Annotated in this window: 45 protein-coding genes, 1 tRNA gene and 1 pseudogene; 21 read left to right on the top strand and 26 right to left on the bottom strand. The window is 68.3% G+C overall.

Going from position 1 to position 50,008, the window contains the following annotated elements:
- Positions 1–134: 134 nt before the first annotated feature.
- The 4 genes from napA to ROZ37_RS20705 form a co-directional block, all read right to left on the bottom strand.
- A complete protein-coding gene (gene napA / locus ROZ37_RS20720) occupies positions 135–2,627 on the bottom strand; it encodes a nitrate reductase catalytic subunit NapA (RefSeq protein ID WP_312662505.1) in 2,493 nt (830 codons plus the stop codon).
- Complete coding sequence (locus ROZ37_RS20715; RefSeq protein WP_312662503.1) at positions 2,599–2,916, bottom strand: chaperone NapD; 318 nt, start codon at positions 2,914–2,916, stop codon at positions 2,599–2,601. The genes napA and ROZ37_RS20715 overlap by 29 nt, the downstream gene beginning before the upstream one ends.
- Positions 2,913–3,077: a periplasmic nitrate reductase, NapE protein gene (gene napE, locus ROZ37_RS20710; RefSeq protein ID WP_312662501.1), complete on the bottom strand. Its 165-nt coding sequence runs from the start codon at positions 3,075–3,077 to the stop codon at positions 2,913–2,915. The genes ROZ37_RS20715 and napE overlap by 4 nt, the downstream gene beginning before the upstream one ends.
- A 312-nt stretch (positions 3,078–3,389) precedes the next feature.
- The gene (locus ROZ37_RS20705; RefSeq protein WP_312662499.1) at positions 3,390–4,190 is read right to left on the bottom strand and encodes an EcsC family protein; all 801 of its coding nucleotides are present in this window, start codon (positions 4,188–4,190) and stop codon (positions 3,390–3,392) included.
- 231 nt (positions 4,191–4,421) lie between these two features.
- Here ROZ37_RS20705 and ROZ37_RS20700 point away from each other — a divergent pair, with 231 nt between their 5' ends.
- The 5 genes from ROZ37_RS20700 (at position 4,422) to ROZ37_RS20680 (ending at position 10,035) form a co-directional block, all read left to right on the top strand.
- Positions 4,422–5,651, top strand: coding sequence for a class I SAM-dependent methyltransferase (locus ROZ37_RS20700; RefSeq protein WP_312662506.1), 1,230 nt, complete (start codon positions 4,422–4,424; stop codon positions 5,649–5,651).
- Between the two features lie 94 nt (positions 5,652–5,745).
- Positions 5,746–7,041 (top strand): glutamate--cysteine ligase, encoded by a 1,296-nt coding sequence (gene gshA, locus ROZ37_RS20695; RefSeq protein WP_312662497.1) that lies wholly within the window; start codon positions 5,746–5,748, stop codon positions 7,039–7,041.
- Positions 7,042–7,104: 63 nt separating this feature from the next.
- Positions 7,105–8,058 (top strand): glutathione synthase, encoded by a 954-nt coding sequence (gene gshB, locus ROZ37_RS20690; protein ID WP_312662495.1) that lies wholly within the window; start codon positions 7,105–7,107, stop codon positions 8,056–8,058.
- A complete protein-coding gene (locus ROZ37_RS20685) occupies positions 8,058–9,113 on the top strand; it encodes an FAD:protein FMN transferase (RefSeq protein ID WP_312662494.1) in 1,056 nt (351 codons plus the stop codon). Before gshB ends, ROZ37_RS20685 begins: the two co-directional genes overlap by 1 nt.
- A 10-nt stretch (positions 9,114–9,123) precedes the next feature.
- Positions 9,124–10,035 (top strand): DMT family transporter, encoded by a 912-nt coding sequence (locus ROZ37_RS20680; protein WP_312662493.1) that lies wholly within the window; start codon positions 9,124–9,126, stop codon positions 10,033–10,035.
- Positions 10,036–10,060: 25 nt separating this feature from the next.
- Here the strand turns inward: ROZ37_RS20680 and ROZ37_RS20675 are convergent, their stop codons facing one another.
- On the bottom strand, positions 10,061–11,020 hold the full coding sequence (locus ROZ37_RS20675) for a LysR substrate-binding domain-containing protein (RefSeq protein WP_312662492.1): 960 nt from the start codon (positions 11,018–11,020) through the stop codon (positions 10,061–10,063).
- Positions 11,021–11,149: 129 nt separating this feature from the next.
- Between ROZ37_RS20675 and ROZ37_RS20670 the strand changes: the two genes are divergently transcribed.
- From ROZ37_RS20670 to ROZ37_RS20660, 3 genes are all read left to right on the top strand, one after another.
- Positions 11,150–11,539, top strand: coding sequence for a DUF2917 domain-containing protein (locus tag ROZ37_RS20670; RefSeq protein WP_312662491.1), 390 nt, complete (start codon positions 11,150–11,152; stop codon positions 11,537–11,539).
- 33 nt (positions 11,540–11,572) lie between these two features.
- On the top strand, positions 11,573–12,235 hold the full coding sequence (locus tag ROZ37_RS20665) for a 2-hydroxychromene-2-carboxylate isomerase (protein ID WP_312662489.1): 663 nt from the start codon (positions 11,573–11,575) through the stop codon (positions 12,233–12,235).
- Positions 12,236–12,610: 375 nt separating this feature from the next.
- The gene (locus ROZ37_RS20660) at positions 12,611–13,123 is read left to right on the top strand and encodes a TlpA disulfide reductase family protein (RefSeq protein WP_312662487.1); all 513 of its coding nucleotides are present in this window, start codon (positions 12,611–12,613) and stop codon (positions 13,121–13,123) included.
- Positions 13,124–13,398: 275 nt separating this feature from the next.
- Here the strand turns inward: ROZ37_RS20660 and ROZ37_RS20655 are convergent, their stop codons facing one another.
- On the bottom strand, positions 13,399–14,049 hold the full coding sequence (locus tag ROZ37_RS20655; RefSeq protein ID WP_312662486.1) for a hypothetical protein: 651 nt from the start codon (positions 14,047–14,049) through the stop codon (positions 13,399–13,401).
- A gap of 59 nt (positions 14,050–14,108) precedes the next feature.
- On the opposite strand from ROZ37_RS20655, the gene ROZ37_RS20650 reads away from it, so the two are divergent.
- From ROZ37_RS20650 to ROZ37_RS20630, 5 genes are all read left to right on the top strand, one after another.
- Complete coding sequence (locus ROZ37_RS20650; RefSeq protein ID WP_312662484.1) at positions 14,109–16,040, top strand: ATP-binding cassette domain-containing protein; 1,932 nt, start codon at positions 14,109–14,111, stop codon at positions 16,038–16,040.
- 259 nt (positions 16,041–16,299) lie between these two features.
- Positions 16,300–17,541 carry a threonine ammonia-lyase gene (gene ilvA, locus ROZ37_RS20645; protein ID WP_312662483.1) on the top strand — a complete coding sequence of 414 codons (1,242 nt, stop codon included), beginning with the start codon at positions 16,300–16,302 and terminating at the stop codon, positions 17,539–17,541.
- A gap of 435 nt (positions 17,542–17,976) precedes the next feature.
- Complete coding sequence (gene thrH / locus ROZ37_RS20640; RefSeq protein ID WP_312662482.1) at positions 17,977–18,588, top strand: bifunctional phosphoserine phosphatase/homoserine phosphotransferase ThrH; 612 nt, start codon at positions 17,977–17,979, stop codon at positions 18,586–18,588.
- Positions 18,589–18,599: 11 nt separating this feature from the next.
- The gene (gene purU / locus ROZ37_RS20635) at positions 18,600–19,475 is read left to right on the top strand and encodes a formyltetrahydrofolate deformylase (protein WP_312662481.1); all 876 of its coding nucleotides are present in this window, start codon (positions 18,600–18,602) and stop codon (positions 19,473–19,475) included.
- A 147-nt stretch (positions 19,476–19,622) separates the two neighbouring features.
- The gene (locus ROZ37_RS20630) at positions 19,623–20,885 is read left to right on the top strand and encodes an Hsp70 family protein (protein WP_312662479.1); all 1,263 of its coding nucleotides are present in this window, start codon (positions 19,623–19,625) and stop codon (positions 20,883–20,885) included.
- Between the two features lie 337 nt (positions 20,886–21,222).
- Here ROZ37_RS20630 and ROZ37_RS20625 read toward each other — a convergent pair whose 3' ends face one another.
- From ROZ37_RS20625 to ROZ37_RS20610, 4 genes are all read right to left on the bottom strand, one after another.
- Complete coding sequence (locus ROZ37_RS20625) at positions 21,223–21,426, bottom strand: cold-shock protein (protein ID WP_312662478.1); 204 nt, start codon at positions 21,424–21,426, stop codon at positions 21,223–21,225.
- Between the two features lie 522 nt (positions 21,427–21,948).
- Positions 21,949–23,166 (bottom strand): patatin-like phospholipase family protein, encoded by a 1,218-nt coding sequence (locus ROZ37_RS20620; protein WP_312662476.1) that lies wholly within the window; start codon positions 23,164–23,166, stop codon positions 21,949–21,951.
- Between the two features lie 11 nt (positions 23,167–23,177).
- On the bottom strand, positions 23,178–23,966 hold the full coding sequence (locus tag ROZ37_RS20615) for a 3-hydroxybutyrate dehydrogenase (RefSeq protein WP_312662475.1): 789 nt from the start codon (positions 23,964–23,966) through the stop codon (positions 23,178–23,180).
- A 164-nt stretch (positions 23,967–24,130) separates the two neighbouring features.
- A complete protein-coding gene (locus ROZ37_RS20610) occupies positions 24,131–25,288 on the bottom strand; it encodes a glycosyltransferase family 9 protein (protein WP_312662474.1) in 1,158 nt (385 codons plus the stop codon).
- 535 nt (positions 25,289–25,823) lie between these two features.
- Between ROZ37_RS20610 and ROZ37_RS20605 the strand changes: the two genes are divergently transcribed.
- Entirely contained in the window at positions 25,824–26,996 is a 1,173-nt protein-coding gene (locus ROZ37_RS20605; RefSeq protein ID WP_312662473.1) for a methyltransferase, read from the top strand.
- Between the two features lie 88 nt (positions 26,997–27,084).
- Here the strand turns inward: ROZ37_RS20605 and ROZ37_RS20600 are convergent, their stop codons facing one another.
- From ROZ37_RS20600 to ROZ37_RS20585, 4 genes are all read right to left on the bottom strand, one after another.
- Positions 27,085–27,300 (bottom strand): DUF3079 domain-containing protein, encoded by a 216-nt coding sequence (locus ROZ37_RS20600; protein ID WP_312662471.1) that lies wholly within the window; start codon positions 27,298–27,300, stop codon positions 27,085–27,087.
- A gap of 190 nt (positions 27,301–27,490) precedes the next feature.
- Complete coding sequence (locus tag ROZ37_RS20595; protein WP_312662469.1) at positions 27,491–29,977, bottom strand: EAL domain-containing protein; 2,487 nt, start codon at positions 29,975–29,977, stop codon at positions 27,491–27,493.
- Positions 29,978–30,426: 449 nt separating this feature from the next.
- Positions 30,427–30,511 (bottom strand) — tRNA-Leu (locus tag ROZ37_RS20590).
- A 78-nt stretch (positions 30,512–30,589) separates the two neighbouring features.
- Entirely contained in the window at positions 30,590–30,844 is a 255-nt protein-coding gene (locus ROZ37_RS20585) for a hypothetical protein (RefSeq protein WP_312662467.1), read from the bottom strand.
- On the opposite strand from ROZ37_RS20585, the gene ROZ37_RS20580 reads away from it, so the two are divergent.
- The 3 genes from ROZ37_RS20580 to ROZ37_RS20570 all read left to right on the top strand — a co-directional run bounded on the left by ROZ37_RS20580 (position 30,831) and on the right by ROZ37_RS20570 (position 31,988).
- Complete coding sequence (locus ROZ37_RS20580) at positions 30,831–31,034, top strand: hypothetical protein (RefSeq protein ID WP_312662465.1); 204 nt, start codon at positions 30,831–30,833, stop codon at positions 31,032–31,034. The two genes, ROZ37_RS20585 and ROZ37_RS20580, sit on opposite strands and share 14 nt — an antisense overlap.
- The gene (locus ROZ37_RS20575) at positions 31,031–31,657 is read left to right on the top strand and encodes a class I SAM-dependent methyltransferase (RefSeq protein ID WP_312662463.1); all 627 of its coding nucleotides are present in this window, start codon (positions 31,031–31,033) and stop codon (positions 31,655–31,657) included. Before ROZ37_RS20580 ends, ROZ37_RS20575 begins: the two co-directional genes overlap by 4 nt.
- Before the next feature lie 91 nt (positions 31,658–31,748).
- The gene (locus tag ROZ37_RS20570) at positions 31,749–31,988 is read left to right on the top strand and encodes a hypothetical protein (protein WP_312662462.1); all 240 of its coding nucleotides are present in this window, start codon (positions 31,749–31,751) and stop codon (positions 31,986–31,988) included.
- 33 nt (positions 31,989–32,021) lie between these two features.
- On the opposite strand, the gene ribA is transcribed toward ROZ37_RS20570, so the two are convergent.
- Both ribA and ROZ37_RS20560 read right to left on the bottom strand, forming a co-directional pair.
- Positions 32,022–32,684, bottom strand: a complete 663-nt coding sequence (ribA, locus tag ROZ37_RS20565; RefSeq protein ID WP_312662461.1) for a GTP cyclohydrolase II — start codon at positions 32,682–32,684, stop codon at positions 32,022–32,024.
- An 80-nt stretch (positions 32,685–32,764) separates the two neighbouring features.
- A complete protein-coding gene (locus ROZ37_RS20560) occupies positions 32,765–33,520 on the bottom strand; it encodes a pirin family protein (RefSeq protein ID WP_312662460.1) in 756 nt (251 codons plus the stop codon).
- A gap of 252 nt (positions 33,521–33,772) precedes the next feature.
- Between ROZ37_RS20560 and ROZ37_RS20555 the strand changes: the two genes are divergently transcribed.
- Entirely contained in the window at positions 33,773–34,996 is a 1,224-nt protein-coding gene (locus ROZ37_RS20555; protein ID WP_312662457.1) for an MFS transporter, read from the top strand.
- A gap of 40 nt (positions 34,997–35,036) precedes the next feature.
- A complete protein-coding gene (locus ROZ37_RS20550; protein ID WP_312662455.1) occupies positions 35,037–36,458 on the top strand; it encodes a DHA2 family efflux MFS transporter permease subunit in 1,422 nt (473 codons plus the stop codon).
- Positions 36,459–36,477: 19 nt separating this feature from the next.
- Here the strand turns inward: ROZ37_RS20550 and ROZ37_RS20545 are convergent, their stop codons facing one another.
- The 3 genes from ROZ37_RS20545 to ROZ37_RS20535 all read right to left on the bottom strand — a co-directional run bounded on the left by ROZ37_RS20545 (position 36,478) and on the right by ROZ37_RS20535 (position 39,871).
- A complete protein-coding gene (locus ROZ37_RS20545; protein WP_312662453.1) occupies positions 36,478–38,649 on the bottom strand; it encodes an ATP-dependent helicase in 2,172 nt (723 codons plus the stop codon).
- A complete protein-coding gene (locus ROZ37_RS20540) occupies positions 38,646–38,882 on the bottom strand; it encodes a hypothetical protein (protein ID WP_312662451.1) in 237 nt (78 codons plus the stop codon). Before ROZ37_RS20540 ends, ROZ37_RS20545 begins: the two co-directional genes overlap by 4 nt.
- Positions 38,883–39,097: 215 nt before the next feature.
- Entirely contained in the window at positions 39,098–39,871 is a 774-nt protein-coding gene (locus ROZ37_RS20535) for a fumarylacetoacetate hydrolase family protein (RefSeq protein ID WP_312662449.1), read from the bottom strand.
- Between the two features lie 788 nt (positions 39,872–40,659).
- Between ROZ37_RS20535 and ROZ37_RS20530 the strand changes: the two genes are divergently transcribed.
- Positions 40,660–40,947 carry an encapsulin-associated ferritin-like protein gene (locus ROZ37_RS20530; protein WP_312662447.1) on the top strand — a complete coding sequence of 96 codons (288 nt, stop codon included), beginning with the start codon at positions 40,660–40,662 and terminating at the stop codon, positions 40,945–40,947.
- Positions 40,948–41,085: 138 nt separating this feature from the next.
- Here ROZ37_RS20530 and ROZ37_RS20525 read toward each other — a convergent pair whose 3' ends face one another.
- The 6 genes and pseudogenes from ROZ37_RS20525 to ROZ37_RS20500 all read right to left on the bottom strand — a co-directional run.
- Complete coding sequence (locus tag ROZ37_RS20525) at positions 41,086–43,731, bottom strand: EAL domain-containing protein (protein ID WP_312662445.1); 2,646 nt, start codon at positions 43,729–43,731, stop codon at positions 41,086–41,088.
- 110 nt (positions 43,732–43,841) lie between these two features.
- Positions 43,842–44,078 carry a hypothetical protein gene (locus tag ROZ37_RS20520; protein WP_312662443.1) on the bottom strand — a complete coding sequence of 79 codons (237 nt, stop codon included), beginning with the start codon at positions 44,076–44,078 and terminating at the stop codon, positions 43,842–43,844.
- Between the two features lie 275 nt (positions 44,079–44,353).
- Positions 44,354–44,839 carry a cupin domain-containing protein gene (locus ROZ37_RS20515; protein ID WP_312662442.1) on the bottom strand — a complete coding sequence of 162 codons (486 nt, stop codon included), beginning with the start codon at positions 44,837–44,839 and terminating at the stop codon, positions 44,354–44,356.
- 287 nt (positions 44,840–45,126) lie between these two features.
- Positions 45,127–46,545 (bottom strand): MFS transporter, encoded by a 1,419-nt coding sequence (locus ROZ37_RS20510; protein WP_312662441.1) that lies wholly within the window; start codon positions 46,543–46,545, stop codon positions 45,127–45,129.
- Between the two features lie 508 nt (positions 46,546–47,053).
- Positions 47,054–47,587 (bottom strand): YgjP-like metallopeptidase domain-containing protein, encoded by a 534-nt coding sequence (locus ROZ37_RS20505; protein ID WP_312662440.1) that lies wholly within the window; start codon positions 47,585–47,587, stop codon positions 47,054–47,056.
- A gap of 43 nt (positions 47,588–47,630) precedes the next feature.
- A pseudogene (locus ROZ37_RS20500) lies at positions 47,631–47,915 on the bottom strand (peptidylprolyl isomerase); the annotation flags it as partial.
- Positions 47,916–48,436: 521 nt separating this feature from the next.
- Between ROZ37_RS20500 and ROZ37_RS20495 the strand changes: the two are divergent.
- A complete protein-coding gene (locus ROZ37_RS20495) occupies positions 48,437–49,555 on the top strand; it encodes a hypothetical protein (protein ID WP_312662439.1) in 1,119 nt (372 codons plus the stop codon).
- 204 nt (positions 49,556–49,759) lie between these two features.
- On the opposite strand, the gene ROZ37_RS20490 is transcribed toward ROZ37_RS20495, so the two are convergent.
- A partial coding sequence (locus ROZ37_RS20490; RefSeq protein WP_312662436.1) for a hypothetical protein occupies positions 49,760–50,008 on the bottom strand: 249 nt, incomplete at its 5' end.

Genomic DNA, 50,008 nt, shown 5'->3' with positions numbered 1-50,008 from the left:
TGACGTAACTGAACAGAGCGTTCTGTTTGTGGTCGGTGCCACGCATCGAGATTATTGATTTGTTGATTCGAATGGAATTATATCAGCCCTGAAATACCCGCCAATACTAGGATTTATCGTAAATCAACACCCTGCTAGACCTTGCGGATATTCACCGCGCATTTCTTGAAGTCCGCCTGCAGCGAGATCGGACAGGTCGCGTCGAGGGTGCACTTGTTGATCAGCTGGCTCGCGTCGAAAAACGGCACGAACACGAGCCCCGGCGGCGGCTTGTCGCGGCCGCGCGTTTCGACGCGCGTCTTCATCGCGCCGCGCCGCGACACGATCTCGATCTCGTCGCCGCGGCGCACGCCGAGCTTGCGCGCGTCCTCGGGGTGCATGTAGCACACCGCGTTCGGCACCGCGCGATAGAGCTCCGGCACGCGCCGCGTCATCGTGCCGGAATGCCAGTGCTCGAGCACCCGGCCGGTGCACAGCCAGTACGGGAATTCCTTGTCCGGCTCCTCGGCCGCGGGTTCGTACGGCAGCGCGTAGATCACCGCCTTGCCGTCGGGATTGCCGTAGAACTGCACGCCCTGACCGGCCTTCACGTACGGGTCGTAGCCCTCGCGGTAGCGCCAGCGCGTCTCCTTGCCGTCGACGACCGGCCAGCGCAGGCCGCGCACTTCGTGGTAGGTGTCGAAGGGCGCGAGGTCGTGGCCGTGACCGCGGCCGAACTGCGCGTATTCCTCGAACAGCCCCTTCTGGATGTAGAAGCCGAACGCGTCGACTTCGTCATTAAGGTAGCCGCGCGCGAGGTCGGTCTTCGGGAAGCGGTCCACGTTGCCGTTCCTGAACAGCAGATCGAACATCGTCTTGTCGCGCCATTGCGGCGCCTGGTCGAGAAGCTCCTTCGGCCACACTTCGTCCATGCGGAAACGTTTCGAGAATTCGGCGATCTGCCACAGGTCCGAGCGCGCCTGCCCCGGCGCCTTGACGAGCTGGTGCCAGAACTGCGTGCGCCGCTCGGCGTTGCCGTAGGCGCCTTCCTTTTCGACCCACATCGCGGTCGGCAGCACGAGGTCGGCGGCGAGCGTCGAGACCGTGGGGTAGGGGTCGGACACGACGACGAAGTTCGCCGGGTTGCGGAAGCCGGGCCATATCTCCTGCATGATGTTCGGCCCCGCCTGCATGTTGTTGTTGCACATCACCCAGTACGCGTTGAGCTTGCCGTCCTTCAACATGCGGCTCTGCAGCACCGCGTGGTAGCCGGGCTTGTCGGGGATCGTCCCCGGCGGCAGCTTCCAGATCTTTTCCGCGGTCGCGCGGTGCTCGGGCTTCGTGACGACCATGTCGGCCGGCAGCCGGTGCGAGAAGGTGCCGACCTCGCGCGCGGTGCCGCAGGCCGATGGCTGGCCGGTCAGCGAGAACGGGCCGTTGCCGGGTGCCGAGATCTTCCCGGTCAAGAGATGCAGGTTGTACAGCAGGTGACTGCACCAGGTGCCGCGCGTGTGCTGGTTGAAGCCCATCGTGAAGAACGAGACGACGCTCTTCGACGGATCGGCGTACAGCTCGGCGAGCCGCTGCAGTCGCTCCTTCGGCACATTGGACAGCTTCGCGACGCTGTCGAGGTCGTACTTCGCGACGAACGCCGCGTATTCGTCGAAGCTCGCAGATTTGCCGCCGCCCGGATCGCCGACGTTCTTCGCCTTCTGCAGCGGATGCTCGGGGCGCAGGCCGTAGCCGATGTCGGTGTTGCCGACCATGAACCGCGTGTGCCGGTTCACGAACTCGCGGTTCACCTTGTTCGTCCTGATGATGTGGTTCGCGATGTAGTTCAAGATCGCGAGGTCGGTCTGCGGTCGGAAAGTCATCGTGAGGTCGGCGAGGTCGTAGCTGCGGTGCTCGAACACCGACAGCACCGCGACCTGCACATGGGGCGCCGACAGTCGGCGGTCGGTCACCCGGGTCCACAGGATCGGGTGCATCTCGGCCATGTTCGAGCCCCATAGCACGAAGGCGTCGGTCTGCTCGATGTCGTCGTAGCAGCCCATCGGCTCGTCCATGCCGAAGGTGCGCATGAAGCCGGCGACCGCGCTCGCCATGCAGTGGCGGGCGTTCGGGTCAAGGTTGTTCGAGCGGAAGCCGGCCTTCATCAGCTTCGCTGCAGCATAGCCTTCCCAGATCGTCCATTGGCCCGAGCCGAACATGCCGACGCCGGTCGGCCCCTTGTCCTTCAGCACCTTCTTGAACTGCTCGGCCATCACGTCGAATGCGCGCTCCCACGACACCGGCGTGAGCTCGCCGTCCTTGTCGTACTGCCCGTTCGTCTGGCGCAACAGCGGCTCGGTCAGTCGGTCGGCGCCGTACATGATCTTCGACAGGAAATAGCCCTTGACGCAGTTGATGCCGCGATTGACCTCGGCGTTGATGTCGCCGTGCGTCGCGACGACCTGGCCGTCCTTGACGCCGACATTGACGCCGCAGCCGACGCCGCAGAAGCGGCACGGCGCCTTGTCCCATTTGAGCTGGGTCAGCAGCCGCTCGGTGACGATGTTCTGGCCGAGCGTGTCGGGCGGCAGCCCCGCGGCGGCCGCGGTCGCGGCAGCGGCCGAGTGCTTAATGAACTCCCGGCGGGTCAGTTTCATCGGACATTTCCTCCTCCATCGCGCCGAGGGATTCGGCGTGCTGGTATACGAGAGCGACGTTCAGCACGCCCTGCAGCGCGCGGATGCGGTCGATCCGGTCGACGATCTCGCGGGCGTTCGCGCATTCGGCGACGATGACGAGCCGGCCGTCGGCGACCGATGGGACTTCGAGCCCCGGCAATGCGCGCACCGCGTCGGCAATGCGCGCGCCATCGGCGCTGCGCGCCTGGACGAGGATGCCGGCGATGTGGACTTCGGCGGAGGGGTCGGGCGCGGCGGTCGGCATCATGCGGTCGGGAGCTGTCCGGTCAGCAGCTGGAACATCCACACCGTGAAGCCGTACCCGCCGACGACGATGATCGCGAGCACCGGCGCCATCACGATCGCGAGGAACAGGAAGCTGCGCAGTTCTTCCTGCCGGGTCGAAGGGGCGGACGATTGCGGGGCCATGTCGTTGCTCCGGGTCGTGGGGCGAGCGGCGGGGGCGAACACCGCACCGCGCCGGCATCGGCGCAACGGCTTGCAATTCTTGCTCCGGGCCCGCGATGACCTGGCGACCGCGCATCGGAGTGCGGGCGTGATCGGCCGGATCCACGCGCAGGGCGACTTCGACGTTGCGATCAGCCGCGACGCGGCGACGCGCGGATCGGATGCGGCGGCAGGATGTACAGACGCATGGGGAAATTCTTACAACGACGGCTGCGCGTTCGGTCTAGCGTGCGCGCGGTTCCGCGACCCGCGATGATGCAGCCGGGCGCTTGCTCAGTTTCGCTCCCCCAACTGCTTGTAGACCTCCTCGACCGCTTCCGCGCCGTAGCGCCGTTCGAGGCGCCGCACGACGAAATGACCGCGCGCCATGTCCTGGAAGTGGTCGATGAACAAGGTGTTGATGACGGCGCCACCGACCGCGCCGACGATCGGCACCGCCTGGGCGGCGACCTTCTGCGACACGTTGATCGAGAAGCGCGACGTGACTTGCGCGATCAGCTGGACGATCGCGGGCGCGCCCTTGTGCAGCGTGCCCCGCTGTGCGAAGTGCCGCGCGGCGTCCGACACCGCGCGTGCCATCGCCGCGCGCGCGGCGAAGTAGCCGGTCTCGGCGGCGTCGTCCTTCGCGGAGCGCCCGCCGAGCGCGAGCACTTGCACGCATTGCAGCCGCGCCTCGGGGCTCGCGAGGTCCTCGCCTTCGCTGCGCGCGATGTCGGCGATCGAGCGCAGCATGATCGTCGTCGACACCGGCAGTTCGACCGCGAGCGCGGCGAGCCCGAACGCGCCGCCCGCGGCGCCGGCGGTGCCGACGACGATCTTGTGCCAGCGGTTCGACGCCGAGGGCGCGTCGCCCGCCCCGGCGGGCCCGAGCGTGCGCAGCGCGACGTCGAGCGAGGTCGTGATCGCCCGTTGCGTCGCGTTGTTCACGGCGTCGCTCCAGCGCTTCGGCAGCATCGCGAAGCCGCGCTCCAGCGGCGAGCCGACGACGTCGCTGATCTTCGCCGCGAGGCCCGGATTTTCGAGCAGTTCGTGCGCCGCGCGCAGGTCGTCGAGGTCGTTCCCAGTCAATTGCATCGGCAGCTCCGGTAACAGCTGTCAGAGGTGCGGTGGCGGCCGCGGTTCCCGTTCTCGGAGGCGGCCGTCGTCGTGTGTCGAGGTCGCGTTGCTTCGGCGTTCGCGACGGTTTATCTTCCCGGGGCTTTGCGATTGCCGCCCTGCCTTGCCGTGGAACCCCGCCCGATGACGATTCGCCCGACGCGCGCGCCGCGTCCGACTCCCGCCCGCTTCCCGGCCGACCCGCGGCCGATGAGCGCCCAGCTTGGGCTCGGCCTGCGCGACGTCGCCGCGCTCGGCCAGGTGTTCACGCCGGATGCGGTCGTGCAGGCGATGCTGCGGCTGCGGCGCAACAACGGGCGCACGCTCGAACCGGCGTGCGGCGACGGCGCGTTCCTGCGTCATCTGCCCGGCGCGATCGGCATCGAGTTCGACGCCGCGCACTGCCCGCCCGATGCGCTGAACCTCGATTTCTTCGCGTACCCGGTCGCCGAGCAGTTCGACACGATCATCGGCAACCCGCCGTACGTGCGCTTCCAGGACATTCCCGCCGCGACGCGCAAGCTGCTCGTCGCCGAGCATTTCGACGGCCGTTCGAACCTGTATCTCTTCTTCATCGAGAAATGCCTGCGCCACCTCGCGCCCGGCGGCGAGCTGATCTTCATCACGCCGCGCGACTTCCTCAAGGTGACGTCGGCGGTGAAGCTCAACCGGCTGCTGTTCGCGAGCGGCACGATCACCGACGCGATCGAGCTCGGTGACGCGCGCGTGTTCGACGACGCGGTGCCGAACTGCCTGATCTGGCGTTTCGAGAAGGGCCGCTTCGACCGAGAAATGCGCTACGCCGAGATCGGCGTCGCCGATCCCCTCGCCGCCGCGCTCGCCGCGCCGCGCTGGCAGACTCGCCACCTGATCGAATGCGCCGGCCACCTGATGTTCACGCGCGGCGACTATCCGCTGCGCCTGTCCGACGTCGCGTTCGTCAAGGTCGGCGCGGTATCGGGGGCCGACGACCTGTACGCGGACGCGGTCGGCAGCAATCGGGACTTCGTCTGCTCGTCGACGGTCAGGACCGGCGAAACGCGGCGAATGCTGTGGGTTGCGCCCGAGGATCCGCCGCCGCCGGCGCTGCAGCCGCACAAGGGGCGGCTGATCGCACGGCGCGTGCAGCCGTTCGACGAGTCGAACTGGTGGCACTGGGGTCGCGGCTACTACCAGTCGGTACGGCCGCGGGTGTATGTGAACGGCCGCACACGCGCGCCGCAGCCGTTTTTCCTGCACGACTGTCCGCACTACGACGGCTCGGTGCTCGCGGTTTTCCCGCGTCGCGACGACGTCGATCCGGCGGCATTGCGCGACGCGCTGAACGCGATCGACTGGGCCGATCTCGGCTTCGTTTGTGACGGCCGCTTCCTTTTTTCGCAGCGCAGCCTTGAAAATGCGCCGCTTCCGGAGCACTTTCGCGCCTTCGCGGCGGTCTGAACCATACGGGAATGCGGGACGACTGCGTAGTGTAAGATTGGCCGCAATTCAAAATTGCCGCGGCGCGTTCGCGGTCTTTTCCGGGAAATTTTCCATGGTGCCTCATCTGACTACCGCCCTCAGCGGCCCGCTGCTGGAACTGGAAAAGCGCTTCCTCGACCAGGCGACCGAAATCGAGCGCTGGATGCGCGCCCAGTGGCAGGACCATCTGCCGCCGTTTTACGGTTCGACCGATCTGCGCAACTCCGGCTTCAAGCTCGCGCCGGTCGACCTGAATCTTTTCCCCGGCGGCTTCAACAACCTCAACGACGCGTTCATGCCGCTGTGCGTGCAGGCGGCGCAGGCGGCGATCGAACGGATGTGCCCCGACGCGCGCGAGCTGCTGCTGATTCCCGAGAACCACACGCGCAACCAGTTCTACCTGCAGAATGTCGCAAAGCTCGTGTCGGTGCTCGAATTGACCGGGCTCGACGTGCGCATCGGCTCGCTGTTGCCCGAGATCACCGCGCCGACGACGCTCGAGCTCGCGAACGGCAGTTCACTGACGCTCGAGCCGCTCGAACGGCGCGGCGGACGCCTCGGCCTCGCCGGCTTCGAACCCTGCGCGGTGCTGCTGAACAACGACCTGTCGGGCGGCGTGCCGGCCATTCTCAAAGGTCTCGATGACCAGTGGCTGATCCCGCCGCTGCACGCGGGCTGGCACACGCGTCGCAAGTCGGTGCACGCCGCCGCGTACGACCGCGTCGCGCGCGAATTCGCCGAACTGATCGGCATCGACCCGTGGCGCATCAACCCCGAGTTCGGCGTCTGCGGCCAGATCAACTTCCAGGAGCGCACCGGCGAGGAATGCCTCGCGGATCAGGTCGATGCGCTGCTGCGACGCATCCGCGAGAAATACCGCGAGTACGGCATCGACGAGACGCCGTTCGTCGTCGTCAAGGCCGACGCGGGCACGTACGGGATGGGCGTGATGACGGTGCGCGACGCGTCCGAAGTGCGCGGGCTGAACCGCCGCCAGCGCAACAAGATGAGCGTCGTCAAGGAAGGCCTCGAAGTGCACGAAGTCATCATCCAGGAGGGCGTGCACACCTTCGAGACCGTCGACGACGCGGTGGCCGAGCCGGTCGTCTATATGATCGACCACTACGTCGTCGGCGGCTTCTACCGCGTGCATACCGAGCGCGCGCGCGACGAGAACCTCAACGCGCCGGGGATGCACTTCAAGCCGCTCGCGTTCGAGACCTGCTGCTCGCTGCCCGACTGCCGCCAGGGGCCGGACGCGGCGCCGAACCGCTTCTACGCCTACGGCGTCGTCGCGCGCCTCGCGCTGCTCGCGGCGTCCGTCGAGATCGAGGAAACCGCGCCCGCCGAAGCCGAACTCGTCGCCTGAGCCGCCCGCGCGAGTCGATCAACAAGAAACCGCAGCCAGCGGCCCAACAGGGCGTAACCCTCTATGTCGCGACACCTGAAACTCGCCTTCATCCTCGACCCGCTGCACGGATTGAAGGCCTACAAGGATTCGAGCATCGCGATGATGCGCGAGGCGCATTCGCGCGGCCACGCGGTATTCGCGATCCAGCGCGAGGCGCTGACGTGGCGCGACGGCACGGTCGCCGCGCGCGCGCACGCGATCCGCACGCGCGCGGACGATCGCGGCTGGTACGACATCGGCGAAGACGCGGTGTACCCGCTCAGCGCGTTCGACGCGGTCGTGATGCGCCAGGACCCGCCGTTCGATTTCGAGTACATCACGGCGTCGTGGCTGCTCGAACGCGCGGTCGCGGCCGGCGCGCGCGTCTTCAACGATCCGCGTGCGATCCGCGATCATTCCGAGAAGATCGCGATCACCGAATTCCCGCAATTCACCGCGACGACGCTCGTGGCGCGCGACTCGGCCGAGCTCGACGCCTTCATCGACGAGCTCGGCGACGTGATCCTGAAGCCGCTCGACGGCATGGGCGGCAGCCAGATCTTCCGTGTCCGCGCCGACGATCCGAACCGCAACGTGATCCTCGAGACGCTGACGCACGAAGGCCAGCGCACGATCATGGCGCAGCGTTATCTGCCGGCGATCGCCGACGGCGACAAGCGCGTGCTGATCATCGGCGGAGAAGTCGTGCCGTACGCGCTCGCGCGCATCCCGAAGGCCGGCGAGACGCGCGGCAATCTCGCTGCCGGCGGCCGTGGCGTCGCGATGCCGCTGACGCCGGCCGAGCGCGAGATCGCCGAAACCCTCGCGCCGATCCTGTGGGGGCGCGGCCTGATGGTCGTCGGGCTCGACGTCATCGGCGGCCAGCTTACCGAGATCAACGTCACGAGTCCGACCTGCTTCGTCGAGATCGCCGCGCAGACGGGCTTCTCGGTCGCCGGGCTGTTCGTCGACCGCCTCGAACGGGCCTGCGCCTGATGTCGCGATCCCGGTTCGCCGGCCGCCTCGCCGCGGCGGTACTCACGTTGGCGTTCGCTGCGCTGCTCGCCGCGTGTTCGCCGCCGCAGCTCTTCCACCAGGAAGCCTACGTCTTCGGCACGCGCGTCGATGTCACCGTGTACGGCGAGTCGAACGAACGCGCGGCCGACGCGATGGCGGCGGTGCTGCAGGAGTTCGACCGGCTGCACCGCGCGTACCACGCGTGGCAGCCGTCGGAGCTGACCGCGCTGAACGAGGCCATCGCGAGCGGCAAGGCCGCGGTCGTGTCGGACGAGCTCGCCGCGATGCTGACCGACGCGCAGCGGCTGTCGGCGATGGGTGACGGACTCTTCAACCCGGCGATGGGCCGGCTGATCGCGCTGTGGGGCTTCCACAGCGACGAGTTCGTTCCGCACCTGCCGGAACCCGGCGCGCTGCAATCGATCATCGAGGCGCGCCCGCGGATGTCGGATCTCGTGATCACCGGCAACCGCGTCGAGAGCCGCAACCCGATGGTCCAGCTCGATCTCGGCGGCTACGCCAAGGGCTACGCGCTCGACCGCGCAATGGCGATCCTCAAGGACAAGGGCGTCAAGAACGCGCTCGTGAATATCGGCGGCAACGTGATGGCGCTCGGCCAGAAGGGCGACACGCCGTGGCGGCTCGGCCTGCAGCATCCGCGCGAGCCGCGGCCGCTCGCGACGCTGCCGCTGTACGACGGCGAGGCGATCGGCACGTCGGGCGACTACCAGCGCTATTTCGAGATCAACGGCTACCGCTACTCGCACCTGCTCGACCCGCGCACCGGCGGTCCGGCGCACGAGTCGCAGTCGGTGACGGTGCTGGTGACACCGCGCCAGGGCGCGGGCACCCTGTCCGATGCGGCGAGCAAGCCGGCATTCATCGCCGGCGACAACTGGCGGGAATACACGCGCCGCTTCGGCATCGACCACGCGTTGCGCGTCACCGCCGACGGCCGCATCGAAGTCACGCGCGAGCTGCGCGCGCGGCTGCAATTCCCGTCGGATCCACCGCCGATCACCGTCGTCGACTGAGGCCGTGCCGATGCCGCCGCGCCCGCATCTCGACCGTTTCGCGATGAGCCTGATGGTGCTGCTGTGTGCGGTCTGGGGGCTGCAGCAGGTCGCGATCAAGCTCGCGAATGCCGGCATCTCGCCGATCTGGCAGGCAGGGCTGCGCTCGATCGGCGCGACGCTGATGGTCTGGGCGTGGGCGAGCCTGCGCGGGGTGCGACTGTGGTCGGCCGACGGCACGCTCGCGCCCGGCCTCGTCGCGGGCTTGCTGTTCGCGTTCGAGTTCGCGCTGATCTTCTGGGCGCTCGAGTTCACGAACGCGTCGCGCGGCGTGATCTTCCTTTACATGGCACCGTTCTTCGTCGCGATCGGCGCCGTCTGGTTGCTGCCGCACGAGCCGATGCGCCGTGCCCAGTGGGTCGGCATGGCGCTCGCGTTCGCCGGCGTCGTGCTGCTGTTCGGCGAAAACCTGCTGCAGCCGATGGGCCGCGCGTGGGTCGGCGACCTGATGATGGTCGTCGCCGCGATCCTGTGGGCGGCGACGACGCTGACCGTCAAGGTCTCGCCGCTCGTGCGCGCGCCGGTCGAGAAGACGCTGCTGTACCAGCTCGGCGTCTCGGCGGTGGTGCTGCCCTTGCTGTCGCTCGCGTTCGGCGAACCCGGCGTCTTCGCGCCGACCCCGGCCGTCTGGGCCAGCCTCGCGTTCCAGACCGTCGCCGTCGCCGGCGCGAGCTACCTCGCGTGGTTCTGGCTCATCAGCCAGTACCCGCCGACGCGCCTGTCGTCGTTCTCGTTCCTCACGCCGGTGATGGGCGTGCTCGCGGGCGGCATCCTGCTCGGCGAAGCGCTGACCCCCGCAGTGTTCGCCGCGCTCGCGCTCGTCGGCAGCGGGATCTGGACCGCGAACCGGACCGTGCCCGCGGCACCGCCGAATCGTCGCTGACGGCCCGGGGGCGGCGCGCGGCGCGTCACGTCTGCGCCGATCCACCGTGAAATTCGTCGCCCCGCTCGATCACCAATGATGCCGTCGCTCCGGTCGCCGTGGCTTCCGCAAGGAGCCAGTCCGCGAAGCGGGCGACTTCCGGCCGCTCGCTGCCGGGTGCGCGGACGAGCCAGAACGCGCGGCCAGTGACTTCCGTGCGGCCGTCGCCGACGATCTTTAGCTGTCCGCCGGCAATCAGGCGGTCGACGAGCTGCGCGCGGCCTATCGCGACCCCTTGTCCGGCGACCGCGGCCTGGATCAGCTGGTCGTACTGGTTGAACACGAGCACCGCGCGCGGGCGCACGCCGTCGAGTCCCAAGGTCGTCAGCCAGTGCCCCCAGCGCAGCCACGGGTAGCGGACGTCGTCGAAGTCGAGCAGCACGGTGTCGGGCAGCGTGTCACGGTCGAGCCGGCGAGCGGCGAGCGCGGGACTCGCGACTGGCACCGTCGATTCGCCGAACAGCGGTGCCGCGCCGGCCGGCGCGTCGCGCTCGGCGCAGTAGCGCACTGCGAGGTCGATGCCTTCGCGCGCGAGGTCGAGGATCCGGTTGCCCGCCGCGAGGCGCACGTCGACGTCGGGATGGAGATCCTGGAATCGCGACAGGCGGGGCACGAGCCACAGCGCGGCGATGCCGATCGTCGCGGTGACGGTGACCGGACGGGCGGCCGGCCCGCGCAGCTCGTCCGCGAGCGTCCCGTACTCGGCGAGCCAGCCGTCGGCGGCGATCGCCAGCCGCGCGCCGGCCGGAGTCAGCGCGAGACTGCGGATGCCGCGAACGAACAAGGGCACGCCGAGCGCGGCTTCGAGGGCCTGCACCTGGCGGCTGATCGCCGACTGCGTCAGGAACAGCTCTGCGGCCGCGCGCGTGAAGCTCAGATGTCGCGCGGCGGACACGAAGCCGCGCAGCGGCTCGAGCGGCGGAGGGTGTGCGAGCGGGCTATGCATGAGTGTGGCGCATCGATGAGATGCGTATTTCGCGTTTGTCGACGAGCAGTCTGAAGCACAAGCTGCGACTGTCGGGCATCAATAAGGATGCGAAACGCGCATCCATGGCGGCCCGAAAAGGAGCTTAGCATGGGCCTGCACTCCGAGCTCGGGCGCGTCGTGCTCGCGCCGCGCGACGTGTTCGTGCTGGACACGCCGGACCCGGTCGTAATCGCCGTGCGCAGCGGCTGCGTGTGGCTGACGCAGGGCGGCGATTCGCAGGATGTCGTCCTGCAGCCCGGGCAGTTGCTCGCGCTGCGGCGTGCGGCGGAAGTCGTGATCACGCCGCGCGGCGCTGCCGAACTCGTCGTCACGCAGCCGGCGCCGCCCGCGGCGGGGAATCCGTGGCGGTCGAAGGCGATGCGCCTTGCCGCCGCGCTCGTCGACAAGGTGGTGACGCGCGGCGTACGACACGGCGCCATCCGGCGCCTCGCGTCGCGACTTCATTTCGGCCCGCCCGCGCAGGCGGGAATGGACTAAAGTGCAACGACGCGCAGGGACGGAGGGCAGGGCATGCTGCGGCCGCGGATCGAGTTCTGGTACGAGTTTGCGAGTTCCTATTCCTATCTTTCGGTGATGCGCGTCGAAGCGCTTGCCGACGCAGCCGGCGTCGACATCGACTGGCGGCCGTTCCTGCTCGGGCCGGTGTTCCTCGCGCTCGGGTGGAACGACTCGCCGTTCAACATCTATCCGCCGAAGGGGCGCTACATGTGGCGCGATCTTTCCCGCCTCGCGGACAAATACGACCTGCCGTTCCGTGTCCCGAGCCGGTTTCCGCGCGACGGCCTGCTCGCCGCGCGCGTCGCGCTGCTCGGTGCCGACGCAGGCTGGATCGCGCCGTTCTCGCGCGACGTGATGCGCGCGAACTTCGCCGACGACCGCGATATCGGCGAGCCGACGGTCGTCGCCGAGATCCTGTCGGGGCTCGGCCTGCCCGCGGGGGAGTTGCTCGCCGCGGCGCTCGTCGAGGACAACAAGATAGCGCTGCGCCGCCAGACCGAGCAGGCGACGGTGCACGGCATGTTCGGTGCGCCGAGCTTCCGCGTTGGAGAGGAATTGTTCTGGGGCAACGACCGCCTCGAAGACGCGCTCGAGTGGGCCAGCCGGGGGGCGCCGGCGCGCGCCGGAGGCGAGCCGGACGCGCCGCACGAGGGACGGCCGCCGTCCAATCGATAAAGCGGGCGGCCGAGCTTTTTGCCGGCGGGCGGCGCGCCGGCGTGGGGCGTCCTCGCCGCAGCACAAATCGCGACTCGGTTCGCAACACGAACCGCAGCACGAAGCGCGGCGAGAACCGTGTCCCGATCGGCAGCTTAAGCCCTGTTCGGGTCCGCCGCGTAGGCCGTATCTCGGTCCGCCGCGCCGACCGTGTCCTGGCCCGCGGCCTGGGCGATGTTTCGGTTCTCCGGTGTGATCCCGTCATGCTTTGTCGGATGACCGAGCGGGGAACCTCGCCGGGAGGGAGGTAAAGCAACGGTGCGTCGGTTGTTGGTATGCTCGCGCCCGCCGTCGGGTTTGCGCCGACGGTTCCCTTTTGGACTGCCGGAAACCCCGATGAAAGCGATCCTCGTTGCGCTGCTGCTGTCCCTTTCCTTTGCATTCCCCGCGTCGGCGGCGACGCCCGGAGAAGTGCCGGTCGGCGGCATGCTGCGCGACGCCGACATGCGCGGGCTGTCGGGGAAGCCCGCGAAGCTCGCCGACTTTCGCGGCAAGCCGCTGATCATCAACGTCTGGGCGAGCTGGTGCGCGCCCTGTCGCGACGAAATGGCGTCGCTCGACCGCCTCGCGCGGCGTTACGGCGGCGGCAAGCACTTCAATGTGATCGGCATTTCGACCGATGACTACAGCGACCGCGCGAAGACTTTCCTGCAGCAGGCGGGCACGTCGTTCCCGCACTTCATCGACAGCCGCCTGTTCCTCGAAAACATGCTCGGCGCCGACCGCATCCCGCTGACGCTGCTGGTCGACGCCGACGGGCGCATCCTGCACAAGATCTACGGTGCGAAGGAATGGGACAGTCCCGAAGCGGTCAGGGCGATCGGGCAGGTGTTCGGCGCCAAGCTGTGAGTGCGGCCGGGCGGGCGGCTTTGCCGTCGTGCCTCCCCGAGAATCGAGGGCCTCACCGCGGCGGGGCGCGTTCTTTCGATCCCGACGCGGTCTGCCGCGCGTTAGTGCGGAATCGCTCACGAAACGGGTCCGCCGGGTTGCGGGCGGGCTGTCGGCAGGACCGCGCCGCTCGCACGATTTGCGGCTAGCGGATCAAAGGCAGGAATGAAGAGGGCGCGACCGGCCCGTCCCACGGGCGGCTGCTGCGTCGCGGCCCGTCGCGCTTGCCCGCGGGTTCACTGGGACGCCTTGCGCGCCTCTTCCGCTTTTTCCGCTTCGCGCTCGCGGATGCGCTCGTCGTAACGCTCGCGGTCGCGCCTCGCCTTTTCGGCGCGCTCGGCGGCATCGGCCGCGGCTTTCTCGCGTTCGCGCGCCTTCTCCGCGTCGAGCGCGCGCCGCTCGGCCCGCGCCGCCTCGGCCGCACGTTCGGCTTCGATCTGGCGTTCGCGCCGGATCGCCTCGGGGTCGACGGGGGCGGCGTCCGCGCCGGTGGGCGCCCCTTTGGAGGGTGCCGCCGACGGCGCGATCGGCTTCGGTTCGGTCGGCGCCGCGGGAGCCGGCGCTGCCGCGGGCGCGGTCAGGCCGCGCTCCTGCGCGAGGCGCTGGCGTTCGGCGACTTCGAGGCGGCCCGCTTCGGCTTCGAGTTCGCGCGCCTTGCGGATCGATTCGAGGCGCGCCGCCTTCGCGTTCGCGAGGCAGCGATTGACGAGAAAGCGCTCGTAGCACCCGGGTTCGGCTGCGCGCAACGTATCGTCGGCCTGGTCGCGCAAGGTCTTCGCGTCGCCGCGCAGCGCTGCGGCGCGTTCGAGGTCGCCCTCGGCGGCGCCCGCGGCGACGGCGAACGCGGCGAACAGCAACGGCGGCAACAGGCGATGGATCATCGGCATTCGGCGTGAGTCCGTTGGGGGATGCGTAGAATAACGCCTTTGCCCTTCGATTCGCTGACGTGATCCAGTTCCGCAACCTCCGCCTCGCCCGGGGCGCCAAAATCCTCGTCGATGCGGCCTCGCTGCAGATCCACCCCGGCTGGCGCGTCGGCCTGACCGGCGCGAACGGCACCGGCAAGTCGAGCCTGTTTGCGTTGTTGCGCGGCCAGCTGCACCAGGACCAGGGCGACCTCGAGATTCCCGCCGGCTGGCAGATCGCGCACGTCGCGCAGGAGACGCCGGCGCTCGCGAAGCCCGCAATCGAATACGTGCTCGACGGCGACGCCGAACTGCGCGACGTCGAATCGAAGCTCGCCGCGGCGGAAGCGGCTCACGACGGCGCGCATATCGGTGAGCTTCATGCGCGCCTGCACGAAATCGGCGGCTACGCGGCGCGCTCGCGCGCGGCGGCGCTGCTCTACGGCCTCGGCTTCGTCGCGGGCGACCCCGAACGCCCGGTGGCGGACTTCTCGGGCGGCTGGCGGATGCGGCTGAACCTTGCGCAGGCGCTGATGTGCCGGTCGGATCTCCTGCTGCTCGACGAGCCAACGAACCACCTCGACCTCGACGCGGTGCTATGGCTCGAGCAGTGGCTGCGCGACTACCGCGGCACGCTCGTGCTGATCTCGCACGACCGCGAGTTCCTCGACGCCTGCGTCACACACGTCGCGCACATCGAGTCGCAGCGGCTGACGCTCTACACCGGCGGTTATTCCGACTTCGAACGGCAGCGCGCCGAGCGCCTCGCGCAGCAGCAGTCGCTGTTCGACAAGCAGCAACGCGAGATCGCGCATATCGAGGACTACATCCGCCGCTTCCGCGCGAAGGCGACGAAGGCGCGCCAGGCGCAGAGCCGCATCAAGGCGCTCGAGCGCATGGAGCGCATCGCCGCGGCGCACATCGACACGCCGTTCTCGTTCAGCTTCCGCGACGGGCCGGCCGCGCCCGATCCGCTGCTGCAGATCGAGGGCGGCGCGATTGCCTATGGCAGCCGCACCGTGCTCGACCGCGTGCGCCTGACGCTGCGCCCCGGCGAGCGCGTCGGCCTGCTCGGGCGCAACGGCGCCGGCAAATCGACGCTGATCAAGCTGCTCGCGGGCGAGCTCGCGCTCGCCGCCGGCAGCCGCAGCGAAGGCAAGGGCCTCGCGATCGGCTATTTCGCGCAGCACCAGCTCGAGACGCTGCGCCCGGACGAATCGCCGCTGCAGCACCTGATGCGCCTCGACCCGCGCACGCGCGAGCAGGAACTGCGCGACTACCTCGGCGGCTTCGATTTCCGCGGCGACGGCGTCGGCGGCACCTCGACGCCTGCGACGACGCCCTGTGGCAGCTTCTCGGGCGGCGAAAAATCGCGCCTCGCGCTCGCGCTGATGATCTGGCAGCGGCCGAACCTGATGCTGCTCGACGAGCCGACGAACCACCTCGACCTCGAAATGCGCCACGCGCTGACGCTCGCGCTGCAGGATTACGAAGGCGGCATGGTGCTCGTGTCGCACGACCGGGCGCTGCTGCGCGCGACCTGCGACCGTTTCCTGCTCGTCGACGACGGCCGCATCCAGCCGTTCGACGGCGACCTCGACGACTACCGCGACTGGCTGGCCGAACGCCGTGCGCAGGCGAGCGAAGCGGCGAAATGCCCGGACCGCACCGCGGACAAGGCGGCCCGCAAGGCCGACCGCGAACAGTCCGCCGCCGAGCGCCAGGCGCGACTCGCCGCGCGCCGTCCGCTCGTCAAGGAGCGCGACCAGCTCGAGAAGGAGCTCGCCGGCTGGCAAGGCGAGAAGAAGCTCCTCGACGCGCGGCTCGCCGACCCGGCGCTGTACACCGGCCCCGAGGCGGCGCAATTGCAGACGCTGCTGAAGCGCCAGGCCGAGCTCGCAGGCTGGGTGGACGAGGCCGAACTGCGCTGGCTGGAGATCTCGGAGGCGCTCGAGGCGATACCCGCCGACTGAAGCGGGCGGGTAAACGCGCATCGCGCGCGCTTCCGGGCCCTCGTGCTAGCCGTCGAGGACCCCCCGCGTGAGTTTCCGCGCACCGCGCAGCTGCTCGCTGGGCACACTTTTGGCTGCGCGCGGCAGGACGTCGCAGCGAAAGACTCGGTGGCGGGGCATGCCCGGTTGTGCCTTTCGCGGAATGCGGGGGCGCCGCAGCCGTCGTTTGCGCCTACAGTTGAAACGATCGCCCCGCGGGGCTGAAAACGGGGGAAATCCGATGCCGACCGAGCCGCTGTCGCTCGAACTGTCCGACCTCGTCACCGCGCGTGAGCGGATCCGCGGCGCGATCACGCGCACGATGCAGTGGCCGAATGATTCGCTGTCCGAAGAGTTCGGCGTGCCGCTGTCGTTGAAGCTCGAGAACCTGCAGCGCACCGGTTCGTTCAAGCTGCGCGGCGCGACGCACAAGATCGGCCGCCTGCTCGAGCAGGGCGCGGCCCGGCAAGGGGTCGTTGCGGCGTCGGCGGGGAATCACGCGCAGGGTGTTGCGCGCGCCGCGGCGCAGGCCGGATTGCGCGCCGTCGTCGTGATGCCGACCAACGCGCCGCTGACGAAGATCGTCGCGTGCCGCAAGCTCGGTGCCGACGTGCACCTCTGCGGCGACACGCTCGAAGTCGCGGCCGACGAGGCCCGCCGGCTCGCGGACGCCGAGCAGCTCGCGTTCATCCATCCGTACGACGACCGCGACGTGATCGCGGGGCAGGCGAGCTGCGGGCTGGAGATGTTCGAGGACGCGCCGGACATGACGCTCGCGATCGTGCCGCTCGGCGGCGGCGGCCTGATCGCCGGCGTCGCGCTCGCGCTGAAGCTGCAGAATCCGGCGATCCGCGTCGTCGGCGTGCAGACCGAGACGGTTGCGCCGTGGCGGCGGTTCCTGCGCGACGGCTCGCTCGAGGAAGTGCCGCCCGGGGCGCACACCATCGCCGACGGCATCAAGGTGAAGCGCCCCGGCGTGCTGACGCGGCAGGTCGTCGCGCGCCACGTCGACGAGATCGTCACCGTCGACGACAACGCGATCGCCGAGGCGATCGTCGCACTGCTCGAGCGCACGCGTACGATCGGCGAAGGCGCGGGCGTTGTCGGACTCGCGGCGCTGATGCAACGGAAGATTCGATTGCGGCCGGACGAGCGCGCGGTCGTCGTGATCTCCGGCGGCAACATCGACATGACGCTCGTCGGGCGTTCGATCGATTACGGCCTCGCGTCGAGCGGGCGGCTGATGAGCGTCGCGGTGACGATCTCGGACGCACCGGGCAAGCTGCTCGCGCTGCTGAAAACCGTCGCCGAACTCGGGATGAACGTGCGCCACGTCGAGCATCGGCGCGGCGAATTGCACGTCCCGGTGGGGATGACCGAAGTGATCCTGCAGATCGAAACGCGAGACCTCGACCATCAGCACGCGCTGCTGACGCATTTCGTCGAGCAGGGCCTCAGGGTGCGCAACCTGCTCGCGAGTTGAGCGGGCGCAGGCGGCCGAAAAGAAAAACGGGGCGAGCCCAGAGGCCGCCCCGCCAAAAAACCCGCCATCCACGGGTCAAGGGTTACACCATTACCGGAAAGCACACCCGATACGCACGTAGAGAGCCGTGCTTTCCGCAGAAGTTCCGAGTTGTTACAAATTCGTCGCGCGCACGCGGAGCCCGCAGTATCGGCGACTTTGCGGGGCCGGACTGCCGACTCCGTCACAGTCACGGCGCCGCTGGCATGAGTCTGGCTTCGGATACCGTGCCTGTCGAAGCCTGGCAGCATCCTTCGACAGGCTCAGGCAAACGATCGTGACAACGCCCTTCGACGGGCTCAGAGCGAACGGTTGTTGCAGCGCCCTTCGACGGGCCTCAGGGAGAACGGTTGTAATAGAATCGCGGCTTTCCTCTTGCGCAACAGGAACTCGCCCGTGCAACTCGTCTGCCTCGACCTCGAAGGTGTGCTGGTCCCCGAAATCTGGATCGAATTCGCCGAACGCACCGGCATTCCCGAGCTGCGGCGCACGACGCGCGACGAGCCGAATTACGACACGCTGATGAAGTACCGGCTCGACATCCTCGCCGGGAAGAAGCTCGGCCTGCCGGACATCCAGGAAGTCATCGGCAGCATGGGGCCGATGCCGGGGGCGCGCGAGTTCCTCGACGCGCTGCGTGAGCGCTACCAGGTCGTGATCCTGTCCGACACCTTCCAGGAGTTCGCGAAGCCGCTGATGAAGCAGCTCGGCTGGCCGACGCTGTTCTGCCATCGCCTCGAAGCCGACACGAACGGCGTGCTCGTCGATTACCATCTGCGGATGCCGGACCAGAAGCGCGAGGCGGTCAAGCGTTTCAAGGAGCTGAACCTGACGGTCGTCGCGGCGGGTGATTCGTACAACGACACCGCGATGCTCGGCGAGGCGCACGGCGGCATCCTGTTCCACCCGCCCGAGAACGTCGTGCGCGAATTCCCGCAGTTCCCGGTCACGCGCACCTACGATGAGCTGCGCGCGGAGATCGACAAGGCTTTCGCGCGCGTCGCGTGAGGGCGCCGGCGATGCACCGCGAGCGCTTTTTCACGCTGTCGGCGTCCTGCCCGGACCGGGTCGGGATCGTCGCGCGCGTCTCGAGCTTCATCGCCGAGCATCGCGGCTGGATTCTCGAGACTTCGCTGCACGCCGAGGCTCCCCGCGAAGGGGAGTCGGTCGGGCGCTATTTCATGCGCCTCGAAATCCGCGCCGACTCGCTGCCCTTCCATCTCGCCGAGTTCCGCGAGCGCTTCCGCCCGCTCGCGCAGGAACTCGAGATGGACTGGACGATCACCGATTCCGCGGTGAAGAAGCGCGTCGTGATCCTGGTGTCGAAGCAGGAGCACTGCCTCTACGATCTGCTCGCGCGCTGGCAGTCGAAGGAGCTCGACATCGAGATTCCGTGCGTGATCTCGAATCACGACACCTTCCGCGGCTTCGTCGAGTGGCATGGCATCCCCTTCCTGCACGTGCCGGTGACGCCCGACAACAAGGTCGCCGCGTACGCCGAAGTGCGGCGCATCTTCGAGGAAGTCCGCGGCGACACGATGGTGCTCGCGCGCTACATGCAGGTGCTGTCGCCCGAACTGTGCGCCGCCTTTCCGGGTCGCATCATCAACATCCACCACAGCTTCCTGCCGAGCTTCGTCGGCGCGCGGCCCTACCACCAGGCCTGGGCGAAGGGCGTCAAGCTGATCGGTGCGACCTGCCACTACGTGACCGCCGACCTCGACCAGGGGCCGATCATCGACCAGGACGTGATCCGCATCGACCACTCCGATTCCGTCGAGGACATGGTCCGCTACGGCAAGGACATCGAGAAGACGGTCCTCGCGCGTGGCCTGCGCTACCACCTCGAAGGCCGTGTGCTGACGCACGGCAACAAGACCATCGTCTTCCGCTGAGCCGCGGGTCGCGGATCGAGGTCAAGCGGCAAGGCGGGGTCGCGAGCGCGCTCGGGGCGGCGCGAGCCCCCGGGATCGCGCGGCCGGGGTCGCCCGCGTGACCGGGCTCGCGTAGCATTCGCGGCCCGTTTCCCGTAGCTTCCGCTCATGCTCATTTCCCCCGCGCGCGCCTGCGGCGTCGATTTCGGCACGTCGAACTCCACCGTCGGCTGGTTGCGGCCCGCCGCGCCGACGCTGCTCGCCCTCGAAGACGGCAAACCGACGCTGCCGTCGGCGGTGTTCTTCAACGCCGACGAGGAGACCACCTGCTACGGCCGCGCCGCACTCGCCGAATATCTCGAAGGCTACGAGGGCCGGCTGATGCGCTCGCTGAAGAGCCTCCTCGGCAGCAGCCTGATCGACGGCCAGACCGAAGTCCATGGGCGCGCGCTGCCGTTCCGCGACCTGCTCGCGAGCTTCCTCGGCGAGCTGAAGCGCCGCGCCGAGAGCGAGGCCGGGCAGCGTTTCGACGAGGCGGTGCTCGGACGGCCGGTCCATTTCGTCGATGGTGACGAGGCCGCCGATCGCAAGGCGCAGGACACGCTCGAAGCGGTCGCCCGCCAGATCGGCTTTCGCGACGTGAGTTTCCAGTTCGAACCGATCGGCGCCGCGCTGCATTACGAAACTTCGCTCGCGCGGGAAGAACTCGTGCTGGTCGCCGACATCGGCGGCGGCACCGCGGATTTCTCGCTCGTGCGGCTGTCGCCCGAGCGGGCCGGGCGCGACGAGCGGCGCGAGGACCTGCTCGGGAACGCCGGCGTGCACATCGGCGGCACCGACTTCGACCGCGCGCTGAGCCTCGAATGCGTGATGCCGCTTCTCGGCTATCGCAGCCGCATGAAGAACGGCGCCGAGGTCCCGTCCAGCCTGTTCTTCCAGCTCGCGACCTGGCACACGATCAACTTCGCCTACACACGGCAGGCCTGGTCCGATCTGCAACATGTGTACCGCGGTGCGACGGCGCGCGTCGAACTCGACCGGCTGTCCAGGCTGATCAGCCGGCGCGAGGGGCATTGGCTCGCGCTCCAGGTCGAGCAGGCGAAAATCGACCTGTCACAGGCGCCGGTGGCGTCACTGCAACTCGACCGGCTGGAAGCGGGGTTGCGGCACGAAATCGGGCGTGAGGCGTTCGCCGATGCGACGGCGACGCTCGTCGCGCGCGTGGCCGCGGCGGTCGGAGAACTGCTCGCCGAGGCCGGCGTCACGCGCGAACGCGTCGACACGATCTACTTTACCGGCGGCGCGAGCGGGGTGCCGCAACTGCGCGCGCGGATCGCGGCCGAGCTTCCCGCGGCGCGGGCCGTCGAAGGCGACCTCTACGGCAGCATCGGCGCCGGCCTCGCGGTCGAAGCCGCTCGGCGCTACGGCTGACGCGACAGGGGCGGGCGGAAAGGCAAGCACCCGGTCCGGCGCTGGAAAGCCGGTCGAAAGCGTGGGAAAGGCTGGAGCAGAGCCGGACGGGAGAAAGGCTCGGGAATGGACCGAGAGGGATCCGAAGAGCCGCAAAGTGCGAATGGGTCCGAACGATCCGAAAGGCCGTGAAAGCTGGGAGGTGGCCCGAAGGAGTCCGGAGGAAATCCGGAGGAGGGCGGGGGGAAGGCGCTCGCCAAACCTTTGGAAACCCGGCGCGGAAAGCAAAAAGCCCGGCGTCGCCGGGCTTTTTTTCGCGCTTGGCCCGACGGGAGTCAGGCCGTGCCATGCTCGTGGATCAGAGCGGGCGGATGTTGCTCGCCTGCTTGCCCTTCGGGCCGGTCGCTTCTTCGTACTGCACCTTCTGACCTTCGGTCAGGCTCTTGAAGCCGGTGCCCTGGATCGCGGAGAAGTGCGCGAACAGGTCGTCACCGCCGTTGTCCGGGGTGATGAAGCCGAAGCCCTTGGAGTCGTTGAACCACTTGACGGTACCAGTTGCCATTTTGATAAATCCCAAATCGGAGTTAATAAAGGGCGATTGCCCGGAGTGCGACAATCGAGATCGGGGAAAGACGAACTGAAGTACCGAACAGGCACGCGAGTACGAAGAACCACGCGATTTCATGTGACGCGGGAGGCAGTCTGTTGAAAAAAAGAAGGCCGGTCAAGCGCTGAAAGGCCTTGAAGCAGAATATTTTTTCCTCATATGGCGTTCATGGTAGTGACTCGCGCGAACAGATACCGGCAGCCTGGTATGTCCGTTCCGACAGCGATGAGTCCGGATCATCCCGAAACGCTATATCCATTCGTCGTGTCCGGGGCGGCGCCAGAGGGGGCGACACGATGTCGCGGTGCGATCTGGAGATGCCGCTGCAGCGCCGGGATCGGGACACGCGCCGGGCTCGTCCGGGTAATCGCGGGGGTGGCGCCGCGGTCTTCAGTAGCGATGAACGTCCGCTGATCGGCGCGAGGCGGGTTGGAGCAGGGCTGCTCCTGCAGACGCCCGCGTCCGCCGTGCCCGCGCCTATGGATGCGGTTGTCGGTGGACGTCGTACGTGACGAAATGCTTGCTTGGCGGCGGCAGTTCGAGCCACTCGCGATGCGCGAGCGCCTGCCGGACGTCATCGAGGCCGCTCTCCCAGTGGTCGTGCATCGTCTGCGGGCTGAACTCGTAATCCTTCGCGAGCCCGTCCCATTCCTTTTCCTGATAGATCAGCTGGATCACGCCGACCTGCCGGTCGCAGGCCCATTCGGCCGCGGTGCGACAGGCGGCGTGCGCGAGCCGGGTTTCTTCGGGGACGTGCTTCAGCAGCTCGCGGATGAGGTTGCGCAGCTCCTGCTCGCGCGCCATCAGGTCGGTGATCGCGCGCGTGCGGCTCGAATACTGGATGTCCTTGTGGCGTTCCTGCACGTCCCAGATGTTCGTCGGCACGTTGCCGAGCGCGCTCCACAGGTCGACCTGGAATGCGAGCGTATTGCGCCGCGGCGTTGCCGACAGCACGTGCGACAGCGGCGTGTTCGAGATCACGCCGCCGTCCCAGTAAAACTCGCCGTCGATCTCGACCGGCGGAAAACCCGGCGGCAACGCGCCGGACGCCATGAAGTGCTCGAGCCGCAGCCGGCCCTTCCACGGCCCGACGGTGTTGTCGAAATATTCGAAGTTGCCGGTGCGCACGTTGACCGCGCCGACCGACACGCGGACTTCGCGCGAGTTGATGCGATCGAGGTCGACGAGTCCGGCGAGCGTCTCGCGCAGCGGCGAGGTGTCGTAATAGCTCGTGTTGCCCGGTGGCAGCTCGACCGCCGCCCACGGCGGCGGCATCCGCGGCGTAAAGAAACCGCGCTGTCCCTCGATGACGGCGCGCCAGGCGGCCGCCGCATTGAACATCCGCCGCGCATCGCCGCCGAGCTTCGCGATCCAATGTTGCATCGCGTCCGCGACCGGCTGCATCAGCAGCGGGCGGCAGATCGTCTCCCAGAACGTCCGCAGCTGCGCGATGCGCTCGCCGGGCGCATTGCCGGCGATCAGCGCGACGTTCAGCGCACCGATCGAGATGCCGGCGAGCCAGTTCGGTGCGATCCCCGCTTCATCGAGTCCCTGGATCACGCCGGCCTGGTACGAGCCGAGCGCGCCGCCGCCCTGCAGCACGAGCGCGACGACGTCATACGGCAGTGACGACGGTTTCGCCAGCGGGTCCGTGCCGGGCGCGCATTCGCGCGGATCGGGTTCGCGTGACGACACGGGCAGCGCCGTTACTGGATGTGCCAACCGTGGCTCACGAGAAACGACTGACCGGTGAAGGCGTTGCCCGGGAAGGTCGCGAGAAAGCGGATCGTGCGCGCGATCTCCTCGACCGTCGTGAACTCGCCGTCGACGGTCTCGCCGAGCATCACGTCGCGCACGACTTCTTCCTCGCTGATGCCCAGCTCGCGCGCCTGCTCGGGAATCTGCTTGTCGACGAGCGGCGTGCGCACGTAGCTCGGGCACACGACGTACGAGCGCACGTCATGGGCGGCGCCTTCCTTCGCGAGCACGCGCGCGAGCCCGAGGAGGCCATGCTTCGCGGTGACGTACGCGGATTTCAGGGCCGAGGCCTCGTGCGAATGTACCGAGCCGATGTAGATCACCGCGCCGCCGCGGCCGCCCGCGTACATGTGCCGCACCGCGGCCCGCGTCGTCAGGAACGCACCGTCCAGATGCACCGCGAGCATCTTTTTCCAGTCCCGAAAAGTGAATTGCTCGATCGGGTTGACGATCTGGATGCCCGCGTTCGACACCAGCACATCGACGCTGCCGTGCTTCGCCGCGACCTCGTCGATCGCGCGATCGACCGCCGCTTCGTCGGTGACGTCCATCACGAGCCCGAACGCCTTGCCGCCCGCCGCCGTCATTTCGGCCGCGGCCGCTTCGGCAGCGGCGAGGTTCAGATCGGTCACCGCGACGGTCGCGCCCGCCTGCGCGAAATCGGTAGCGATCGCCTTGCCTATGCCGCTGGCGGCGCCCGTCACCACGGCGACCTTGCCATCGAGTCGTTCCGTCATGCGTCGCTCCTTGATCGCGTGTCGAGGCTAGAAACTTGGGTCAGCCGTCGGACGAAATCAAGGAAAGGGCGGTAAGCGGATGTCTCCCCCGAGCCGGTGCGCATGCGAGTCGGGCGGAGCGTTTACGTGGTGCGGAGCTTCCCGCAAGCCCGTCGTTCGGCCACTCATCCGTGCGCGAGCGCGAGCAGCTCCAGCGCCGCTCCGGCGACCTCGTCGGCGTCGACCCAGTCGACGAAGGATGCGCCGTGCGCGCAGCGGCCGGTGATCGTGTTCGTCCCGCACACCGAACATTCGAGCCGCCACGAGACGAAGGGCCGGTGGAGGGCGCGGGTCGTGGGCCCGGCATTGACGAGGTTGCCGCACCAGTAGATGCCGACGGTCGCCGCGCCGACCGCGCGCGCGAGGTGGAGCGGACCGGAGTCGCACGAGACGACGACCGCGGCGCGCGCGAGGGCGCCGGTGAGACGCGCGAAGGTGCAGTCGGGGCCGAGATCCGCCGCCGGCTCGCGCATCTGCGCCTGCACCGCGTCGACGAGGTCGCGCTCTTCGCCGGTTCCGTTCAGTACGACCTGCGCGCCCGCGTGTGCGAGCGCGTCGCCGACGCGGGCGAAGCGCTCGGCCGGCCAGCGCCGGCGCGAGTCGCCCGCGCCGAGATGCAGCACTGCGCACGGCGCGTCCGACGCGGGCACGATGCGACCGGCTTCGTCCAGGTCGGCCGGGTTCGCGGCGAGTTGCGGCTCCCAGTCCTTGGCCCCTGCGCCAGCGAGGGCGACGACTTCGAGGAAGCGGAAGACTTCGGGCTGGTAGTAGATGTAGGGCAGCCAGCGGTCGAGCGGCTCCGCGTCAGGCGTCTTAAGGCCGATCGTGACCCGCGCCCCGAGGCGCTTCACGAACGGGTTCGAGTAGCGGCCGCCACCGTGGAGCTGGAATGCGAGGTCGAAGCGCTCGTCGCGCATTTCTCCGAAGAAGCTCGCGAGTTCGCCAGCGTTCTCGTCCGCGGGCTCGGCCACGCTGACTCCGCGCGCGGCGGGAACGACGACGACGCGGTCCACCGGGATCGTCCGTCCCGCCAGGAAATCCCGGTGCCACGCTTTCCCCAGGAGCACGATCTCGGCTTCGGGGTAGGCGCGTCGCAGCGCGTCGAGCGCGGGCAGCGTGAAGATGAAGTCGCCGAGGCCATTCGCGCGCAGCACCGCGATCTTGCGCACGTCCGGCAGGGGTTCGGCCGCCGTGAGCGCCGCCGCCGCCCGGTTTCCGCGTTGGTGATCGCAAACGGTGGTGCCTGCGGGCCAGTGCAGGAAAGAGTCGGCTGTTTTTTTCATTCGGGCGCCTCCGGGCTGTGCGATTCCCGGGACAGCAATTCGCGGGCCTCGGCACCGCCTTCGACTCACCGCGCCTGCGTCCCTTGCTCCGCGGCTGCCCGTGGCGTGATCCGATTCGTCGGCCGCGGTGCGACCGCGTAAAAATTTCCCGCGCCGCTTCGGGTAGCCGGATGCGCTTGTCGGGCGCCGGCACAGTAAGATGCGCGGCGGCCCGATCGAACGGAGATCATCGACGAGCGAGGGCGCGACGTGGTCCCGGGTGTCGCCGGAAAAGCGGTCGCTTGCCCGACCGACCTCCGCGAGGGCGAAGGTTCTCGCGGCAAGGGTTTTATTGACCGGCAGCTGAATACCGTCCGGGCTGACCTTGTCGAAGTCCCGCCGCCGACAAGCTCAGGGCGAACGGTTGTATTAACTTGCCGGGTGAAATGGCCGGGCGGGGAAGTGTTCGTGCTTCCGAGCCGATCCCATCGAGCGTCGCAGCCGGCCTCCTGGCCGCCAAGCTTTTCCCGCTTCCCCGAATCCCATTTCCCCGACGATGAACCATCGCGAGCGTTTTCTCGAATTGCAGGCGCTGCTCACTGCCCACGAGACATGGTGGCGTCCCGCGCCGTTCCGCGTTCGCCGGCCCGACTGGTGCGACGAACGGCCCGCGCTGGCCGAAGCGGTGCTCGCGCTGGACGCGGCAGCGCTCGCGCGATACGCCGACGATCCCGCCGTCTGCTGTGCGTGGCTCGCGTCCTGGCTGCCGGTGGTCGACCGGCTCGGCGAGTTGGCCGTGCTGCCGGCGCTGCCTTCCCGCCCGCTGCCGCTGTGCGCTCCGCATTTCGACTGGTCGATCCCGGGGCGCAAGCGCGAGCAGATCGAAGCTTTCGCGGCGCATCGGCCGATTGCGCGCGCGCCGGTGCTCGAATGGTGCGCCGGCAAGGGGCACCTGGGCCGACGCGTCGCGCTCGCCGATCGCGTGCCGGTCGCGTCGCTCGAAATCGATCCCGTGCTGTGCGCGGACGCGTCGCACCTCGCAGCCCGCGCAGGGGTCGAGCAGGTCGTGCTGTGCGCCGACGCGCTCGACGACTCGTCCCGTTCCCACCTGCGCGGGCGCGGCGTCCTCGCGTTGCACGCTTGCGGCGAGCTGCACCGTAGCCTCGTCCGCAGCGCCGACCGCGACGGTGCGCGCAGCTATCGCATCGCACCGTGCTGTTACGCGCGCGGCGCCGAGAACGGCTACCGTCCGGTGAGCCGCGCCGCTTCATTGCCGCTCGACGCGGACGCGCTGCGCCTCGCGGTGACCGAGACCGTGACCGCACCCCGCCACGTCAGGGCGCGTCTCGCGCGCGATCAGGCGTGGAAGCTGGGCTTCATCGCGTTGCGCGAAGCGATCGAAGGCACAGTCCCGCGGACTTTCCGCCCGGTGCCGAAGGGCTGGCTGGCGGGCGACTTCGTTGCGTTCGGCGAGGCCCTCGCGCAGCGGGAGGGCGTACGCCTGCCCGCGCGCGTCGATTGGGCGCACTGGCAATCGGTCGGGGAAGGTCGCCGCGATGAAGTGCGGCGCTTCGAGCTCGTCCGCCACGCCTTTCGGCGCGCGCTGGAAATGTGGCTCGTGCTGGATCTCGCGCTCGGGCTGGAAGAGGCCGGGTTCGACGTCGAAGTCGGCAGCTTTTGCGCGCGTTCCTTGACGCCGCGAAACCTGCTGGTCATCGCAGAGCGTTAGCTCGGCGAACCCGGGCTGCGGGTGCTACGGTCTCGGCTGTGAGGTGGCCGCCGAGTCGCTGCGGGGGCGCTCCGCCGGAGCAGGCGCGTCAGGACGTTGCGCCGGTGGGCGTCGCGGTTTGTTCGTCCTCGACGTCGATGCCCCAGTCGCCGTAGGTGTACCAGTCGTCGCCGAGCAGTTCGGCGGGGTGCTGCGTGCGGCCCGAACCGTTGCCGCAACCGAGCGAATCGGCGGCGCAATAGCGGTCGCAGCCCCAGCAGATCCGCTCGGGGTGCTTGGGGTGAAGAGGAAATTTCTTTGCCATTCGACAGCTCGCGAAAGGGTTCGCAACATCGGAAAGTCTACTCTCCTGCCCCCCCGCAAGTGATTGAGCCGTATCAATCCACGAGTACCCGGACCTCCGCGGCGAGCGGCTCGTCGCGTCAGGCGCACGCCAAACGGTGCGGGAAACGAGGACAGTTCGGAACGGAGCGACGGTGCCCCTCTTTCGCCCGTCACGCCGCCGACGCGCACTCCTCGCATTGCTCCGTCTCCGGCGCCGCCGCGCGCGGGTGCCCGACGCGCAGCAGGAACGCAGGCAGCAGCGACGCCGGGATCGGCTTGCTCAGCCAGTAGCCCTGGATCGCGTCGCACCCGTAACGCCGTAGCGCTTCGAGCTGCGCTTCGGTTTCGACCCCTTCGGCAATCACTTGGATGTTCATCTTGTGCGCGAGCGCGGTGATCGCTTCAGTGATCGCGGCGTCGTTCGGATCGGTCATCAGGTCGTTCACGAACGAGCGGTCGATCTTCAGCATCTGGACCGGGCAGCGCTTGAGGTGCGCGAGCGACGAATAGCCGGTGCCGAAGTCGTCGATCGACAGGTCGACGCCGAGATCGCGGATATGGTGCAAGGTGCGGATCGAGCTTTCGATGTCGGACATCACGACCGCTTCCGTCAGCTCGAGTTCGAGCGCGGAAGGCGGCAGATCGAATTCGGCCAGCAACGCAGCGACGAGCTCCGGCAGGTCGCCGCGGCGGAACAGGTGGTCGGATACGTTCACCGCGACCCGCAGGCCCTGCGTGCCCTCCATCTGCCACTGACGCGCCTGTGCGCAGGCGATCCGCAGCACGGTCTCGTCGACCGCCGCCATCAGCCCGGCTTCCTCGGCGACCGGAAGGAAATGGGCGGGCGGGATCAGTCCGAGTTCCGGGTGCTGCCAGCGCACCAGCGCTTCGAAGCCGATCAGCGGGCCGTCGAGCCGCTTCTGCGCCTGGTAATGCACCTGCAACTGATTGCCCTCCTGCAGCGCGCGCCGCAACGCGCGTTCGAGCTGCAGCCGTTCCTGCGACCGCTCGGCCATGTCGCGGCTGTAGAAGCGGCAGGTGTTCTTGCCTTCGGCCTTCGCGGCGAACATCGCGATGTCGGCGCACTTGATCAGCTCGTCGGCTTGCGTCCCATGCTCGGGCGAGATCGCGATGCCGACGCTCGCGGTGACGAAGATCTCGTGTCCGCGGAGGTCGACCGGCCGGCTGAGCTGCGCGACGAGCCGCTCGGCCAGCGGCCTCACGTCGCAGCGGTTCGCGACGTCGTTCAGCAACACGACGAACTCGTCGCCCGACCAACGCGCAACGATGTCGCCGGGGCGCACACAATCCTGCAGCCGGTCCGCGACGGCCTGCAGCAGGAGGTCGCCGATGCAGTGGCCGAGCGTATCGTTCACGAACTTGAAGCGGTCGAGATCGCAGAACAGCACCGCCGTGTGCTCCTTCTTCCACGGTTGGCGCGCCAAAGACTGATTCAGGTGGTCGAGCAGCAGCGTGCGGTTCGGCAGCCCGGTCAGCTGGTCGTAGCGCGCGAGGTAGCTCAGGCGTTCCTCGTTGCTCTTGCGTTCGGTGATGTCGTGCACGAGGACGACGGCGCCCGCGCGCGCGTTCGTCGACTGCAGGCCCGCGACCGACAGCGCGACGACCAGCACGTCACCGTCGGCCGCCGGCATCTTCGTCTCGATCCAGTGCCGTGCGATCGGCGTGCTGAAAGCGGCCTCGATCACCTCGCTGTCGGGGAGGTAATCGGCGATCGGACGGCCCGCGAAGACATGGTCGTCCGTGGAGCGGAACAGCGCCCGGAAGGCGTGGTTCACGCGTTCGACCCGACCCTCGCGATCGACGACGATGATCCCCTCGGCCACCGAATCGATGATGTCCTCGACGTACTCCCGCGACACCATGCTGCCTGCGAGCTGCTCGGCCATCGCGTTGAAGGCCTGCGCCAACTCACCGACTTCGGTGTCGTCGGTGACCGCGACCCGGGTATCGAAGCGTCCGCCGCCGAGCTTGCGGGCAGCGTCGCGCAGCGCGACGACGGGCCGTGCGACGAGCCCGGCGATCCGCGCGCCGGCGAAGAGCGCGCACAGAAGCGCGACGAGCGCGACCGCGCCGATCATCCTTTCCTGCGCCGCGAGTTCGTCGTCGACGCCGCGCTGGTAGGCGACGAATTCGTCGAGCTCCGCTGCGGCAGCCTTTTCGGTCGCGTCGAGGACACGCGCGACCGACCCGGACAGCTCGGCGAGCGCCCGGTCGGCTTCCGCGCCGGAGAGCGCGCCGACACGCAGCTTTTCGACGGCGTCCTCCAGTGCGCCGATTTCGCCGGCGATCTTCGCCGCGTCCTCCGCCTCGTGCGGGAAGTGGGCGGTGACCAGCCCGCGATAGCGCGTCACTGCCGCGTCGAGCTCGGCGAAGCCGCGGCGCGGATCGGTGGCGGGCCCGACTTCCGGCGAAGCGAGCGCCCGGGCTTCGTGCACGGAGCGATAGACATCGCCCTCCAGCGCGACGCTGCCGAAACGGATGTCCTGCAGCGCCTGCAACACCGGCTGCGTGCGGTTGATGGCTTCGTCGAAATGGCGCCCCATCGAGTGCGTCGCGCGGAAACCGACCAGCGCGACGACCACGACGAGCACCGCGAGCAGGACATACCCGAGGAGGATCTTGATGCGAATCTTCACGCCGCGCCTTTTGTGTTCATGCAAAAACCATAAAAATCATTAGCTTAAGGCTTCGGATTGTAGGCGCGCCGCGAGCCGTGCGGGAGGCATTAGGACACGGTGCGCCGCAGATCCGACGGAAAACCGGCGGAAACGGGAGGGGGCCGGAATGGCGTCGAGGGAGTCGGGGGCGAATCCCGTGACTTTCGGAAGGCGGCGGGGCGGCGTCCTGCGCAGGCAGGTGCCGCGACGGCGAAATGCGGGCGCTCACGCCCGGGGATGGACGAGCCGACCCTGACAAGGAAGCGTCGATGCGCGCCGACGGCTGCGGCCCTGCGCGGGCGAGGACGGATTCGGCCCGGCGCGAACCGCCCGTTCGCCGCGGTCGGGAGTTTTTCACGGGGAAGGATTGTGGAAGGCGCAGCGCGGAGCGCTTTCACCGACGCCGCGGGATCTCGACGCTGGAAGAATGGTGCCTTGGGCGAGACTCGAACTCGCACGTCTTTCGACACTACCCCCTCAAGATAGCGTGTCTACCAATTTCACCACCAAGGCTCTCTGCATTCCGACCACTGCCGGCGTCCGGCGATACGGCCGCTGCCCGGATCAGCCCGGAGCGCAAGAGGGCGCGGATTATAGCCGCCCTTTGCGGGGAGCATCAAGATCGGGGTCGATGCCTTCGTGCCGTCGCCCGCCGCCGCGTTCCGCGTGCCAGCTGTCGCGCAACGCGCGCCTATCGACGCCGTCGACGGGCATCGCAAGCGTTGGCGGTGCCGGCAGCGATGCGAGGCGCGCCGCGTACACGGCCATCTCGAGATACGGCTTGGCCAGCGCGATGACGACGGTCAGGAAGATCGCCAGAAGGAGGTTGCGGATGACGCTGTTCATCGGGTTCGCGAGGCCAAGCTGCAGGGCCGAGACCCCTATACCGCAGCGAAAGTTCGCATGGGCCGGGCTCGGGCCGGTCGGCTGCGCCCGCTGGAAGCCGGTTGAACTCCCGGCGACGGCGCGGGTCGACTGCGGCGGTTATGAGGAACGTATGTTTTTTCGATCGGAGAAAGGGGAAAAGGCCGAATGAGCCAGGAATCGATGTGGAGCCAGCGTTATCGCGATGCCGGCGAGGACTATCTTTTCGGCACGCAGCCGAATCGCTTTCTCGCGAATCGCGCGGCGCAACTCGCGGACGGACGGAGCGCGCTGGCGGTCGCCGACGGCGAGGGCAGGAACTCGGTGTGGCTGGCCGAGCAAGGGCTGGAGGTGACGGCCGTCGAGATTTCGGATGTCGCGATCGAAAAGGCGCGCCGGCTCGCGGCGGGCCGCGGCGTCGCAATCGACTTCCTCCGCGCCGACATGATGTCGCCCGACTGGCCGCCGCCCGAACTCGCCGGCGCCTTCGATTGGGTCGTCGGCATCTTCATCCAGTTCGTCGGCCCGGCCGAGCGCGAGCAGCAGTTCGCCGCGCTGAAGCGCGTGACGCGCGCCGGGGGACGCATCCTGCTGCAGGGCTACACGCCGAAGCAGCTCGACTACCGCACCGGCGGGCCGTCGGCGGTCGAGAACCTGTACACGACCGAATTGCTGCGCGAGGCCTTTGCCGACTGGGTGATCGAGGAACTCGTCGAATACGAGGACGACGTCGCGGAGGGCAATGCTCATCGCGGGCGCTCGGCGCTGATCGGCATGGTCGCGCGCAAGCCCTGATGCGAAGCGCGTCGCCTCCCGTCCTTCACGGCGGCGGCGATGCCCTGTCGGGCGCGGCGCGCTGGCTGCCCCGGGGCCGGGCGCAGCGGCAGTGAACGAATTTCTCGACGCGCTTCAGTGGCCGGCGATGGTCGTGACGCTGGTCGCCGCGTGGCTCGTCGCGTCGCAGCGGAAAGGCAAACGCAGCTGGGGCTTCTGGTGCTTCATCGTCAGCAATGTGCTTTGGATCGTCTGGGGCTGGCACGACGGCGCGTACGCGCTGATCGCGTTGCAGATCGGTCTCTTCGCGATGAACCTGCGCGGAGTCAGGAAGAACGACCCGGAGCGGTAGAGCGGGAGCGGCGCCTCCCGCAGTGCTCGTGCGTCAGTGCGGGCCGATCATCTCGAGCAGATGGCCGAGGCGGCGCGCCTTGGTCTGCAGGTAGCCAGCGTTGTGCGGATTCGCGGCGATCTGGTGCGGCACGCGTTCGGTGATCGTGATGCCGTATTTCTCGAGCGCGTGCAGCTTGCGCGGGTTGTTCGTCATCAGACGCAGCGACGCGACGTTCAGCTCGCGCAGCATGTCCGCGGCGACCGCGTAGTCGCGACGGTCGGCCTCGAAGCCGAGCCGGTGGTTCGCCTCGACGGTGTCGGCGCCTTCGTCCTGCAGCGCGTACGCGCGGATCTTGTTCAGCAGCCCGATGCCGCGGCCTTCCTGGCGCAGATACAGCAACACGCCGCGGCCTTCGGCGGCGATCGCCATGAGCGCGGCTTCCAGTTGCGGGCCGCAGTCGCAGCGGCGGCTGAAGAGGCCGTCGCCGGTCAGGCATTCGGAGTGCATCCGTGCGAGCACCGGAGTGCCGTCGTCGATCGTGCCGAGCGCGAGCGCGACGTGCTCGCGCCCGGTGCCGACTTCCTCGAAGCCGTGCATCGTGAAGGTCGCCCACGGCGTCGGCAGCCGGCAGGATGCGACGAGGCGCGCCTTGCGTTCGGCGGGTTCCAGCGCTTCGCTGAGGGCGGTGCCGTTGTCGAGGTCCGCGGTTTCCATTTTGTCTCTCTCTGTGTTCTGGTCGCGGTCGGTGGATCAGGACGACCAGCGGGACCGCGTCATGCCGGTGCGACGTAACTTCAGGAGGCGATCCCGGCTCCAACGGATGCCGGCTCGGCCATTTCGATGAGGACGAAATGGGCCCGGGCACCGGAAAATTCAAGCTCCAGCGGACCGACGACTTCAAGCGTGTCGCGCTCCCCGAGCGTGGCGATACCCGCGACCGTGACGCTGCCTTCGAAGTTGTTCACGTAGGCCTGTCGGCCTGCCTTTACCGAGAAGGTGACGCGTACGGACGAATCGGTCAACTCCGAAACGTAAACATTGACGTCCTGATTGACCTGCAGCGGCACGCCATTTGCATCGGAGCGCGGTCCGACGAGCTGCAGCAGCCGGTTGCGGCGCTCGTCGGCGCTCGGCTTGTGCGCCGCGTAACGGACCGGCAGGCCGGCCGCCGACGGCAGGATCCAGATCTGCAGGAAGCGGCACGCCTCGTCGCCGTGGTTCATCTCCGAATGCCAGACGCCGGTGCCGGCGCTGATCGCCTGCGCCTCGCCGCGACGCAGCGTGTCCACGACGTCCGTCGCGCTGTCCCAGTGCGTCAGGCCACCTCTGATGACGTAGCTGACGATCTCCATATTGCGATGGGGATGGCGACCGAAACCGCTCTTCGGGCGCACGTCGTCGTCGTTGAGCACGCGCAGCACGCCGAAGTTCATCCGGGCGAGGTTGTGGTAATCCGCGAACGAGAAATGGAAGTACGTGTCGGCCGGATGCACGCTGCTCGCGGGCATGTAGTGCAGGGTTTTGGCGTCGACCTTGCGAAACTGGGTCACGAGAAGCTCCTCGGGGTTGCACTTGGAGATTCGAGGGTAAGGCGCGGGGGCAAGGGGAAAAAGCGGCCGCGGGACAAAACATTGCTGCCCGAGGCGGAACAGTGCGGCGCGGGCTCGACGGCAGACGTCCGTCGGCCCGCCCACGCTGCGCGCCGTCGTAGTTTCCCCGCTACCGGTCGCCCGTCGGCTTGAATAGACTTCGCTGCCTTGCGCCGGCCGCCGGCGTCTTTCGATCCGAGGAAATCCGATCCTGTGAATACTTCCGAACGCCAACACCGCCGCGCGCTGACGCTGCTGTCCGCTGCGGCGTTCGCGAGCGCCGCGTCGGCGCGCCTGTGCGATCCGATGCTGCCGGACCTCGCGCGCAGTTTCGGCAGCACGCCGGCAGCCGCCGCGCAGGTCGTCTCGGCGTTCGCGATCGCCTACGGCCTGCTGCAAGTGTTCTTCGGGCCGCTCGGCGACCGCTTCGGGCGCTACCGGCTCGTCGGCTGGGCGACGCTCGTCTGCACCGGCGCGAGCCTCGGCGCCGCGCTCGCTGCGTCGCTCGACTGGCTGACGCTCGCGCGGCTGCTGACCGGCGCATCGGCCGGCGGCATCATCCCGCTGTCGATGGCATGGATCGGCGACACGGTGCCGTACGAGCAGAGGCAGACGACGCTCGCGCGCTTCATGTCGGGACAGATCCTCGGCGTCATCGGCGGCCAGCTCATCGGCGGCTTCTTCGTCGACACGCTCGGCTGGCGCTGGGCGTTCGCGTTCATCGCGCTGGTCTATCTCGTCGTCGGCGTGCTCGTGGTGCGCGAATCGCGCGCGAACCCGTCGACTCGCCACGTGAGGCCGACCGGGGCGCGGGCGAGCGGCGTCGTCGCGCAAGTCCGCGCGGTGTTCGCGGTCGGCTGGGCGCGCATCGTGCTGCTCGCGGTGTGCGCGGAAGGCCTCGTCACGTTCGGCGCGCTCGCGTTCGTGCCGTCGTATCTGCACGAGCGCTTCGGGCTGTCGCTGACGATGGCGGGCGGACTGCTCGCGTTCTTCGGCCTCGGCGGCCTCGGGTACATCTTGGCCGCACGCCACTTGATCCGGCGACTCGGCGAGGTCGGGCTGGCGACGTTCGGCGGCGTCGTCATCGGACTCGCGTGGCTGCTGCTCGCGCTCGGGGAAGGCTGGGGGTGGGCGATGCCCGCCAGTCTGCTCGCCGGGCTCGGCTTCTACATGCTGCACAACACCTTGCAGGCGAACGGGACTCAGATGGCGCCGCACGTGCGCGGCGCGGCGGTGTCGCTGTTCGCGTCGGCGTTCTATCTCGGCCAGTCGGTCGGCGTCGTGCTCGCGGCGATGCTGTTCGCACGCGGCGGCGCAGGCGCGCTGTTCGGCGCCGCTGCGGTGGCGATGCCGCTGCTCGGCGTCGCGGTCGGGCGAGCGCTGGTCCTCCATCACCGTCACGAACGCGAATCCCGCGCGGGAGCCGCCGCGCCCTAGAATCGCTGCTTTCCATCGCCGCGTCCGTCGTCGGAAACCGATGAGCCTTCTTCCGCCCGTCCCGTCCCGCGACGAGCTGCTCGCGCGGCATGGCGATCGTTACAAATGGCTCGTGCTGCTCGTCGTCGGCGTCGGGATGATCGCCGCGGTGCTGTGCACGACGAGCTTCAACGTCGCGGTCCCGACGCTCGGGCGGCAATTCGGCCTCGGTCAGAACCAGGTGCAGTGGACGATCACCGGGTTCATGGCGGCGATGACCGTCGCGATGCTGCCGTCGCCGTGGCTGCTCGATCGCTTCGGCTTCCGGCGCGTGTTCCTCACGGCGGTCGCGCTGCTTGCGACAGGGAGCGTCGCCGGCGCGCTGTCGACCGGCTTCGGCTTCGTCGTCACCGCGCGGATCGTGCAGGGCGCCGCCGCCGGGCTGCTGCAGCCGCTGGCGATGCTCGCCGTGATGCGGCTCTTCCCGCCGCACAGCCAGGGCCGCGCGTCGGGGCTGCTGAGCTTCGGCATCGTGCTGGCGCCCGCGGTCGCGCCGTCGCTCGCCGGCGCGCTCCTCGACGGGTTCGGCTGGGAGGCGATCTTCCTGATGAACCTGCCGTTCTGCGCGGTCGCGGGCGTGCTCGGCCTGCGTCTGCTGCCTCGCCCGGCCGAACTGCGCGCGAGCCGCTTCGACTGGTTCGGGGTCGCGCTGCTGGCCGGCGTCGCGCTCGCGACGATCGAGGCGGTCGCGAGCCTCGGGCGGAATGGTTTCGCTTCGGCGGGAACGCTCGCGCTGTTCGCGATGGTCGCGGTCTGCGGCGGACTCTATGCGTCGCATGCGCGGCGCGCCGCGGCGCCGGTCGTGCCGCTGGACCTCTTCCGCGAGCGCAGCTTCGCAATGGGCGCGCTCGTGTCGTTCGCGTACGGCTTCGGGCTCTACGCGTCGACCTACGTCATCCCGGTGTTCCTGCAGCACGCGATCGGCTTCGACGCGACGGCGGCGGGCTTCGCGCTGCTGCCGGCCGGCATCGCGCTCGTCATCGTGATTCCGATCGCCGGCCTGCTCACCGACCGGCTGCCGCCACGCACGCTTACCGTCGCCGGGCTCGCGCTGTTCGGCATCTCGTTCGTGCTGTTCGCCGCGCTGGCCGGCCGGCTGCACTACCTCGGGATCGTGCTCGTCACGGTGCTCGGCCGCGTCGGCCTCGGGCTCGTGATTCCGGCGCTGAACCTCGCGACGCTGCGTTACCTGCGCCCCGAGCAGCTCGGCCGGTCGTCGATGGTCACGAGCTATCTGCGCCAGCTCGGCGGCGTTGTCGGTGTCGCGGTCATCGCAGTATTCGTCGAATGGCGCGAAGCCGGCTACGGCGCTGCGCCGGGTGGCGTTCTGAATGCGTATTCGGAAGCCTTCTGGCTCCTCGCCGCGGCGTTCGCGTTCGCCCTCGTCGCCGCGCTCAGGATGAAGCCGCGGACGGAAGCGTGACGTCGGCGATGCCGTCCGCTCAATCCCACATCGCGCGCATCTTCGCCGCGAGGTCGAGCGCGATCTTGCGCGACTCCTCCGCCGGGCGGGGCGCGACGGCCGGCGGCGGCCACGACACCTGCTCGAAGTGCGGCAGCAGCCGGTTCGGGATGAAGCGCGTGCGGTTCGCGTAGACGTGCCGGTCGCCGCCGCCGGGCTGCTGCGACACGTGAAAGCGCTGCGGCACGACGAGGTCGAGGTGGTCCTTCGCGCGTGTCATCGCGACGTACAGCAGCCGGCGCTCCTCCTCGATCTCGGCCGACGAGCCGGTCGCGAGGTCCGACGGCATGCAGCCGTCGACGACGTTCAACAGCGTCACCGATGACCATTCCTGGCCTTTCGCCGAATGGATCGTCGACAGGATCAGGTAGTCCTCGTCGAGCAGCGGCACGCCGGCTTCGTCGCTGGTCGCGTTCGGCGGGTCGAGCGTGAGTTCGGTCAGGAAGCGTTCGAGGCTCGGATAGGTCGCGGCGATCCGCGCGAGCTGCTCGATGTCGCCGGCGCGCACCGCGGCGTCGTCGTAGAGCCGTTCGATCTGACCCTCGTACCAGCGGCAGGTCAGCTCGAAGCTCGCCGGCCACGGTGAGCCGTTGCGCCCCGCGGCTTCGACGAGCGCGGCGAACTCGGTCCATTCGGTGCGGACCGTGTCGGGCACCGGCTGCTCGGCGAGCAGCGCGCAGCCTGGCGGGGCCGCGGCGACGTTGTCGAGCACGCGGCCGGCGATCTTCGGACCGACGCCCGCGAGGAGCTGCACCGCGCGGAAACCGGATACCCGGTCGCGCGGGTTCTGCGCCCAGCGCGCCACCGCGAGCACGTCCTTGACGTGTGCCGCTTCGAGGAATTTCAGCCCGCCGAACTTCACGAACGGGATGTTCCGACGCGTCAGCTCGATCTCGAGCCGCGCGCTGTGGTGCGCCGCGCGGAACAGCACCGCCTGCTGCTTGAGCTTCACGCCGTCCTCGCGCCGCGCCAGCACTTCGCCGACGACGTAGTCCGCCTGGCCGGCATCGTCCTTGACGGCGACGAGGCGCGGCTTGCGGTCCGACGCGCGCTCGGTCCACAGATCCTTCGTGAAGCGCTCCGCGGCGAGCGCGATGACGCCGTTCGCGGCGTCGAGGATGGTCCGCGTCGAGCGGTAGTTGCGGTCGAGCGTGATCCGCTGCGCGGGCGGGTCGAACTGCGCCGGGAAGTCGAGGATATTGCGCACCGTCGCGCCGCGGAACGCGTAGATCGACTGCGCGTCGTCGCCCACGACGGTCAGTCCGCGCCCGTCCGGCTTCATCGCGAGCAGGATCGCCGCCTGCAGCCGGTTCGTGTCCTGGTATTCGTCGACCAGCACGTGGCGGAAACGCGTGCCGAGCTCGGCGGCGAGCGCGGGCTCGGCCATCATCTGCCCCCAGTACAGCAGCAGGTCGTCGTAATCGAGCACCTGCTGTGCCTGCTTCGCCTCGACGTAGCCGCGAAAGAGCCGCTTCAGGTCGTCCTGCCACTCGGCGCACCACGGAAACGACGACTTCAGCACGTCTTCGAGCGGCGCCTGCGTGTTGACCTTCGCCGAATAGATCGCGAGGCAGGTTCCCTTCATCGGGAAGCGCTTCGACTTCGCCGACAGGCCGAGCTCGTGGCGCACGAGGTTCATCAAGTCGCCGGAGTCCTCGCGGTCGTGGATCGTGAACGCCGCGTCGAGGCCGATCGCCGGCGCGAACTCGCGCAGCAGCCGCGCGCCGACGCTGTGGAAGGTGCCGGACCATTCGAGCGATGCGCCGGCGAGGGTTTTCTGCGATTTCGCGAGCTGCGCGAGGAGGCGGGACACGCGCCGCCCCATTTCGTCGGCGGCGCGGCGCGAGAACGTCAGCAGCAGGATCGCGTGCGGGTCGGCGCCGCTCGCGACGAGGTGCGCGACCCGGTGCGCGAGGGTGTTCGTCTTGCCTGACCCGGCGCCGGCGATCACGAGCAGCGGCCCGTCGGCCGGGGCGTCCCCGGTGCCGAACAGCACCGCGTCGCGCTGCGCGTCGTTGAGGCGCTCGAGCCAAGCTCCCGGATCGCGGGAGCCCGGCGTGCCGCTTGCCGGCGCTTCGGCGACGAGCGGTGCACCGGGACCGGAGTCGTCGCTTTGCAGGCTTTCCATGACCGGTTTGCCGGCGGCCTTCATCGCGCTTCCGGACACGAGCTTGCGGCGTCGGTGCGGCGCTCGGACCCGAACGCGTCGGGAAGGTCGTTGCGCTGCAGCCAGGGCGGGATCTTCGGCGCGTCGAGGACGGCGAAGAACACCGGCTCATCACAGTCGGGACAGATACGGTATTCGACGAGATCGCTGCACGCGCGCTCCATCGCGAGCGGGTTGACCGAGCTGTGGCAGTGCGGGCAGATGAAACGGGCAGTCATGTGAAAATCTCCTTCATGACTGGAACTATATACAGTGGTCGGGAGGATTGAAACCTCGGATCGCCGCGGGTGGGACGGCTCTTGGGGCCGAGCGGTACGCGACGATGGCGGGGCAAATTCGGGCGTCATTTGCCGGCCGCGTCGCCTCGCCGGCTGGCGGCCGCGTTGGGGAGATCCCGTCGCGCCGTCAGCGTCCATTCGTCGATTCTTCGCCGCTAGGTCCGCCCGATCTCGACTTCGACGCTGCCCAAGCCGGCGAAGCTCGCGCGCACGCGGTCCCCCGGCTTCGCTTCGTACAGCCCGGTCCAGGTGCCGGTGGTGACGACGTCGCCGGCTCGAAGTCCGTCGGGGTATTCGTGCGCGGCGTGACCGGCGAGCCAGGGCAGCAGGAACAGCGGGTCGCCGAGCGGATGGCCGCCGTGGCGCCGGAGCGTCTCGACGCCGTTGATTTCGAGCCGGACTTCGAGCGCCGCCAGCTCGTCGCGCCAGGGCCCGCTGACGCCGCTGCCGAGGATCAGCCAGCGGTTAGTCTGCTGGTCCGCGAGGCGGAATAGCGGCGGCAGGGCGCGCCAGTCGTGCGCGCGTACGTCGCAGACCTCGATCGCGGCGAGCACTTCGGCGACCGCCGCGCGTGCGTCCTCCGCGCTCGCGCCGGATGGCAGCGGGCGCGCGAGACGCACCGCGAGTTCGATTTCGACGCCGATCAGCGTGTGCGCGCTGGTCGCCGGGAGATGCGCGGGCGAGTCGATCAGCGCGGGGTCGGGGATCGGCGACGCGGTCGGCGTCGTGTCGCGGCTCGTGGCGCCCATCTTCCATGCCCGCGGCCGCCCGCTCGCATACCAGCCGAGCGCGTCGGCGACTTCGCGTTGCACGCGATAGGCGGCGGCCTCGTCAGGCGGCGCGAGATGGGTCGCCGCCTCGGCGTTCAGCGGCTGGCCGCTGCGCCAGGCGTCGACGAGCGCGGTGGACAGGACGGACATCGATTTCATGCAGTTTCCTCGTGGCGTTTCCGGTCCGCCGGGGTCGGCGGCGCGCAGGGCGGGAAGGTACCCCGGGCGGCCGCACGGAGGAAAGCGTCGCGCTTCGAGAAAGTCATGTGGATCAAGTTGTGGTTGTGCGATTTGGTGTGAGCACGGTTCGCTAACGCGCAACTCCAGGAGCGTGACTTGCCAGGCATTCGCCGATATCCCCCCGCCCCAGCGAAAGAGCGCACTCGCAAGCTTCGCATCCGACAAAACCTGTTTCACCCTGTGGCCGGTTCGGCACGAACGGTGGTCGATCTGCGGGGTCGAAAATCGCGTCGAACAACGCGTCTTCATGCGCTGAGAAAAAATGATCATTCCGACTCCAACCCGGCCGGATGCCATCGTCCGGCGCGCTTCGCAAGGAATCCCGGACGTGTCGCCTGCGGCCGTGGGTCCGGCGGCGGGCCGGCGGGACGCCACGTCTACAGTCCCGCAGCCGTCGAAAGCCGACCCCGTTCCGGGCACGGCGCCGGACCCGTCGCCGTCGCCGCATCCCGGCCCGTATCCGACCCCGAACCCCGAGCCCTATCCGAATCCGGCCCCGGACCCGAATCCTGCGCCCGAGCCGAGTCCCGGCGCTGATCCGACGCCCGAACCCGACCCGGGGCCGCCGATCCCCGTCCCGCAACCGGGCCCGGACCCGTATCCCCCCCCGACGCCCGGCCCGGGTCCGCAGCCCCGTCCGGGCCCGGTGGTCGCCGCGCGCTCTGCCGTTCCTGCAATCGATTCCTTCACCGAAGAGGACTTCCGTCATGGCAAACGAGGGCTACCACGAACCCGTCGAAGAACTCGGTGCGGAGGTCCGCGACATGCACCGCGCGATCGTGTCGCTGATGGAAGAGCTCGAGGCGATCGACTGGTACAACCAGCGCGCCGCCGCGTGCCGGGATCCCGAACTGCGCGCGATCCTCGAACACAACCGCGACGAGGAGAAGGAGCACGCCGCGATGGTGCTCGAATGGATCCGGCGGCGTGACGAGAAGTTCTCCAGCGAGCTGCGCGAGCGCCTGTTCGTGGCGGGGCCGATCGCACACGACTGAGGTCGCCGCTGCGCGCGGCGCTCTCGCCTGACAACGGTCGCGTGACGGCCTAGCGCCGTCACTCGGTCGTCGCTCGTTTCTGCGAATCGCCCGAGCATCACGACGGAACGAGTCGCAGACCTGGCGCGGTTTCCCGCGCTACGGGCGTTTCCGGTACCAGCGCGCGAAATCCGGCGCCGACAGCGGATGGCTGATGAAATAGCCCTGCGCCTGGTTGCAGTCGTGCTCTTCGAGGTACTTCAGCGCGTCGGCCGATTCGATGCCTTCGCCGACGATTTCGAGGCGCAAGGTCTTGCCCAGCGCGATGATCGCCGCGGTCACCGCGCGGGTTGAATGGTCGCGATGCAGGTGCTGGATGAAGGAACGGTCGACCTTCAACTTGTCGAGCGGAAGACTGCTGAGATGGCTGAGGCTCGAATGGCCGGTGCCGAAGTCGTCCAGCGCGACCCCTATTCCATCCGCGCGGAGCTTGTTCAAGGTCTGTATCGCGTCCTCGACGTTGCCCATGACGGTGCTCTCGGTTACCTCGACCAGCAGGTAGGCCGGGTCGATCCCGGCCGTCCTCACGATTCCGCCGAGCTGCTGCGCGAAGCCGCGTTGCCGGAATTGCAGCGGGGAAACGTTGACCGAAATGGCGACCGCGGGCAGCCCCTCGTCACGCCACGCCTGGTGCTGCATGCACGCCTCGCGCGCGACCCACTCGCCGAGTTCCCCGACCAGTCCCGCGGCTTCGGCGATCGGAATGAAGCGGTCCGGCCCGATGACCCGCCCGTTCTCGTCGGCCAGGCGCAGCAGCGCCTCGACGCCCGATAGGCTGCCCGTTTTCACGTCGACGATCGGCTGGTAGTGCAGGAACAGCCCCTCGTGCTGCAGCGCGCGCTTCAATCGCGCCTCGATCGCCGCCGATTCGTCGGCGCGCCGGTTCAGCGACGGCGTGTAGACGTGATAGCTGCCGCGCGTGTCATATTTGACCTGGTACATCGCGAGGTCCGCCGCGCGCACCAGTTCATCGACGTCGGTTCCATGCTCCGGGAAGCGGCTGATGCCGATGCAGGCGGAAATCGCGAGATCCAGCGAGTCGATCTCGAATGGGCGCGATAGTGCGTCGCGGATATGCGCGGCGACCGTCGTCGGTGAAAAGGCTTCCCCGACCGGGTGGAGCACGACGATGAATTCGTCACCGCCGAGTCGGCCGACGAGATCTTCCTGGCGCACGCAATGGGTGAGCCGTTTCGCGACCTCCTGCAGCAGCCGGTCGCCGATTTCGTGCCCGTAGATGTCATTGACCGGCTTGAAGCGGTCGAGGTCGATGAACAGGATCGCGCCACGCGAGTGATTTCGCTGCGCGGCCGCGAGCAGGTGCTGCGCGTATTCGAAAACCAGCGCACGGTTCGGCAGCCCGGTGAGCACGTCGTGCTGGGCGGCGGCGAGCACGCGCTGCTCGGCGAGCTTGCCCTCGGTGATGTCGCGGAAGAAGATTGCGAGCCCGTCGCGATGCGGGTACGCGTGCATGTCGAACCAGAAAGCGCGTCCGTCGGGGTAGGTGTGGTGATGCTCCCGACGGACTGAGGCGCGCTCGGCCATCGCGCGGCGGTAGAGCGCGCCCAGCTCCGACTCCTCGAGCCCCGGCCAGGCTTCCGCCAGAGTGAGGCCGACGATCTCCGACGCCGGACGCTGTTCGAGCTGCAGCGCGCGCTCGTTCACCTGTACGACGCGGAAGTCCGGGTCGAGCAGAACGAACGCCTCGTCCATGTTCGCGAGGATCTCGCGGCTGCGGTCGCGCTCCTCGTTCAGGGCCGCTTCGGCCCGGGCGCGCTCGACGGCCGCCCAGGTCCGGTCCGCGACGTCCTGGGCGAGGACGATGTATTCCCTTTCCCACCGACGGGGCGCCGCGCAGCACAGCGTCAATACGCTGATCAGTGCGCCCGCCTTCACGAGCGGAATCGCCAGCAAGGAACGAACCCGCAAGTTTATGAATGACGACGCGTGAGCGCGAGTGCGCGGGTCGGTCGCAACGTCGTCGATCGCCGCCGGTTGTCCGCTGCTCAGTAGCGCCTGAAGCGCCGGCCCGTAATCGCCGATTCGACCCGAGTCGAGTAGCGGCGGCGCGGCGTCGGCCTTCCAGATGGCGCTGATGCGGAAACGGCCGCGGAGCGGGTCCGTTTCGGCGTAAGTGACGCTCGAGGCCTCGAGCCGTCTCCCCAGCAACTCGCATGCGGTCGCGATGATTTCCTGCGGCGCGCTCAGGTCGCGGATTCGGTCCGCGAACTCGAGTGCGAACGCCTGCCGCTGTTCGGCCAACACGCGCGATGTCGTTTCCATCGCAGCGATGAACATGCCGACAATGTCACCGGATTCGTCCCGGATCGCACTGTACGAGAACGTGAAATGGCAGAGCTCCGGATAGCCGTTTCGTTCGAGCACAAACGGCATGTCCTCGCCGCTGACGGCTTGTCCGTGAGTCATGACCCGTTCGACCATGGGTCCGACGGTCCCCCATGCCTCGGGCCACGTATGGCGCGCAGGCCGTCCGAGCGCTTGAGGGTGCTTCGTCGCCCCGAGAATCTGTCGGTAGCCGTCGTTGTAGAACTGGATGAGATCCGGTCCCCAGCCGATCATGATGGGAAAGCTCGAATCGAGACAGACGCCGAGAATCGACCGCAGGGTTGGCGGCCACGACGACGGCGGTCCGAGCGGATGATTTGCCCAGTCGAAAGACCGCACGAGGCGGGCCATTTCGCCGGTGCTGCCGAAGAAATCGAAATCGCCGTGATCCGGACGCATCGGCGCACAGGGAGACTTGAGGGCCCCACATTGTGCAGCAGAACTGTGCGAGATTGCCGCGGCGGCGCACTCGGGCCGCCGCCACGACGGGCGCATGAGCCGTCCCGCGCTTACTCCTCTTGCGCACCGCGGCCGCCGCGCCGCGAAGAACTCTCTTCGTCCGATGGCCCCACGTTCTGATTCTGTCGCTGCGGGCTGCGCTGCCCGGGTTGCTTCTGCTGTCCCTGGCTTTGCTCCTGCTGCCGCTGCCGTCCGCCTTGCCCTTCGTCGGGCTGCTGTTGGTGCCCTTGCTCGCGCTGCGGCTTCTGTTTGCCGGGGCTCGTACCGCGCTTGCCTGACTCTTTCATGATTGCCTCCTGTCGGAACGGGGCGACGAGGGCGTCGCCGGCACGAATCAAGCAATGCGCAGGCCCGGGTGCCGAACGCTTTGGCACAGGCGGATTTGGCGAATGGACAGGCGCGTTCCGCTCGCGGAGAAACGCCGACTTGCTCCGTCGGCATGGCGGCCCGAAATACGTATGATCCGTGGGCCGATAAAGGGCCGGAGAGCTTCGGGAGTGGGGAGCGACAACGAAGTGCTCGCGTGGCCGCCGTTGCTGCCCCCCGGCGGGAAGGGTGGGCGTTATTTTTTCGCCGGATTCGTCGCAGGATCGAGATAATCAACGCCCCATGGGCCGGTCCCATGGACTTGGACGACGGTCTCCTCGCCTTCGGTGAAGGCGAACATCGGCATGCCGGCAGGAATCATGACCGCACCGCCTGCCGGATAGGCTTTCGCTTTTGACTGATCGACGGTCTTGCCGATGCCCAGGTGGAACTGTCCCGACAGGACTGTAACCCGCTCGAACCCCGGGTGTGTGTGGGGGGCTATCGTCGTGTTGGGCGGGAGCTTCAGGCGGAACGTGATCGGTTCCGCCTTTTTCAGATCGCCTTCCAGGACCGCCAGTTGGGCCCCGGGGCCGATGGACGGCGCGTCTTTCCACTTCAGTTCGGAAGGGACAACGGAAATCAGCTCTTTCGCATCCGCTCCTGCCGCGAAAGTCGTCGGCGTGGCCAGTGCGCCACAGGCGAGTGCTATGGCGGACATGATGAATTTCGAAGTGCCCATGGTCTTGCCTCACGAGTGCAGAGGTTGCGGGCCGGGCAGCGCGTTGCTTTTCGGTTGGTTCGGTGCAACGCCAGCTGCGGTCCGCTAACGACGCGACGGAGAGGTCCGCGTCCTCCTCCCTGAAGGGAATTGAAGCACTCGGTCGGACAAAGTCCAGGTTCCCTCGACACCCCTTGCTCCGTTCGGTCGATGCCGAGGCCCCGGGGAATCGGCGCCTCGGCATCGTCGAGTCCCGTCCGCCCTGACCGAACGCGAACGGCCGCACGGCGAGAACCGTGCTGATTACATCACGCGTATCCCTTTGCAGTCGCCGGCGCGGTCACGTCGGCGTCGTCCCGCTGCGGCGCGGCCGCGCTGCGCGCGCCGCGAACGCCGGGGATATGGCGTTTGACGATCGCGAGTGCGACCAGCGTGAAGACCATCGAGAAGCCGAGCAGCGACAGGTAGCTCGATGCGCCGCCCGAGGTGATCACCGCGGCGCCGGCGAACGAGCTCAGGATCGCGCCGAAGCGGCCGAACGACAGCGCCGCAGCGGTGCCGGTCGCGCGGACCATCGTCGGATAGACGTAGGCGCACAGCGCGTACATCGTCGCCTGCACCGCGATGACGAACATGCCGTGGATGCCGAGGCCGATCATCAGCCAGGTCGTGTTCGACGCGATATCGACTTCCTTCAGCACGAATGCGCTCGCCGCGGCGCCGAGGCTGCACAGGACGAGCGGCCAGCGCGAGCCGAAGCGCGTGATCGCGAGCGCGCAGCCGAGCGAGCCGACGACGCCGCCGAGGTTGTACGCGGTCAGTCCCGAGCCGGCCAGCGCGGCAGGGAGGCCTTCGGTCGCGAGCATCGTCGGCAGCCAGCTGAACGCGCTGTAAGTCGCGAGCATGACGAGGAAGAAGCCGGCCCAGATCGCGAGCGTGTCACGCGCAAAGCCGCGCTCGAACAAGGCGCCGAAGCCGGCACGCTGTTCGGCCGCCTGCTCGGCGGCGTCGACGAACATCGTCTGCGCCGGCAACGGCCGCGCCATCCCGGCGAGCAGCTTGCGCAACTCCGCCCAGCGCTGGGTCTTGCGCGCGAGATAGCGCGGCGATTCCGGCAGCGTCGCGAGCAGCACGAGGCTGTATGCGACCGGCAGTGCACCGCCGATCCAGAACAGCCCGCGCCAGCCGAGCACCGGCAGCACGATGCCCGCGAAAAGTCCCGCGATCATGCCGCCGAGCGGGTAACAGACGATCGTCGCCGTCACCATCAACGTGCGGCGGCGCGCCGGCGTGAACTCGGCGGTCATCGTCGTGGCGCTCGGCAGCGCGCCGCCGATGCCGAGTCCGGCAATGAAGCGCAGCGCGGCAATCGCGGTCACGTCCGGCGCGAAGCCGATCGCGATCGTCGCTGCGCCGAACAGGAACACGCTCGCGACGAGCACGAGCCGCCGTCCGATGCGGTCGGCGACGATGCCGGCGCTCATGCTGCCGACCGCCATGCCGACGAGGCCCGCCGCGACTGCCGGCGCGAAGGCGGCCTTCGTGATACCCCACTCGGCGATCAGAGCCGGAATCGCGAATCCGATCAGCTGCCCGTCGAAGCCGTCGAGGACGATCGCGAAAGCGGCGAGCATCACGATGATTTTCTGCATCGTGCTGAACGGCCCGTGGTCGAGTGTGGCGCCGATGTCGACCGACGCCGGACTGGTGGAAGGCTTGTGCTGCATGGGTTTTGTCTCCGTTCGATTCCTGAGCGCGCCAGCCCGTTGCGGACCGACCCGGACGTCCGCTCCTCTTGGTGGGCGGGAAAGTGCGGGGAACAATAACAGCTGATTTGCTGGAGCTCAAGCAATTAGAGGAGAGGCAGTGGATGAGATGATGTAACAGAACGAATTAATGAATAATTTATTTCTGTATCAGAAAAACGAGTGATTTTTTCCCACCCGAGGGCGCGATGGTGCAACGAAGGTGTCGTATTGCGCGTGTGAGCGTGCGTGTCTGCCGCGGGAGCGTGGGCGAACGGCGGGCGAACGGCGGGCGGGGGGCGGGGGGCGCGCGCTGGCAAGGCGCGGCAAGGCGCCACGCTTGCGACAACTCGCTAGCGGTCGCTACCGGCGGAGCTGCTGCACATTCATTCCGAAGTCGCTGTCGATTTGCCCGACGGGCGACGTCCATCGATGCCGTGAAGAACGGCGCACCCCTGCCCACTCGGGCAGCCGCAGGCCGCCCGCAGCGTCAGGTCGCCGTCGAGGAAGACCAGAGCGGCGCGCCGCCCGCTTCCAGATAGGTCAGATACACGCGCACGTCGAATTCGATCTGGTGGTAGTCGCGTTCCAGGTGGCAGCACAAGTGGTAGAACGCCTTGCCGTGATCCGGCTCTTTCAAGTGGGCCAGTTCGTGCACCACGATCATGCGCAGAAAGTCTTCGGGCATGTCCTTGAACACTGCCGCGACGTGAATCTCGCGCTTCGCCTTGAGCTTGCCGCCCTGCACGCGGGAAATCCGCGTGTGGGTGCCCAGCGCGTTGCGGAGTTCCTGGAGCTTTCCGTCGAACGCCACCCGGCTCAGCGGCGGGGCGTTGCGAAGATGGTCGTTCTTCAGCGCCTGGACGTAGTCGTACAGCGCCTTGTCCGACCGCAGCGTATGCGGCTGCGGGTACTTCCCGCGCAGCATGTCGCCGATCCGTCCCGCGGCGATCAGGCTGTGCACCCGGTCGGTCAACTCCATGGGATAGCCGGCAAGGTAACCGGTGCTCGCGGTCGGGCTCATGAGGACGGAACGAAGCCGGACCGGAGCATGGAAACGCCGCGACTCAGTCGCGACGGTTCGTCACTTCGACGAGGTGATAGCCGAACTGCGTCTTCACCGGCCCTTGCACGACATTGACCGGCGCGCTGAACACGACGGTGTCGAACTCCTTGACCATCTGGCCCGGACCGAAGGATCCGAGATCCCCGCCGCTGCGGCCGGACGGGCAGGTCGAATGCTCCTTCGCGACTTGAGCGAAGTCGGCCCCCGCTTCGATCGCGGCTTTCAGTTCATTGCACTGGGCTTCGGTGCTGACGAGGATGTGGCGGGCGGTTGCTTGGGGCATGGAATGGCTCCTTTTGTCGAAGCGCGCAGCCTATCGCAATCGGCACGCCGGGCAAACCGGAACCCGTGATGGTCACTCCGCGCAATCGACTGCGTTCGGCCCGAATTCTCCAAGATCGGAGCAGGTTCGTCGGAGCCCGCTTGCGCACCTTCAAAAGAAACCGGCAAACCGATTCGCTTGCGTCATTGCCGGATCAATAGTTCCGTCACCCCCTCGTCGACCCAGCCTGATGTCCTTCCGCGGATCTGCAATCGGCCGTGAGCGGCACGATGTACTCGTATTGAACGCCGCGTGGTCGTCGAGCAAGTCGGACCAGGTTGACTGGCGGGACAAACCAGACCTGAAGCACGGACACGCCTTCAGCATTGTTCCGTCGCCCGACGCCACTGTCCCGCAGCGCTTCAGAACAACGGCGCCAGGCGAACGAGAAACGGCGACTGCACGGTTTTTGAGCTATCACGGGAGCAGCCCCGGCTTTCGCCGCGAGATGCGCGATGCCGCGGTCGGCTTTCGGGAGCGATCGTATGGACGGGAACAGCAGCGACGCGGGACCGCGGGAGTGGCAGGCGTTCGCCGACCGCTGCCGCGAGCGGTCGCGGCAGTACGAGCGAGCCGCCCGTGCGCATCTCGTCATGATCGTGCTGACGCTCGTCGCCGGGCTCGTCGTGTTCGTCGGCGGCGAGCGGCTCGGGCACTGGGTGTTCAGCTCCCGCGCCGAACGTGAGGCGACTGCCGAGCTCGACGCCGCCGCCGCGCGCCTGAAGCGCGAGTTCGCCGCGCTCGCAGACCCTGCGGCCGAATTCATCCGCACGCTGCCGGCCCACGTCCGACCGGTGCTCGAAAAATTCCTGCGCGATCTCGCCGGGCTGCCGCCGCCCTCGTCGCCCAACGAGACGCCAGGCGCCGGCCCCACCGTCCCCTACCAGCCGGTTCCCGTTCCGACGCCGCCTCCGCCAGCGCCCGCCGACGGCGCATCCTCCGCTCCGCCGCCGACTCCCGCACCGCCGGCCGCGGCCGCAGCACCGCCAACAGCAGCACCGCCGGTCCGATCGGAGGCAAGGAGCCGCCGCGAGCCCTCCGTCGCGCAACTGGAGGCCCAACTCAAGCAATACGACAGGCTGATCGCGCTGTCCGAGCGCAACGTCGCGCTGCTCGCGGAAATCGCGGCCGAGCGCGAACGCCAGGCGGAGTCAGCGGACCGCTACTTCATCGAAACGCTGAAGAGCAATACGGCGACGCAGGTCGCACAAATCGAAGCCGACACCGCCCGCGACCGCGCGCAAACCGAGCTCGACATCGCGCGCGCAACCGCGGAGGCCCAGACGACCGCCGCGACCGAGAGCACCACCCGAGCCGACGACCTCAATGCCCTCGTCTCGGGTTCGGTGACCCGCGTCGGCGCAGTCGTCCTCGTGATCTGGCTCGTCCGCATCTTCCTGCGCGACCGCCAGCGCTACGTGCAGCGCTCCGACTTCTTCCGCGGCCTCGCCGACGCAATGAGCCTGAGCCGCGGCGACCTCGCGGTATTCCGCGAACTCCTCCCACAAATCGTCCCCCCGGCGATTCCGGAGGGTGAGGAGGTGTCGTTGCCGATGGAGGCGGTCGGGCAGCTATTGGCTGGGGCAGCGAAGCGGGGTGGGTGAAAGGGGAAGGCGTAATAAGGAAAACGTGTCTTGCTCCTATTTATTGGAGCTGCCAACCGCGCCAAGTGCTGTCGCCGACCCTGTGCGCTTACAGTCGCCGCTCCGGTGCGCAGCAGCTTTCCCTCTCCCAGAACTGCCCCTTTCGACCCACAGCGGTCCCAGTAATGCTAGAAAAGCTGTCGTTCAGCGTTCGCCATGAGCTGGCTAGCCGAGCTCGATAGCAAGGGTCACATCGCTTGCGGCTCGGCCAGAGCCGGAAATAAGCTGGGAGAATTGCGGCCCCGAGGAATGGGAAGCCTTTACAGAGAACCGACCTAGCAGGGTGTTGAAAATTCCGCCTTCACCTTCGGTTTCCGGCCGCCTGGAAAAAAATCGATGCTGAAAAGATCCGACCTGAGCCGCCCTGATGACGATTCCAGCTGCTTTTTCAGCCGATTGTGCAACGGCAATTGG

This window comes from Aromatoleum sp., assembly GCF_032027225.1.
Lineage (GTDB): Bacteria > Pseudomonadota > Gammaproteobacteria > Burkholderiales > Rhodocyclaceae > Aromatoleum.
The sequence above is the reverse complement of the archived record's forward strand: the minus strand, read 5'-3'. Positions and strand labels throughout refer to the sequence as shown.

Bases quoted from the DNA above. Each gene is read 5' to 3' on its own strand.
- napA (WP_312662505.1), bottom strand. From the start codon at position 2,627: ATGAAACTGACCCGCCGGGAGTTCATTAAGCACTCGGCCGCTGCCGCG.
- ROZ37_RS20715 (WP_312662503.1), bottom strand. From the start codon at position 2,916: ATGATGCCGACCGCCGCGCCCGACCCCTCCGCCGAAGTCCACATCGCC.
- napE (WP_312662501.1), bottom strand. From the start codon at position 3,077: ATGGCCCCGCAATCGTCCGCCCCTTCGACCCGGCAGGAAGAACTGCGC.
- ROZ37_RS20705 (WP_312662499.1), bottom strand. From the start codon at position 4,190: ATGCAATTGACTGGGAACGACCTCGACGACCTGCGCGCGGCGCACGAA.
- ROZ37_RS20700 (WP_312662506.1), top strand. From the start codon at position 4,422: ATGAGCGCCCAGCTTGGGCTCGGCCTGCGCGACGTCGCCGCGCTCGGC.
- gshA (WP_312662497.1), top strand. From the start codon at position 5,746: ATGGTGCCTCATCTGACTACCGCCCTCAGCGGCCCGCTGCTGGAACTG.
- gshB (WP_312662495.1), top strand. From the start codon at position 7,105: ATGTCGCGACACCTGAAACTCGCCTTCATCCTCGACCCGCTGCACGGA.
- ROZ37_RS20685 (WP_312662494.1), top strand. From the start codon at position 8,058: ATGTCGCGATCCCGGTTCGCCGGCCGCCTCGCCGCGGCGGTACTCACG.
- ROZ37_RS20680 (WP_312662493.1), top strand. From the start codon at position 9,124: ATGCCGCCGCGCCCGCATCTCGACCGTTTCGCGATGAGCCTGATGGTG.
- ROZ37_RS20675 (WP_312662492.1), bottom strand. From the start codon at position 11,020: ATGCATAGCCCGCTCGCACACCCTCCGCCGCTCGAGCCGCTGCGCGGC.
- ROZ37_RS20670 (WP_312662491.1), top strand. From the start codon at position 11,150: ATGGGCCTGCACTCCGAGCTCGGGCGCGTCGTGCTCGCGCCGCGCGAC.
- ROZ37_RS20665 (WP_312662489.1), top strand. From the start codon at position 11,573: ATGCTGCGGCCGCGGATCGAGTTCTGGTACGAGTTTGCGAGTTCCTAT.
- ROZ37_RS20660 (WP_312662487.1), top strand. From the start codon at position 12,611: ATGAAAGCGATCCTCGTTGCGCTGCTGCTGTCCCTTTCCTTTGCATTC.
- ROZ37_RS20655 (WP_312662486.1), bottom strand. From the start codon at position 14,049: ATGCCGATGATCCATCGCCTGTTGCCGCCGTTGCTGTTCGCCGCGTTC.
- ilvA (WP_312662483.1), top strand. From the start codon at position 16,300: ATGCCGACCGAGCCGCTGTCGCTCGAACTGTCCGACCTCGTCACCGCG.
- purU (WP_312662481.1), top strand. From the start codon at position 18,600: ATGCACCGCGAGCGCTTTTTCACGCTGTCGGCGTCCTGCCCGGACCGG.
- ROZ37_RS20630 (WP_312662479.1), top strand. From the start codon at position 19,623: ATGCTCATTTCCCCCGCGCGCGCCTGCGGCGTCGATTTCGGCACGTCG.
- ROZ37_RS20625 (WP_312662478.1), bottom strand. From the start codon at position 21,426: ATGGCAACTGGTACCGTCAAGTGGTTCAACGACTCCAAGGGCTTCGGC.
- ROZ37_RS20615 (WP_312662475.1), bottom strand. From the start codon at position 23,966: ATGACGGAACGACTCGATGGCAAGGTCGCCGTGGTGACGGGCGCCGCC.
- ROZ37_RS20610 (WP_312662474.1), bottom strand. From the start codon at position 25,288: ATGAAAAAAACAGCCGACTCTTTCCTGCACTGGCCCGCAGGCACCACC.
- ROZ37_RS20605 (WP_312662473.1), top strand. From the start codon at position 25,824: ATGAACCATCGCGAGCGTTTTCTCGAATTGCAGGCGCTGCTCACTGCC.
- ROZ37_RS20600 (WP_312662471.1), bottom strand. From the start codon at position 27,300: ATGGCAAAGAAATTTCCTCTTCACCCCAAGCACCCCGAGCGGATCTGC.
- ROZ37_RS20580 (WP_312662465.1), top strand. From the start codon at position 30,831: ATGACGCTGTTCATCGGGTTCGCGAGGCCAAGCTGCAGGGCCGAGACC.
- ROZ37_RS20585 (WP_312662467.1), bottom strand. From the start codon at position 30,844: ATGAACAGCGTCATCCGCAACCTCCTTCTGGCGATCTTCCTGACCGTC.
- ROZ37_RS20575 (WP_312662463.1), top strand. From the start codon at position 31,031: ATGAGCCAGGAATCGATGTGGAGCCAGCGTTATCGCGATGCCGGCGAG.
- ribA (WP_312662461.1), bottom strand. From the start codon at position 32,684: ATGGAAACCGCGGACCTCGACAACGGCACCGCCCTCAGCGAAGCGCTG.
- ROZ37_RS20550 (WP_312662455.1), top strand. From the start codon at position 35,037: ATGAGCCTTCTTCCGCCCGTCCCGTCCCGCGACGAGCTGCTCGCGCGG.
- ROZ37_RS20545 (WP_312662453.1), bottom strand. From the start codon at position 38,649: ATGAAGGCCGCCGGCAAACCGGTCATGGAAAGCCTGCAAAGCGACGAC.
- ROZ37_RS20540 (WP_312662451.1), bottom strand. From the start codon at position 38,882: ATGACTGCCCGTTTCATCTGCCCGCACTGCCACAGCTCGGTCAACCCG.
- ROZ37_RS20535 (WP_312662449.1), bottom strand. From the start codon at position 39,871: ATGAAATCGATGTCCGTCCTGTCCACCGCGCTCGTCGACGCCTGGCGC.
- ROZ37_RS20530 (WP_312662447.1), top strand. From the start codon at position 40,660: ATGGCAAACGAGGGCTACCACGAACCCGTCGAAGAACTCGGTGCGGAG.
- ROZ37_RS20525 (WP_312662445.1), bottom strand. From the start codon at position 43,731: ATGCGTCCGGATCACGGCGATTTCGATTTCTTCGGCAGCACCGGCGAA.
- ROZ37_RS20520 (WP_312662443.1), bottom strand. From the start codon at position 44,078: ATGAAAGAGTCAGGCAAGCGCGGTACGAGCCCCGGCAAACAGAAGCCG.
- ROZ37_RS20515 (WP_312662442.1), bottom strand. From the start codon at position 44,839: ATGGGCACTTCGAAATTCATCATGTCCGCCATAGCACTCGCCTGTGGC.
- ROZ37_RS20510 (WP_312662441.1), bottom strand. From the start codon at position 46,545: ATGCAGCACAAGCCTTCCACCAGTCCGGCGTCGGTCGACATCGGCGCC.
- ROZ37_RS20505 (WP_312662440.1), bottom strand. From the start codon at position 47,587: ATGAGCCCGACCGCGAGCACCGGTTACCTTGCCGGCTATCCCATGGAG.
- ROZ37_RS20495 (WP_312662439.1), top strand. From the start codon at position 48,437: ATGGACGGGAACAGCAGCGACGCGGGACCGCGGGAGTGGCAGGCGTTC.